55 protein-coding genes, 2 pseudogenes and 1 riboswitch (1 of these 58 running past the window's edge) are annotated in these 57,671 nt (G+C 40.9%); of the genes and pseudogenes, 46 read left to right on the top strand and 11 right to left on the bottom strand.

Annotated features, from left to right (window positions below; translation table 11 throughout):
• Positions 1 to 141 precede the first annotated feature (141 nt).
• A complete protein-coding gene (locus LMF89_RS17345) occupies positions 142 to 480 on the top strand; it encodes a DUF5665 domain-containing protein (RefSeq protein ID WP_229536160.1) in 339 nt (112 codons plus the stop codon).
• Between the two features lie 38 nt (positions 481 to 518).
• Here the strand turns inward: LMF89_RS17345 and LMF89_RS17350 are convergent, their stop codons facing one another.
• Both LMF89_RS17350 and LMF89_RS17355 read right to left on the bottom strand, forming a co-directional pair.
• Positions 519 to 701 (bottom strand): hypothetical protein, encoded by a 183-nt coding sequence (locus tag LMF89_RS17350; protein ID WP_229536161.1) that lies wholly within the window; start codon positions 699 to 701, stop codon positions 519 to 521.
• 145 nt (positions 702 to 846) lie between these two features.
• Positions 847 to 1,332 (bottom strand): sigma 54-interacting transcriptional regulator, encoded by a 486-nt coding sequence (locus tag LMF89_RS17355; protein ID WP_229536162.1) that lies wholly within the window; start codon positions 1,330 to 1,332, stop codon positions 847 to 849.
• A 666-nt stretch (positions 1,333 to 1,998) separates the two neighbouring features.
• Here LMF89_RS17355 and LMF89_RS17360 point away from each other — a divergent pair.
• From LMF89_RS17360 to LMF89_RS17385, 6 genes are all read left to right on the top strand, one after another.
• Positions 1,999 to 3,966, top strand: coding sequence for an OPT family oligopeptide transporter (locus LMF89_RS17360; protein ID WP_229536163.1), 1,968 nt, complete (start codon positions 1,999 to 2,001; stop codon positions 3,964 to 3,966).
• An 86-nt stretch (positions 3,967 to 4,052) separates the two neighbouring features.
• Positions 4,053 to 5,045, top strand: coding sequence for an asparaginase (locus LMF89_RS17365; protein WP_229536164.1), 993 nt, complete (start codon positions 4,053 to 4,055; stop codon positions 5,043 to 5,045).
• Positions 5,046 to 5,523: 478 nt separating this feature from the next.
• On the top strand, positions 5,524 to 6,057 hold the full coding sequence (locus LMF89_RS17370) for a CHASE domain-containing protein (protein WP_229536165.1): 534 nt from the start codon (positions 5,524 to 5,526) through the stop codon (positions 6,055 to 6,057).
• 40 nt (positions 6,058 to 6,097) lie between these two features.
• Positions 6,098 to 6,298 (top strand): hypothetical protein, encoded by a 201-nt coding sequence (locus LMF89_RS17375; RefSeq protein WP_229536166.1) that lies wholly within the window; start codon positions 6,098 to 6,100, stop codon positions 6,296 to 6,298.
• Positions 6,299 to 6,390: 92 nt separating this feature from the next.
• Positions 6,391 to 6,690 (top strand): diguanylate cyclase domain-containing protein, encoded by a 300-nt coding sequence (locus LMF89_RS17380; RefSeq protein ID WP_229536167.1) that lies wholly within the window; start codon positions 6,391 to 6,393, stop codon positions 6,688 to 6,690.
• On the top strand, positions 6,668 to 8,014 hold the full coding sequence (locus LMF89_RS17385) for a PAS domain S-box protein (RefSeq protein ID WP_229536168.1): 1,347 nt from the start codon (positions 6,668 to 6,670) through the stop codon (positions 8,012 to 8,014). The genes LMF89_RS17380 and LMF89_RS17385 overlap by 23 nt, the downstream gene beginning before the upstream one ends.
• 41 nt (positions 8,015 to 8,055) lie before the next feature.
• Here the strand turns inward: LMF89_RS17385 and LMF89_RS17390 are convergent.
• Positions 8,056 to 8,361, bottom strand: a pseudogene (locus LMF89_RS17390) (DeoR/GlpR family DNA-binding transcription regulator); the annotation flags it as partial.
• A gap of 43 nt (positions 8,362 to 8,404) precedes the next feature.
• Here LMF89_RS17390 and rhaB point away from each other — a divergent pair.
• The 11 genes from rhaB to LMF89_RS17445 all read left to right on the top strand — a co-directional run bounded on the left by rhaB (position 8,405) and on the right by LMF89_RS17445 (position 18,367).
• A complete protein-coding gene (gene rhaB, locus LMF89_RS17395) occupies positions 8,405 to 9,868 on the top strand; it encodes a rhamnulokinase (protein ID WP_229536169.1) in 1,464 nt (487 codons plus the stop codon).
• Positions 9,869 to 9,916: 48 nt separating this feature from the next.
• Positions 9,917 to 11,170: an L-rhamnose isomerase gene (gene rhaA, locus LMF89_RS17400; protein WP_229536170.1), complete on the top strand. Its 1,254-nt coding sequence runs from the start codon at positions 9,917 to 9,919 to the stop codon at positions 11,168 to 11,170.
• Between the two features lie 35 nt (positions 11,171 to 11,205).
• On the top strand, positions 11,206 to 12,036 hold the full coding sequence (rhaD, locus tag LMF89_RS17405; RefSeq protein WP_229536171.1) for a rhamnulose-1-phosphate aldolase: 831 nt from the start codon (positions 11,206 to 11,208) through the stop codon (positions 12,034 to 12,036).
• Positions 12,037 to 12,071: 35 nt separating this feature from the next.
• Positions 12,072 to 13,340, top strand: a complete 1,269-nt coding sequence (locus tag LMF89_RS17410; RefSeq protein ID WP_229536172.1) for a sugar ABC transporter ATP-binding protein — start codon at positions 12,072 to 12,074, stop codon at positions 13,338 to 13,340.
• The gene (locus LMF89_RS25890) at positions 13,228 to 13,563 is read left to right on the top strand and encodes an ATP-binding cassette domain-containing protein (protein ID WP_255711489.1); all 336 of its coding nucleotides are present in this window, start codon (positions 13,228 to 13,230) and stop codon (positions 13,561 to 13,563) included. Before LMF89_RS17410 ends, LMF89_RS25890 begins: the two co-directional genes overlap by 113 nt.
• A gap of 32 nt (positions 13,564 to 13,595) precedes the next feature.
• Entirely contained in the window at positions 13,596 to 14,588 is a 993-nt protein-coding gene (locus tag LMF89_RS17420; RefSeq protein ID WP_229536174.1) for an ABC transporter permease, read from the top strand.
• The gene (locus tag LMF89_RS17425) at positions 14,585 to 15,553 is read left to right on the top strand and encodes an ABC transporter permease (RefSeq protein ID WP_229536175.1); all 969 of its coding nucleotides are present in this window, start codon (positions 14,585 to 14,587) and stop codon (positions 15,551 to 15,553) included. Before LMF89_RS17420 ends, LMF89_RS17425 begins: the two co-directional genes overlap by 4 nt.
• Before the next feature lie 135 nt (positions 15,554 to 15,688).
• Positions 15,689 to 16,714 carry an autoinducer 2 ABC transporter substrate-binding protein gene (locus LMF89_RS17430; RefSeq protein WP_229536176.1) on the top strand — a complete coding sequence of 342 codons (1,026 nt, stop codon included), beginning with the start codon at positions 15,689 to 15,691 and terminating at the stop codon, positions 16,712 to 16,714.
• A 15-nt stretch (positions 16,715 to 16,729) separates the two neighbouring features.
• Positions 16,730 to 17,044, top strand: a complete 315-nt coding sequence (gene rhaM / locus LMF89_RS17435; RefSeq protein ID WP_229536177.1) for an L-rhamnose mutarotase — start codon at positions 16,730 to 16,732, stop codon at positions 17,042 to 17,044.
• Between the two features lie 186 nt (positions 17,045 to 17,230).
• The gene (locus tag LMF89_RS26310) at positions 17,231 to 17,680 is read left to right on the top strand and encodes an Lrp/AsnC family transcriptional regulator (protein ID WP_229536178.1); all 450 of its coding nucleotides are present in this window, start codon (positions 17,231 to 17,233) and stop codon (positions 17,678 to 17,680) included.
• Positions 17,681 to 17,740: 60 nt separating this feature from the next.
• The gene (locus LMF89_RS17445) at positions 17,741 to 18,367 is read left to right on the top strand and encodes a LysE family translocator (protein ID WP_229536179.1); all 627 of its coding nucleotides are present in this window, start codon (positions 17,741 to 17,743) and stop codon (positions 18,365 to 18,367) included.
• A gap of 165 nt (positions 18,368 to 18,532) precedes the next feature.
• On the opposite strand, the gene LMF89_RS17450 is transcribed toward LMF89_RS17445, so the two are convergent.
• Positions 18,533 to 19,411, bottom strand: a complete 879-nt coding sequence (locus tag LMF89_RS17450) for a LysR family transcriptional regulator (RefSeq protein WP_229536180.1) — start codon at positions 19,409 to 19,411, stop codon at positions 18,533 to 18,535.
• A gap of 298 nt (positions 19,412 to 19,709) precedes the next feature.
• Between LMF89_RS17450 and LMF89_RS17455 the strand changes: the two genes are divergently transcribed.
• The 11 genes and pseudogenes from LMF89_RS17455 to murI all read left to right on the top strand — a co-directional run bounded on the left by LMF89_RS17455 (position 19,710) and on the right by murI (position 31,021).
• Positions 19,710 to 20,594, top strand: coding sequence for a fumarylacetoacetate hydrolase family protein (locus tag LMF89_RS17455; protein WP_229536181.1), 885 nt, complete (start codon positions 19,710 to 19,712; stop codon positions 20,592 to 20,594).
• A gap of 658 nt (positions 20,595 to 21,252) precedes the next feature.
• Complete coding sequence (locus tag LMF89_RS17460; protein WP_229536182.1) at positions 21,253 to 22,410, top strand: ABC transporter substrate-binding protein; 1,158 nt, start codon at positions 21,253 to 21,255, stop codon at positions 22,408 to 22,410.
• Positions 22,411 to 22,446: 36 nt separating this feature from the next.
• Positions 22,447 to 23,328, top strand: coding sequence for a branched-chain amino acid ABC transporter permease (locus LMF89_RS17465; RefSeq protein WP_229536183.1), 882 nt, complete (start codon positions 22,447 to 22,449; stop codon positions 23,326 to 23,328).
• Between the two features lie 2 nt (positions 23,329 to 23,330).
• Entirely contained in the window at positions 23,331 to 24,044 is a 714-nt protein-coding gene (locus LMF89_RS17470) for a branched-chain amino acid ABC transporter permease (protein WP_229536184.1), read from the top strand.
• 8 nt (positions 24,045 to 24,052) lie between these two features.
• The gene (locus LMF89_RS17475; RefSeq protein ID WP_229536185.1) at positions 24,053 to 24,310 is read left to right on the top strand and encodes a hypothetical protein; all 258 of its coding nucleotides are present in this window, start codon (positions 24,053 to 24,055) and stop codon (positions 24,308 to 24,310) included.
• Positions 24,307 to 25,067, top strand: a pseudogene (locus LMF89_RS17480) (ABC transporter ATP-binding protein). Before LMF89_RS17475 ends, LMF89_RS17480 begins: the two are co-directional and overlap by 4 nt.
• Before the next feature lies 1 nt (position 25,068).
• Positions 25,069 to 25,773 carry an ABC transporter ATP-binding protein gene (locus LMF89_RS17485; RefSeq protein ID WP_229536186.1) on the top strand — a complete coding sequence of 235 codons (705 nt, stop codon included), beginning with the start codon at positions 25,069 to 25,071 and terminating at the stop codon, positions 25,771 to 25,773.
• A 171-nt stretch (positions 25,774 to 25,944) separates the two neighbouring features.
• Entirely contained in the window at positions 25,945 to 26,859 is a 915-nt protein-coding gene (locus tag LMF89_RS17490; protein ID WP_229536187.1) for a branched-chain amino acid transaminase, read from the top strand.
• Between the two features lie 276 nt (positions 26,860 to 27,135).
• A riboswitch (cyclic di-GMP riboswitch) is annotated at positions 27,136 to 27,218 on the top strand.
• Positions 27,219 to 27,363: 145 nt separating this feature from the next.
• A complete protein-coding gene (locus LMF89_RS17495; protein ID WP_229536188.1) occupies positions 27,364 to 29,139 on the top strand; it encodes an EAL domain-containing protein in 1,776 nt (591 codons plus the stop codon).
• A gap of 585 nt (positions 29,140 to 29,724) precedes the next feature.
• The gene (locus tag LMF89_RS17500; protein WP_229536189.1) at positions 29,725 to 30,066 is read left to right on the top strand and encodes a DUF3870 domain-containing protein; all 342 of its coding nucleotides are present in this window, start codon (positions 29,725 to 29,727) and stop codon (positions 30,064 to 30,066) included.
• A 127-nt stretch (positions 30,067 to 30,193) separates the two neighbouring features.
• The gene (gene murI, locus LMF89_RS17505) at positions 30,194 to 31,021 is read left to right on the top strand and encodes a glutamate racemase (protein ID WP_229536190.1); all 828 of its coding nucleotides are present in this window, start codon (positions 30,194 to 30,196) and stop codon (positions 31,019 to 31,021) included.
• A gap of 47 nt (positions 31,022 to 31,068) precedes the next feature.
• On the opposite strand, the gene LMF89_RS17510 is transcribed toward murI, so the two are convergent.
• Positions 31,069 to 31,488: a Fur family transcriptional regulator gene (locus LMF89_RS17510; protein ID WP_229536191.1), complete on the bottom strand. Its 420-nt coding sequence runs from the start codon at positions 31,486 to 31,488 to the stop codon at positions 31,069 to 31,071.
• A gap of 255 nt (positions 31,489 to 31,743) precedes the next feature.
• On the opposite strand from LMF89_RS17510, the gene LMF89_RS17515 reads away from it, so the two are divergent.
• The 8 genes from LMF89_RS17515 (at position 31,744) to lpdA (LMF89_RS17550) (ending at position 41,076) form a co-directional block, all read left to right on the top strand.
• Positions 31,744 to 33,744, top strand: a complete 2,001-nt coding sequence (locus LMF89_RS17515) for a sigma-54-dependent Fis family transcriptional regulator (RefSeq protein ID WP_229536192.1) — start codon at positions 31,744 to 31,746, stop codon at positions 33,742 to 33,744.
• 498 nt (positions 33,745 to 34,242) lie between these two features.
• Complete coding sequence (locus tag LMF89_RS17520; RefSeq protein ID WP_229536193.1) at positions 34,243 to 35,208, top strand: thiamine pyrophosphate-dependent dehydrogenase E1 component subunit alpha; 966 nt, start codon at positions 34,243 to 34,245, stop codon at positions 35,206 to 35,208.
• Between the two features lie 113 nt (positions 35,209 to 35,321).
• Positions 35,322 to 36,290: an alpha-ketoacid dehydrogenase subunit beta gene (locus LMF89_RS17525; RefSeq protein WP_007931606.1), complete on the top strand. Its 969-nt coding sequence runs from the start codon at positions 35,322 to 35,324 to the stop codon at positions 36,288 to 36,290.
• Between the two features lie 226 nt (positions 36,291 to 36,516).
• Positions 36,517 to 37,740: a dihydrolipoamide acetyltransferase family protein gene (locus LMF89_RS17530; protein ID WP_229536194.1), complete on the top strand. Its 1,224-nt coding sequence runs from the start codon at positions 36,517 to 36,519 to the stop codon at positions 37,738 to 37,740.
• Between the two features lie 28 nt (positions 37,741 to 37,768).
• Entirely contained in the window at positions 37,769 to 38,497 is a 729-nt protein-coding gene (gene lipB, locus LMF89_RS17535) for a lipoyl(octanoyl) transferase LipB (protein ID WP_229536195.1), read from the top strand.
• Entirely contained in the window at positions 38,451 to 39,308 is an 858-nt protein-coding gene (gene lipA, locus LMF89_RS17540; RefSeq protein WP_229536196.1) for a lipoyl synthase, read from the top strand. The genes lipB and lipA (LMF89_RS17540) overlap by 47 nt, the downstream gene beginning before the upstream one ends.
• Before the next feature lie 26 nt (positions 39,309 to 39,334).
• Positions 39,335 to 39,640 (top strand): DUF6506 family protein, encoded by a 306-nt coding sequence (locus LMF89_RS17545; RefSeq protein ID WP_229536197.1) that lies wholly within the window; start codon positions 39,335 to 39,337, stop codon positions 39,638 to 39,640.
• Positions 39,641 to 39,675: 35 nt separating this feature from the next.
• A complete protein-coding gene (lpdA, locus tag LMF89_RS17550) occupies positions 39,676 to 41,076 on the top strand; it encodes a dihydrolipoyl dehydrogenase (protein WP_229536198.1) in 1,401 nt (466 codons plus the stop codon).
• A gap of 223 nt (positions 41,077 to 41,299) precedes the next feature.
• On the opposite strand, the gene LMF89_RS17555 is transcribed toward lpdA (LMF89_RS17550), so the two are convergent.
• The 4 genes from LMF89_RS17555 to LMF89_RS17570 all read right to left on the bottom strand — a co-directional run bounded on the left by LMF89_RS17555 (position 41,300) and on the right by LMF89_RS17570 (position 44,632).
• Positions 41,300 to 41,506: a hypothetical protein gene (locus LMF89_RS17555; RefSeq protein ID WP_229536199.1), complete on the bottom strand. Its 207-nt coding sequence runs from the start codon at positions 41,504 to 41,506 to the stop codon at positions 41,300 to 41,302.
• Between the two features lie 370 nt (positions 41,507 to 41,876).
• A complete protein-coding gene (locus tag LMF89_RS17560) occupies positions 41,877 to 42,311 on the bottom strand; it encodes a hypothetical protein (protein WP_229536200.1) in 435 nt (144 codons plus the stop codon).
• 129 nt (positions 42,312 to 42,440) lie between these two features.
• Complete coding sequence (locus LMF89_RS17565) at positions 42,441 to 43,970, bottom strand: sensor histidine kinase (RefSeq protein WP_229536201.1); 1,530 nt, start codon at positions 43,968 to 43,970, stop codon at positions 42,441 to 42,443.
• Positions 43,967 to 44,632, bottom strand: coding sequence for a response regulator transcription factor (locus tag LMF89_RS17570; RefSeq protein WP_229536202.1), 666 nt, complete (start codon positions 44,630 to 44,632; stop codon positions 43,967 to 43,969). Before LMF89_RS17570 ends, LMF89_RS17565 begins: the two co-directional genes overlap by 4 nt.
• A 743-nt stretch (positions 44,633 to 45,375) precedes the next feature.
• Here LMF89_RS17570 and LMF89_RS17575 point away from each other — a divergent pair.
• Genes LMF89_RS17575 through LMF89_RS17590 form a run of 4 tightly spaced genes read left to right on the top strand, consistent with a single transcriptional unit; the run spans position 45,376 to position 49,714 of the window.
• Positions 45,376 to 46,638 (top strand): TolC family protein, encoded by a 1,263-nt coding sequence (locus LMF89_RS17575; RefSeq protein ID WP_229536203.1) that lies wholly within the window; start codon positions 45,376 to 45,378, stop codon positions 46,636 to 46,638.
• An 11-nt stretch (positions 46,639 to 46,649) separates the two neighbouring features.
• Positions 46,650 to 47,792 (top strand): efflux RND transporter periplasmic adaptor subunit, encoded by a 1,143-nt coding sequence (locus LMF89_RS17580; protein WP_229536204.1) that lies wholly within the window; start codon positions 46,650 to 46,652, stop codon positions 47,790 to 47,792.
• Positions 47,793 to 47,814: 22 nt separating this feature from the next.
• Complete coding sequence (locus LMF89_RS17585) at positions 47,815 to 48,507, top strand: ABC transporter ATP-binding protein (protein WP_007960852.1); 693 nt, start codon at positions 47,815 to 47,817, stop codon at positions 48,505 to 48,507.
• The gene (locus tag LMF89_RS17590; RefSeq protein WP_229536205.1) at positions 48,500 to 49,714 is read left to right on the top strand and encodes an ABC transporter permease; all 1,215 of its coding nucleotides are present in this window, start codon (positions 48,500 to 48,502) and stop codon (positions 49,712 to 49,714) included. The genes LMF89_RS17585 and LMF89_RS17590 overlap by 8 nt, the downstream gene beginning before the upstream one ends.
• A 292-nt stretch (positions 49,715 to 50,006) precedes the next feature.
• On the opposite strand, the gene LMF89_RS17595 is transcribed toward LMF89_RS17590, so the two are convergent.
• The gene (locus tag LMF89_RS17595) at positions 50,007 to 50,453 is read right to left on the bottom strand and encodes a hypothetical protein (RefSeq protein ID WP_229536206.1); all 447 of its coding nucleotides are present in this window, start codon (positions 50,451 to 50,453) and stop codon (positions 50,007 to 50,009) included.
• Positions 50,454 to 50,628: 175 nt separating this feature from the next.
• Positions 50,629 to 51,576, bottom strand: a complete 948-nt coding sequence (locus tag LMF89_RS17600) for a sugar-binding transcriptional regulator (protein WP_229536207.1) — start codon at positions 51,574 to 51,576, stop codon at positions 50,629 to 50,631.
• A gap of 504 nt (positions 51,577 to 52,080) precedes the next feature.
• Here LMF89_RS17600 and LMF89_RS17605 point away from each other — a divergent pair.
• The 5 genes from LMF89_RS17605 to lipA (LMF89_RS26315) form a co-directional block, all read left to right on the top strand.
• Positions 52,081 to 53,040, top strand: a complete 960-nt coding sequence (locus LMF89_RS17605; RefSeq protein WP_229536208.1) for a thiamine pyrophosphate-dependent dehydrogenase E1 component subunit alpha — start codon at positions 52,081 to 52,083, stop codon at positions 53,038 to 53,040.
• Between the two features lie 19 nt (positions 53,041 to 53,059).
• Entirely contained in the window at positions 53,060 to 54,040 is a 981-nt protein-coding gene (locus LMF89_RS17610; protein ID WP_304622614.1) for an alpha-ketoacid dehydrogenase subunit beta, read from the top strand.
• 16 nt (positions 54,041 to 54,056) lie between these two features.
• Positions 54,057 to 55,349 carry a dihydrolipoamide acetyltransferase family protein gene (locus LMF89_RS17615; RefSeq protein ID WP_229536209.1) on the top strand — a complete coding sequence of 431 codons (1,293 nt, stop codon included), beginning with the start codon at positions 54,057 to 54,059 and terminating at the stop codon, positions 55,347 to 55,349.
• A gap of 183 nt (positions 55,350 to 55,532) precedes the next feature.
• A complete protein-coding gene (lpdA, locus tag LMF89_RS17620; protein ID WP_229536210.1) occupies positions 55,533 to 56,915 on the top strand; it encodes a dihydrolipoyl dehydrogenase in 1,383 nt (460 codons plus the stop codon).
• 203 nt (positions 56,916 to 57,118) lie between these two features.
• Positions 57,119 to 57,671 carry the start of a lipoyl synthase gene (lipA, locus tag LMF89_RS26315; protein WP_229536211.1) on the top strand. The gene runs 977 nt beyond the window's last position, so only the first 553 of its 1,530 coding nucleotides appear in the window; the start codon lies at positions 57,119 to 57,121; its stop codon lies off the right edge, out of view.

Here is a 57,671-nt window from a genome sequence, read left to right on the forward strand (position 1 = left end):
AAAATACCCTATAGGGTAGACTTTTTTTAGTGTCTACTCTATAGGGTACATTTTAAAGAGAAATCAGTATGAATTTTATAGGATTGAATTTATAATAAATGTAATATAAATAGATACGATGGATGGTAAGGGGGGAAAGACATGGAATTGAAGAAAGGGAATGTGCCTTTAGTAAGTCCAGAGATCGAAAAGATGGATCTGGTGAATCGGGCAGAATCTTGTGCTATTACATTACAAAAATTGGTACATCATTTAGAAGCCATGCGCATTGCTGAGTATTTAGAAATGTTAGAAAAACCCAAGAAAATCATTATAAATAATTTTCTGGCAGGGATTGCACGAGGGTTGGGGATGGCTGTAGGAGCCAGCGTAATTTTTGCTATCACAATTGAAATGCTGCGAAGGTTTGTATTTTTTAATATGTTTGGACTGGGAAGCTTCATGGCAGAGTTTATGAAAATAATTGATGCACAAAAGTAAAATTATTGCAAGACCTGGCTTTGATGGGCAGGGAAAGGTTATGATAAGATGGAGTTTCCTTTCAGCCAAGTAACAAATTGCTGACCTTTTGCAGTCAGGCAGCTGCCCCGTCTGCCAACTTGTGAATCAACTAGATCCATCTCACCGAATATCGATAAGAATCGTCTAATTTCACTTTCTGTAATATTCATTACAGAATCAGCACATTTTGCTTCAATCATTTCCTCCCTGCCCCTGAAGGGCAGCCAGAGAGGATGGAAAGTACCAGATAGACTTTTTCTTTATCACAATGGGTAGATAGCAGTTAATGGCTATGAAAGGATACATGGAGCGAGGAGAAGCTGCATGGATGGAATGGGCGATCAATTATTTGCCTGTTCCGCTTTCTCCTGTAATCAGTACAGTATGATTTGTGGGTGAGAGCTGCTTAGCAAAATTGATGCAGTCTTTCATTCTAGGTGATTTTGTTTGGATATTTGCAAAGGTATAACGAGTCACCAGGCCATTGTCGCGTAACTTCTTTGATAAGCTCTTTTCTAAGTGGCGTATATAGGTTACTTCCTGAAAATTGTAATAAGTCCCAGCAGGTTCACCAAAATATTCAATTTTACTGCTGCTTACTAATAAAGATCGGTCTTTGAATTGTATTAATTCATCAATGATACTCTGATCTGAATTTTGGAGAGATCTATTAGGTAGAACATGAGAAAAATTTTTCCCGATTATATTATCGGTGATATCAAATATTTGGCTGAATTTCTTATTGTACAGTAAAATAAAATTATCTTTGTCGGTAAGTAAGATTGCATCATGAGAAAGGTTGACAACCGTATCAAGCTGCGTATTTTTCATAAAAAGTTCTTTATAATGGCTCTTAATGCCGATATCCACTGTGACAATGGTATCGGAGTATTTGATAAGGCGCTTGCTGGTCTCTTGCGTATCCAAATTGAAATAATTTAATATGGATAGAAATGTAGAGATATCGATATAGCGATGGCCTACGTCGATCACTTTTTGATGTGGGGTGGAACGGTGTTGGCTTCTCCTAGGGTGATTGCAATATTGATAGCAGGATACTCCTGTTTCGGATCGTAGGAGATAAGATTTAGATGGGTAATGCCGAGTTGACACAAAAAAGCGATTGCTTCGCTGGTGGTTTCTGGTGAATTTTTTTTATATTTTTTTTAAATATTAGAATGTAAGGCTTCTGGATAACAACTTTTACACATATTAATTGTAAATGTAGCACGAAGACTTTTTTTGGCACAATCTTTGCAGTTAGAGTAAGCGTTAAGCGTGGACATAAGGCATTCGTAAAGAAGGCTGGGCGTTCGCTCCAGTTACATCCTAGCAATTCCCAAGTTAACCGCGCTAATTTGTATTTATAGAAAATAGGAGTTTAAGGTGTAGTCTTATTGCTATGACAAGGAGGAGGAGAGAAAGTAGTACATGTAAAGCTGACTTAAGAATGAAGTACTTAGAAAAGTAACTGCAAATTTATCAAGGAGGCGTATTATGTCTGAACAGAAAAGCAACGTTACTCCAATGGGAACACCTATGTCCCCTGATAAAGAGTATCAGGAAATTAATTCATATGTTGTCTTTTGGGGGTTATTCTATGCCGCTATTTTTGCCCTAGCAGTTGGTTATCTGTGCCTGAAGATCGGGCAAACGGTAGATGCCTTTGCTCCTGTGTCAGTAATGGCCATGGGCATGGCGGTCATGCTTAAACGTAAAAATGCCTTCCCGGAAAACGTCCATATTCAAGCCATCGCTAGCGCTGGTACGAATGGTTTGGGAGGTGCCATGTTTATTCTACCGGCCTTTTACATCCTAGGAAATAACAGTCTCAGCTACTTTCAAATGGCTGTACCAATTATCCTTGGCGGTCTACTTGGCGTTTTGATTGCTGCTATATTCCGCCGCTATTTTTGTGAAGAAATGCATCATGCCTATCCCTTCCCAGCTGGACGGGCAGCGGCAGAAGTTTTAACCTCTGGAGAAGGCAGTAAAGCTAAACTCATGTTATTCAGTGGCGCAATTGCTCTCATTTATGATTTTATCCTCAGCAGCCTTGGATGGTGGCAGGAAGTGATTTCTAGCACCGCTTTTAGCTGGGGGCAGCAGTTAGCAGATAAAGCCAAACTGACCTTCAGTTTAGACAACGAATCGGCACTGCTGGGGATTGGCTTTTTCACTGGGCTAAGATATGCCGCAATCATCACTGCTGGTTCATTCTTTTCTTGGTTTGTCTGTATTCCAGTCATTTATTTCTTGGCAGGCGACCATCACATGCTAGTCAAAGGCCAAGACATCTTGCTGGCTAATGCTCCCATCAGTGCGGTATTTCGTGAGTATGTACGCCACATTGGCATTGGCATGCTGGCCATGGCGGGCATTATCGGACTTTTATCCATGTCTAACGTTGTAGGCAATGTGGCAAAAACCGTTGTGAGCGGTTTGCTTAAAAGAAATAGCGAAACACAACAAGCCTTACAGCGCACCCAAAAAGATATTCCCATGCCCCTTATTGTGAGCGGCATCGTTCTTGTCATTCTGCTATTCACAATGTTTTTCCATACCTTTTTCTCCCAAAGTATCCTGCAAACAGTGCTAGCACTGGTGATTGTTGTAGTTTTCTCCTTCTTATTCTCTGTGGTTGGCATAAGCTCGATCGCTTTTACTGGCACTGAGCCGGTTTCTGGTATGACTATTTTCATGATTATCGTCTCTGCGCTAATTTTGGGTAGTACTGGAATGCATGGCGATGTAGGTATTACAGCAATTTTGATGATGTCGGCTTTCCTTTGCACTGCTTTGGGTGTAGCGGGGAACTTCATGTCAGAGCTTAAGGTGGCTCACCTACTGGGAGCAACCCCGCGTAAAATGCAGCAGTGGCAATTGGTTTCTGCTACGCTGGCAGCTGTTTTGTCTATAGGAGTTCTTATATTGCTCAACCAGGCCTATGGCTTTGTCGGGCAAGGTGCTTTACCAGCACCTCAAGCCAACGCTATGGCGGTTATTGTCAAACCCTTAATGGAAGGCGGCTCGGCTCACTGGCCGCTCTATTTGGCAGGAGGCTTCTTTGCTGTCATTCTCTGGATGGTTAAAGTTCCGCCATTGGCTTTTGCTCTTGGTGCTTATCTGCCGATGGAAATTAATTTACCACTTTTAGTTGGCGGTCTGATTTCCCACTTTGTCTCTCATAGCAGCAAAAACGAACTTCTAAATGCTTTGCGTCTAAACAAAGGGGAAACGATTGCCTCCGGTTTCATAGCAGGTGGTGCTATCGGCAGTCTTATTAGTGCCGTATTGCGTATAATGGGATTTGATTATTTTCTGGAAGTGTGGGTAGAAACACCTGCGGCTACCTACCTGGGCGTTTTTGTCTATCTGCTGCTTTGTACCTTACTCTATAAAGTAGCCATGAGTGCTAAAGCGAGATCCAGCGATACTCCTTTAACTAAGTCAGTAAGCAGCTGATCAATTCCAAGGTCTAACATCCATCTCCTAAATAGACTAGGGATCATTGATTTTAATTGTAAAAATATTTGCAAGGGAGAAGAACCATGAAAAAAAATATTGTAATTATCGGTACAGGAGGTACCATCGCTGGTAAGGCTTCCTCTGCAGCGGAAACATTGCATTATACTTCGGCAATCCTATCTATAAATAGTCTGATTCAAGAAATTCCAGAAATACATAGGACTGCTCATGTTACTGGAGAGCAGCTATCGCAAATTGACAGCTGCGATATGACTTATGATATATGGCTGCAATTAGCAGCACGTGTTAATGAACTTTTAGCATTCAATGAAGTGGATGGAATCGTTATTACTCATGGCACTGATACGCTGGAGGAAACAGCTTATTTTTTAAATTTGGTAGTACAAAGCCAAAAACCAGTAGTGCTGGTTGGTGCTATGCGGCCTGTTACTGCCATGAGTGCTGATGGTCCAATGAATCTTTATAATGCAGTTACTCTTGCAGCCAATGATAAATCCATTGGCAAAGGCGTGCTGGTTGCTCTAAATGATACGATGAATTGCAGCCGCGAAGTTACCAAAACAAATACAATGCTGCAGGATAGTTTTCAAGCTCCGGATTTGGGATATCTAGGTTATATACAGGGTGGAATTCCTTATTTTTATCGGCTTCCAGCACGGAGGCATACAATATGCTCAGAATTTGATTGTAGAGGAATTACTGATCTGCCTAAAGTTGAAATTATTTACGGTTATGTTGATAGTAGTCCGATCATAGCAGAAGCCGCAGTAAAAGCTGGGGCAAAAGGGATTGTTTATGCCGGATTAGGCAATGGGAATATGTCCCACAGCATAAGAGAAGGACTCATCAATATTGAAAAACAAGGTGTTGTTATTGTTAGGAGTACCCGTGTAAGCAGCGGCATTGTGACCCGCAATGGAGCGATACATGATGATGAATATCATTTTGTCGTATCCGATACCTTAAGTCCGCAAAAAGCCAGAATACTTCTTATGCTGGCTTTGCTTACCACCAATGATCCCGTGGAGATACAAAGAATGTTTTGGGAGTATTAGGATTTATAAGTTTTAGGGGGAACGTTGAACCGCAGAGAACACAGAGTACGCAGAGAACAGTGAGAGAGCATTTTTATCTTCTCCATCTTTCTCTGTGTTCTCTGCGCCTCTGTGGTTCCTTTTTCGTTTTATAGGAAACTGGTCGTTGCAAAAAGATGTTTTGTGTCGAGGAATGTCTATAGGGGATAGTTAAAACGCTTTTTGTTAGATCATTATTATCCGGTGGATAATGGATAATAATTACATAGTGTTATATTGTTATAGAGAGAAGACTATATTTAAGTATGGGCTTTAGACAAGAGGAAATAGTATTCTTTAGATTGCCTTGCTGCTGTCTTACAAAAAAGGAGAATGGAGCGATGTTTCCTTTTATGCAGACAGATGTAATATCCAGTAAGAAGCAGGATTTGATGCAAAGTATCAAGCAGCTATACAATATAATAAATGAATATTTGCAAAGTAGGTGAAGGAGGAGAAAATGAAAGAATTTTATTATGATACTACAACTCCTTTACGCAGAAATTATATATTGTCCAGTCCCCTGGTCATCGCGGTCATAGTCTTTTTCCTGGCCGCTGCTTTTGCGACCTGGATCATTTGGCAGCTGGAGCAAGATCGTCTTAAAATTTCCAGAGTGCGTGCCTATGAGATAGCAAGTGGCTATGCAGATGCAATTAGACACGCCAACGAGAGCAGTTTTGCCATTACCTATGCATTAGCAGCGTTGGTTCGTCAGGGAAAGGGCACGATTCCCCATTTTCATGATGTAGCAAGCCAAATGCTGTTGTTGTATCCTGGGGTAGACTCACTGCAGTTGGCTCCTGGGGGAGTTGTGCAGCAAATCGAACCTCTTTCTGGCAATGAAAAAGCCATAGGGCACGATCTGATAAACGACGAAACGCGGTCTGTCGAAGCAATTTTGGCTCGTGATAGCGGACAGCTAACCTTCGCGGGACCTTTCAAAATGCTTCAAGGTCCCTTTGGCGGGGTAGGGCGTTTGCCAGTATCTTAAGGATGAAATGGGCAATTCATATTTTTGGGGATTTGTTAACGTGGTACTTCGTTTTCCTGAGATACTTGAATCTGCTCACCTTTCCCAACTGGAAATGCAAGGCTTTGCCTATGAATTGTGGCGTGTCCATCCAGATACAGGGCAAAAAGAGGTTATTGCTGGATCTACAGATGCTTTAGCAGGGGAACCTGTAGAAAGAATTGTGAAGGTGTCTAACATAATGTGGATACTTAGTTTGTAGCTCCCACTAATGGCTGGGGTGATCCCTATGGACTGTATCTAAAGATGATGCAGGGGCTGATCTTTAGTATATTAGTGGCATGGGTGGCCAAGTTGATCATTGACTTGAAACGACACAAGGCGGAGCTAGAATGTCTTGCCTTTTTTGATACGTTAACAGGTCTTCCCAATCGACGTTTATTATATGACCGTCTTAACCAGGCTATCGCCCAGAGTAAGCGAGATAAGAAAATTGTGGCTGTCTGTTACTTAGACCTGGATAATTTTAAATTGATCAATGATACCTTAGGCCATGAGAGTGGTGATTGTTTGCTAATCGAGGTAACGAAGCGTTTTAGATCCTGCACGGCATTTAACTTGGCAGACGAGTATGATTGCTTCAGGCGATTTTAATCAGCGTATTGATTTTATGGGGGATTTTTCTGCATCCTTTAACATTATGATACAACGGTTAAAACAAGCAGAAGAAAACGAAAAAAAATATATGTCCGAATTAAAGAAGCGTGAGGCGCAGCTTAAGGAAAGTGAGCAAAAGTATCGACTCATCGCTAAGAATATGGACGACATGATCGTACTTATGGATGATGATATGAAGGTTATCTACTGCAGTCCATCCATTGAGAGATTATTAGGCTATACGGCAGCGGACTTTATTGAACTATCTTTAACGGAGCAAGTACTGCCTTTTATTGGTATACAATTAGGCAAGATGGCTGGGCAAGATGGGGGAGATCCCTCTGTGCTTATGGAAGTAGAGCAGCAGCGTAAAGATGGAGAAATCATTTGGCTGGAATCTTTAATGAGTACCGCTAAGGATGAAGAGGGGCAGAATATGGGATTTCTTTGTGTAATCAGAAATATTACCCAAAGAAAACTGGTGGAAAATGATTTGCAGCAATCCTATGAGCGAAGGTTAAAAAATGATTTCTTTACGAAACTTTTAAATGGTGATATCGAAATTGAGTCGGATGTTTACAATCATGCTTATCGATTAGGAATTCAGCTTCCTAATCATTTTTCGTTATATTTTCTGAGTATTGATGATAGTGGCAGTTTTCTTAGTGAAGTCAATGCATTGGAGCAGAGACAAAAAAATATGGATGTGCTGATTGATCAGCTTACGAATCAAGAGGCTACGATTGCCTGGGAAGTGCCTGAAGGTATTGGCATATTGAGTGCTATGTGTGATTCTTCTTACCATAAAACAAAAGAGATACAATTGGCAGAATCCTACATTGACCTTGTAGCATTATCTTTTCCTGGCTTACAAGCTCATATTGGTATAGCCGACTATTTTGATTCGTTAACACACGTCGCCCTTCGATTTAAGCATGCCCAATCAGCAGTGCGCATTGGTAAGAGGATTTGGAATCAGCATAAGGTGTATCATTTTGACGATTGTGGTGCTTATCAAGTCTTAATTCCTTTTGCTGATTCAGATGAATCTGAGGTATTTGTTAAGAAAACATTAGGACCTTTACTTGAATATGATCAGAGAAATCAAACTGAATTAGTTGATACATTGGAGAAGATTTTGTCGGGGCTTAGCTTGAAGGAAGTTGGCAAACAGACGTTTTTTCATTATAAAACCATTCAAAATAGAAAGCAAAGGATAGAAAACATATTGAATGTATCACTTGATTCAGCAGAGGTACGTATGATGCTTAGGACAGCGATACATCTTCTAAAAATTGTTCAGGTCAAGGCCGATCTTTAAATTATAAAGACCAGCACCGGCAGGGTGCTGGTCTTTATAATTTAATAAATGACCTTGACATTATGTGTATTAAAAAGTTCCAGCCAATTAGGATCTGGTTCTTGGTCAGTAACAATATAGTCAATATCACTAAAGTCAAATAACTTTATAAAACCGGTTTTATTGAATTTCGTATGGTCAACAAGTAAAATGACCATTTCGGCTTGTTTGATCATTCTTCTTTTAAATTCGCTTTCTGGTTCATTTGATTCCATAATTCCGTTATCGAAGGATAAACCTTTGCAGCTCATTATGGCCATATTCACATAATAATTCTGCAATGCATTTTGAGCGACTGATCCCACTAAGGCAAGGGAATGAGCCCATGCCGCAAATTAAAGGATGGTGCTGATGAAAAAGCATATTGCAGTGGACATCGGAGCCTCAAGTGGGCGCTTAGTAGTAGGGACCTATGAGAATGGAAAGATTTTTTTGAAGGAAATTTATCGCTTTCCTAATGGAATTGAAGAGCGGAATGACAATTATTTTTGGAATATTGAAAAATTAATAGCAGAAATGATCAATGGCCTGGAAGCAGCAAAAAAGGAAGGCATTAATGAATGCACCTTAGGTATTGATACCTGGGGCGTGGATTATGCATTGATCGATGTGGCTAGTAATCGAATTCAGGAAATCTATGCTTATCGTGATGAGCGGACTCAATCGGCCATTCAAAATGTGAAAAAACAAAAATCTTTAAAAGACATTTACAAAAAGATAGGAATCCAGTTTTTAAGTTTCAATACTTTATTCCAGTTGTATGTGCATGATAAAAAAGAGTTGGCGAAAGCACATAAAATACTATTGGTGCCAGATTATTTATATTATCGTTTATCAAGTAAGTTAATTAGTGAAAAAACCAATGCTTCTACCACGCAATTGTTAAATCTGGAAACAAAAGATTATGATGAAGAGTTGCTACAGTTGATTGGTGTGAAACGCGAGCAGTTTGAAACTCTGACGGAACCTGGAGAATCCTTGGGACCCATTAAGGAATCCATCAGGAAAAAATACGATATACCCCAATGTGAATTCATTTGTGTAGCAACTCATGACACTGCTTCTGCTGTTCTTGGGGTCCCAGGTACGGAGAAAAACTTTGCTTATCTTTGCAGCGGGACTTGGTCATTGATGGGTGTGGAAAATAAGTCTCCTATAGCGAATGAACAATCCTATAATATGAATTATACAAATGAGTGGGGCGCTTATGGCACCTATCGTTTTCTAAAGAATATTATGGGGCTTTGGCTCATTCAAGAAGTCCGTCGTCAGCTTGAAAAGGAGTATTCTTTTGCAGACCTTGTTACGGAAGCGAAGAAAATAAAGCCCTTCCAATTTCTAATTGATTGTAATGACGAGTGTTTTCTAAAACCTGAAAATATGGTGACCGAAGTGCAGCGTTATTGCCAAAAATCGGGACAATTGGTGCCACAAACAGCGGGAGAACTTGCACGATGCATTTTTGACAGTCTCGCATTAATGTATCGCAAGACGCTAAAAGAACTTACTTTGCTGAATGAATATCCGATTCATTCTCTGCATGTAGTTGGTGGCGGGGTACAAAATGAACTGCTTTGCCAACTCACAGCTGATGTTGCAGAAATTCCCGTTATTGCAGGTCCCATTGAATCGACTGCCCTTGGCAATATTATTGTGCAAATGATTAGTTGTGGTGAACTCGCGAATCTGGCAGAAGCGCGAAAAGTGATTAGGGAGTCTTTTCCAATTAAAACCTATCAGCCTGCTCCCATTCATCAGCTTGACGAAATCGATGAGCAGTTTACGCAGCTAACCTCTGGCACCTTAGGCGGATAAAAGGCAGAGAAAATAGTTACATATTATGCAAAATAGGAGGAAGTCAAAATGAGTACTGAAGTACAAAATCAGTATCAAGCTGCAAAAGCCCTTTATAACGAACTGGGAATTGATGTAGACAAAGTACTAGAAAAATTAAGCCAAGTGAAAATTTCCATACATTGCTGGCAGGGAGATGATGTTCACGGATTCTTAAGAAATGAAGAATTATCCGGAGGCATTTCCGTGACGGGTAACTATCCAGGAGCCGCTCGCACTCCTCAGGAGCTTCGCTGCGATTTAGAAAAAGCTCTTTCCATGATTCCAGGAAAGCATAAAGTTAATTTACATGCTATTTATGCAGATACAAAAGAAAAGGTAGATTTAGATCAATTAGAGCCGAGACATTTTCAGACTTGGGTAGAATGGGCAAAAAAGCAGGGACTGGGTCTGGACTTTAATCCAACTTGTTTTTCTCATCCTAAATTTCAAGATGGATTTAGTATTAGTCACCCCAATCCTGAGATTCAGGAGTTCTGGATCAAACACTGCAAGGTATCGCGCAAAATAGCAGAATATTTCGGCAAAGAACTGCAGCAGACCTGTGTCACTAATTTTTGGTTTCCCGATGGTTTCAAGGATGTGCCCATTGATCGTATGGCACCTAGAAAACGGATGAAAGAAGCCCTTGATGAAGTATTTGCAGAAAAAATAGATTCTCAATTTAATGTGGATGCAGTAGAAAGTAAACTTTTCGGTATCGGATCCGAAAGTTACGTAGTTGGTTCTCATGAATTCTGCATGAGTTATGCTCTTAAAAATAATAAAGCCATTTGTTTGGATGCAGGACATTTCCATCCGACGGAAACCATTTCGAATAAACTTTCAGCGATAGCATTATTTGATACGGAGATTTTATTGCATGTGAGCCGTCCTGTACGCTGGGATAGTGATCATGTTGTCATTATGGATGATGAATTGCAAGAAATCGCCAAAGAATTGGTACGCAATCATTTATTGGGTAAAGTACATATTGGATTAGACTACTTTGATGCCAGTATCAATCGCATTGCTGCATGGGTCATTGGCGCGCGTAATATGATTAAGGCGCTGCTTCGTGCCATGCTGGAGCCGACAGATAGGCTGAAAAAGGCAGAAGTAACAGCTGATTTTACGACTCGCCTGGCAATTTTAGAAGAACTAAAATCCTATCCATTTGGTGCGATTTGGGATTACTATTGTCAACAAAATCATGTTCCAGTACGAGAAGCCTGGCTCACAGAAGTGAAACAATATGAGGCAGAGGTATTGCAGAAACGGTAATTGATGCGCGTAAAAGAGTAATGGGAGGAATGGATATGAGTTTCATGATTGAGCATGAGATCCCTTTTGTAAGAGAGATGATGGAAGTTACCCGGAACCTGTGGGAAATGGGATGGGGCGAACGCAATGGCGGGAATATTAGTTATCTGCTTCAGGAAGATATCGTAAAACAATACATAAATGTGCTGGATATAGAACGCAGTGTTGTTTTGCCTTTTCCCGTTCCAGAATTGGCGGGGAAATACTTTATTGTGACGGGGACGGGAAAATATTTTAAGAATGTAGTAATGAATCCAGAGGAAAATTTGGGCGTGATTCGAGTTGAGAGCGATGGAAATGGAATTGAAATCCTATGGGGTTATAAAGACGGCAGTTTGCCGACGAGTGAGTTAGCAGCACATTTTATGAGTCATATTGAACGTTTGAAGAAAGATGAAAATCACCGTATTATTATGCATACCCATGCAACCAATGTATTGGCGATGACCTTTGTACATGATCTTGACGAAAAGAAATTCACGAAAACCCTATGGCAAATGTGTACCGAATGCTTAGTGGTTTTTCCCGATGGCATAGGGGTCATCCCATGGATTGTTCCAGGGACCAACGAAATTGGCAAGAGTACAGCTCAAAAAATGAAAGATTTTCGTTTAGTAATCTGGCCACAGCATGGAATTTTCGGTGCAGGTACAACCATAGATGAAACCTTTGGTTTGATTGAAACGGTTGAAAAAGCAGCGCAAATCTATATGTTAATTAGCTCTCATCAAGGCGGAGTGCAGCAAAGTCTTACTGATCAGAAATTAATTGATTTAGCAAAAGAATTTGGCGTGAAACCAGTAGCTGGAGTATTAGATATTCGGTAAGTACTCTTAATCAATTGAGATTGGAGGAGAGCAGGTTGACCTCAGATTATATCGTTCAATTAAAGCATGTCAGCAAAACATTTGGCGGCATTAAGGCGTTAGATGATGTATCTTTAGATATTAAGCGTGGTGAAGTTCATGCGCTTGTAGGTGAGAATGGAGCGGGGAAATCCACCTTAATTAAGGTGCTGTCTGGTGTTCATTTTCCAGATGATGGTGCCGAGATCTATATTAATAATGAAAAAGTCATCATACGAAATCCGATGGATGCTATTCGCAAGGGAATTTCTGTTATTTATCAAGATATTAGTTTGTTTCCTAATTTAACGGTTGCCGAGAACATCTGCATTGGCAATGATGAAGTGTGGAAAAGAAAGCTAAATTGGTCTCAGATTCAGCAATTGGCTGAATCTGCCATTGCAAAAGTAGGGGCAGCGATTGATCCTTACATGATGCTAAAAGATTTGAATTTGGCTTCTCAGCAAATTGTTGCCATTGCCAGAGCGATTAGTTTCAACGCCAGCTTAATTATTATGGACGAACCTACATCCACCTTGTCATCAGGGGAAGTGGAGAATCTATATCAGATTATTGACAATTTGCGTAAGAACAACATTGCTGTCTTGTTTATCAGTCATAAATTTGACGAAATCTATCATGTTGCTACCCGGGTAACCATATTAAGAGATGGTAAATTTATTGCTGCTCATGATATACAGGATGTGGATCGCCCAGAATTAATACGGTTAATGGTTGGCAGGGATGTAGAATATATCTCCATGAATGCTGAAAAAATCTGGGATGAAGAAGTTTTAAAGGTGAATCATCTGAGTAAAAAAGGAAATTTTCGTGATATTTCCTTTACATTAAGGAAAGGTGAAATTATTGGGATCACAGGGCTGGTTGGTTCAGGACGCAGCGAATTGGCAAAGGCAATCTTTGGTCTCAATAAGCCGGATTCTGGTGAGATCATTTTGAATGGCAGCGCTGTTACCATTGCATCTTCCAATGACGCTGTCCAATACGGTATTGGCTATGTGCCGGAAAATAGACAACTGGAAGGACTCGTTGGTAAAAGCAGTGTCTGCCAGAACATCACGTTATCCATTTTAAACAGCCTTTGTAATTCCTATAAGTGTGTGGATGTAACAAAAGAGAGACAGCTTGCTCGGGAATATATTGAAAAACTAGATGTCAGGCCTAAAGACCTGGACAAATTGTGGGCAGTTAAGCGGCGGCAATCAGCAAAAAGTAGTTCTAGCAAAATGGCTGGTTACAAACCCCAAGATTTTAATTACGGATGAGCCCACAAGCGGTGTAGATATAGGGGCAAAAATTGAAATCCATAAAGTGCTGCGGCAATTAGCTAATAACGGCATCGGTGTAATCGTCATTTCCTCGGAGCTGCCTGAAATATTAGCAGTGAGTGATAAAATACTCATCATGCGACAAGGCAGTATCGTTAGCGTTATCGATAAAAATCTTGCAACCCAAGAAGCCATTTTAGCAAAAGCCTTGGGTGCATAAAGGGTAACCCTATGAGAAAAGGAGGATGCACGATGAATGATTTGTTTAAAAAACGTGAGTTTGTCATGTTTATGATGCTCATGGTTATCAGTTTATGTATATCACTTATAACCCCTACATTTCTGACTCCGTCGAATTTACTCAGTATCGTTATGAATAATATTATTTTAGCTATTATGGCTATGGGTATGACCTTAGTGATTGTTACGTCCGGTATTGACGTATCCGTTGGCTCTCAATTGGGCTTCGCAGCCATATTTGTTGGTTTGGTAGCCTTAATTCCTAGTTCTAATATCCTTACTGTTCTGGCTGTGGGAATTGTCAGTGGAATTGTATTAGGGCTTTTAAATGGTATATTGATTGCCGGTGCTGAGATACCTGCCATCGTCGTTACCTTAGGTACCATGAATATTTTCCGCGGAAGTTTGCTATTGTATACAAATGGAAAATGGGTTACTGCATTGCCTGCCTGGTACACAAGCCTGTATAACACTTCCGTAATGGGAATTCCCATTCCCATTATCATTTTGTTATTGGTGATTGGGGTAACCTATTTTATTGCGCAGCATACTCGCCTGGGGCGGAGTATCTATGCCTTAGGAGGCAATCCCGCCATCGCATCACGGGTGGGTATCAATACAGGAATGGTAACTATGTTTGTCTTTGCCAATATGGGTGCATTAACGGGAATTGCCAGCATCTTATATGGTGCTCAATTAGCAACCATTGATCCGAATGCAGGGACATCCTTTGAATTAATGGTTATTTCCGCTGTCGTTATCGGTGGTGCAAATGTTCTGGGCGGAAGCGGCAGTTTGCTGGGCAGCCTGATTGGTGTGCTGATTCTTGGTGTATTGCAGAACGGTATTATTTTGATGCGTATAGAGCCTTACTGGCAGAATGTAGTGGTTGGATTGATTTTAATTACGGCTGTAACTCTAGATGTTGTGAATAACCGTAAAAAAGAAGAGCGCAAAAAAGTAATCTATGTCGCCGAAGAAGTAAAGGCAGGTGGTAGCATATGATTGGGATAAAGCGGTCTCACGAATTGATTCTGCTGCTGTTTTTCATCGGTTTGATTATCATTATGAGCTTATTATCACCTTCATTTTTAACAATTGACAATCTTTTATCTGTTACCCAGCAAATGTCAGAATTTGGGATTTTAGCATTGGGCGTCACGGTTATTATTATTACTTCTGGTATTGACCTTTCTGTCGGGTCCATTGCTGGTTTGACTACCATTGTGATTGCCATGAGTTATGGCTGGTCTGGCAGCCTTGTTGCAGCGATTCTGCTAGGAATCTTGGCAGGAGCATTATGCGGCGCATTTAATGGGGTATTGATCGCGAAAATTGGCGTACCGCCGATTCTGGTAACCTTGGGAACAATGACATTCTTCAATGGTATCGCATTGGTGCTAAGTAAAGGGAACGCGATTTCTGACTTGCCTGAGGAATTTTATTTTGTAGGCCAGGGTTACTTGTTTGGCAATGTACCAGTGCAAACCGTAATCTTTCTGGTGCTGGCAATCTTGACCTCTCTTTTATTATCCAAGACACCTTGGGGGAGAAGAGTATATGCAGTAGGCAATAATTCCGTTGCTGCTGTATTTTCTGGGGTGCAAGTTGATAAAGTACTACTGTATGTATATATTTTTGCAGGTATCATGGCGGCTATTTCTGGTTGGATTATCTCCTCCCGGGTTTCTACTGCCAGAGCAGATCTGGGGGCCGTATATGTAATGCAAAGTATTGCAGCTACAGTCCTAGGAGGAACTAATATTGCTGGGGGTTCCGGTACAATTTTTGGCACGGTAATTGGTGTCAGTGTCTTTGCAGTGTTGGCCAATGGATTAAATCTGATTGGGGTAAGTCCTTTTGCCCAAAACTTATTGATGGGTTTGGCTTTGATTGTGGTGCTGCTCATTAACAACATGTCGATTATCAAAAGGAAAATTGCCATTTTTATAAAATTGAATTTCAACTAATGCTGGTCGTGGAAGTACCCGGTTTAACAGCAAGGCTCATAGGTGTACACCAAAACGAAAGGAGGAATTGTAGGTAGAGCCTGATTCGGAACCAGTATCGGGTACTTCAAAAATATAATAATGAGGTGACTTGGAATGAAAGCTAAAAAGACAGTTACAATGTTATTGGTTTTTATGTTTATTGCATTGCTGTCGACGGGATGCGGTAGCAGCAGCAGTAATGCTCCAAAAGCAGATAGCGGAGTGAAAACGGGCAAGAAAGTAGTCGCAATGGTTCCTAAAGTAATTGGCAGTCCTTATTTTGATACTTGTGCAGAAGGTGCTAAGAAGGTAGCAGCTGAATTTGGTTTTGAATTTCTCTATACAGGCCCAACTTCTGCAGATGCTGCACAACAGGTAAATATCATTCAAGACTTAATTAACAAAAAAGTTGATGTCTTGATCGTTGCTGCGAACGATGCCCAATCCGTTGCTCCAGCTCTTAAGAAAGCAAAGGCAGCCGGAATTAAAGTAATGACCTATGATGCTGACTCTACACCTGACGCTCGTGATTTATTTATTAATCAAACGACTCCTGAAATACTTGGTCGTCACATTATGGACAATGTAGCTAAAGAAATCGGCGGCAGTGGTGAATATGCGATCTTAACTGCATCCTTAACTGCCTCGAATCAAAATGTCTGGATTAAGTGGATGAAAGAGCAGCAAGCTGCTAAATATCCTAATATTACTCTTGTAACCATTGCACCAAGTGAAGAAGATCAGCAAAAGGCATTTGCACAAACGCAGAATTTAGTGAAGGCTTACCCTAATTTAAAGGGAATTGCTGCCTTATCTACCGTTGCTGAACCCGGTGCTGCACAGGCGATTGAACAATTAAACGTAATTGGAAAAATCAAGCTGGTTGGTTTGGCTACACCAAATGGAATGAGACAATATCTAAAGAGCGGCGCAGCCCAAAGTGCCACTTTATGGGACGTTGGTAAACTTGGTTATTTGAGTATGTATATGGCCAAGCAGCTTCTTGACGGGAAAACTCCCACTGATGGCATGGAGGTCCCTACTGTAGGTAAAGTTGCTTATAAAGCCGATAATAAAGAAATTATTATGGGAGAGCCTTTAGATTTTACTAAGGAGAATGTAGATACTTTTAATTTCTAAAAGGATGGGATATAGATGATTCGTAAAGCATGCCTTATGAAGGTGTTTGCCAATTGTCACGCAGAGTATAAAAGAAGGCATGATGAAATATGGCCGGAAATGGTGCAGATGCTTAAAGAACATGGTGCACATCATTATTCTATCCATCTTGATCCTACCAGCAATACCCTGTTTGCCTATTTGGAGATTGAAGATGAAGAAAGATGGAATAAAAGTGCCCAGACCCAGATCTGTCAAAAATGGTGGGACTATATGAAAGATGTGATGGAGACCAATCCGGATAATTCTCCAATCGTCGTGAACTTACAAGAGGTATTTTATCAAGAATAACCTGCAAAAAGGAGCAATTCTGATGGCAAATCTTTGAGACAGTGAATTAAGGTGAAACGAGCTGTGTAGGATTATCTACGTAGCTCGTTTTTGTTTGTTTAAATTTAGATAAATATCCAAAAAATATTGTATTTGTTATGAATATTAACTATAATTACTATAAAAGATACTAAACGGAGGTATAATGTGATTGATTCAATTGATTCGAAAGTATTAAAGCAGCTGATGGAAAAAGCCCGCACCACTTGGGCGGAATTGGGAGCTCTCTTAGGTTTATCAGCGCCAGCGGCAGCTGAGCGCGTACATAAGTTAGAGGAGCGTGGTATTATCAAAGGATATTATGCGCTAATAGACCCTGAAGCAGTTGGCTATGGCTTAGCTGCGTATATTGCTATCTATCTTGACGAGCCTGTACATCGAAAAGGATTTCTGGAATTTGTGCAAGATACGAAGGAAATACAAGAATGTCACCATATTGCTGGAGACGAGGATTATGTGTTGAAAGTACGGTGTAAAGGGACACGCGATTTAGAACGGATAGTGAGTGAAAATATCAAATCCATTCCAGGTGTTGCTAAAACACGTACTACGGTCATTTTATCTACAGTGAAAGAAAATCCTATATTGCCTATATAGAGAAGACTGGAGTTAGGCAAAAGTTCACTCCAATAAAATCAGAGAGGAAGTCGTTTGTAGATGCTGGATTCGATGTGGCTGATCAAGGGCCTATTACTGGGATTTTCTATCGCCGCTCCGGTGGGGCCTATTGGAATTTTGTGTATTCGTCGAACATTAACCCAAGGGATGCGTAATGGGTTGGCTGCAGGTTTAGGAGCGGCAACTGCAGATGCTTTTTATGGAAGTATAGCAGCCTTTGGACTTACCATAATTACGAATTTATTTGTAGATAATAGCCTATATTTTCGTATTGTAGGCAGTGGTTTTTTGTTTTATCTTGGGTATAGTACTTTTATTGCCAAACCTGCTCCAATAAAGGAGGAAGTTTATCAAGACGGATGGATAAGAGCCTATCTTACCACGTTTTTCCTGACCATTACGAATCCGATGACCATATTGTCTTTTAGTGCTGTTTTTGCAGGTTTTGGGATTGTTGATGCAAAAGACGATTTCTTTTCCTCTTGTTTATTGGTAGCAGGAGTATTCTTAGGATCTTGCTTATGGTGGTTTATGTTAAGTGGAACGGTTCAGTTGCTGCGACATACATTCAATTACCAGAGATTGATATGGGTTAATCGCATATCAGGCATTCTTATCGTTGGATTTGCGATTATTTCATTTTTAAGCTGTATAAGTTTTATGTAAAAAAATTGAACCACAAAGGCGCAATGCCGCTGATGCGGCACACAAAGGAGTACACAAAATAAGTTATAAATAGAACCCTTTGTGTCCTTTGCGTCTTTGTGGTTAATTCGTTATTCCTTCTCTGTGTTCTCTGCGCCTCTGCGGTTAAAAAAAGGATGCGTCAACTTATTTCACATATTCGAATTCATTTACAAAATCGATAAAGGCTTTGCAAGCCAGAGGTAAAATTTTATTTGGTTTCCAAATAAGACCCATTTCGAGGAACAGGTGGGGATGAAGAGGGATTTTTGTGACATGGTTTACGACTTTTATTGAATTTTTCGGTAAAAAGGAGATTCCCACTCCTTTTGCCACTAATGCTTTTATGGTCTGAAACTGGTTTGTTGAGAGTGCGACCCTAGGAACTAAACCGTATTTTGCATATTCATCCAAAATGATTCTTCGCAGTACAAAACCTTCATTGTAGAGTATAATGGGTTCATCTTTTAGTTGCTCAAAGGTCAAAAAGGGGTGGCGGCTTAAGGGATGATCAGTAGGAAGGCAAACTACGATTTCTTGTGAAGTAATTAAGTGGGAATGTAGATCGGTTAATGTGGGCGGTAAGATGACAAGACCTACATGTACGTCTTCTTGTCGTACTAAATCAACAGCTGTTGAAGATCCGTCTTCGATAACAGACATCTCAAGAGAGGGATAGTTTTTCTTAAAATCTGCAAATAACTGAGGAAACACATACGCTCCTAATAATGGTGGTACTGCAATCCGGAAGGTACCTCTCGTCAAATTCTTATATTCAATCATGGTGTTCTGGGCAGCAGCCATTCTTGCCAAAATATCTTCTGCCAAGCCAAGAAATACGACTCCTTCTTCTGTTAGGAGTACTTTTTTCTGGGTTCGGTCTAACAGCTGGAATCCCAGTTCTTCCTCTAACTTATGAATGGCTTTAGAAATAGCAGGCTGAGATATGTGCAATTTATGAGCAGCAGCTGTGAAATTCTTTAGTTCAGAAACAGTAACAAAATATTCTAATTCTCTTATATCCATTTTTTATTCCACCCCGTCAATAACTTATAGTTATCATACCATGATTAATTGATATTTTCATTATATTTAGGATCGTACTATACTAAAAGTGCAGAAACTAGTACCTTGTCAGCTTTAAAACGGTAGGATAATGGCGAGGCTATTTTTCTCAGCACAAGGCGGAGGAGGGAAGCATACCGGGAGTATGCCGACCGACGACAACGAAGGGGTGCGGAAAATAGACCGTCAGTATTCACTGATTTAGGGCTGATAAGGTACTATATAAAGTGTTCTTGCACAGAATGAGGAGAGATTTATAATGGAAAAAGAATATCACGAGGGAATTTTAGCAGGAGAGCATTTAGCTGCTTCTTGCGTTGGCACAGCAGAAGGAACGATTGCTGAAGAGAATACAGCAACAGAGTCAAAGAGAATTGTTCGCTATCAAGATAGCGATGGAAACATACATTATGGCGTTATTGAGGGAGAAACTATCTTTCAATTAGCCAATGAATTTGCAGAAATCGCTGCTGGTACATGTTCCTATGAGGGGACGGAAGTCGCACTTGGAGATGTAAAAATTCTAATTCCTGTAGAGCCATCAAAGGTAGTCAATTTTGGCTGGACATTTGCCGGACATGCTAAAGAAACGGGTGGTACTGCGAATTTAAAAGAACCTTTTCTTTTCTTAAAACCGCAATCTGCGCTAATTGCAGACAAAGAAACCATATGCTTGCCGCCAATTGATTTAACGAACAAGGTTGAGCTTGAAGGCGAAGTTGCCTTAGTAATTGGTAAGAGCGGTAGAAACATTCCGGAAGAAGAGGCGTTAAGCTACGTTTTTGGTTATACCGTGTTTAATGATGTAACGGCAAGAGATTTGACTAAAACAGACCCGCAGTTTACACGGGGAAAAGGTTTTGATACTTTTGGACCTATTGGTCCATGGGTGGTAACTGGCATTGATCCGACCCATTTGAGAATTGTTACAACCTTAAATGGAAAAGTGGTACAGGACGGAAACACAAGTGAAATGTCCTTGAGTATTCCATTTTTGATCAGCTGGGTTTCAAAGATCATGACCCTAGAACCTGGCGATGTTTTGGCATTGGGATCTCCTTCTGGCACTTGTCCGATGAAATCCGGTGACGTGGTAACGGTAGAAGTGGAAAACATTGGTAAACTAACGAATTATGTGAAATAATTCGTTCGTAACTTAAGAAAATATAATGTTATAAAAAAAGCGATGAACCACAAAGATCGCGAAAGAAATGCGAAGAACACGAAGGATATTATGGCTATTTCATATCCTTCGTGTTCTTTATAATCTTCGCGTCTTTGCGGTTCAAAATGTTTTATTATTAAATACCGTCTATATTTTATATCATAAAAGTCCTTGACAAAAGATCAATGTCCTGTGATAATGAATACACTATTACAAAAAAGAATTATGGTGTGCGTTTTGAAATATGGAATGCTACTTTGAAAAGGTAGCATAGGATGTGCATCATTGATCTTTTTATAGGAAAACTTTATAACAAAAAGTAATGACTAGGAGCGACACAGCGGAGAAAACGCTACAGAGAACTGGCGGGTGGTGTGAGCCAGAGCGAAATTGTGAGTGTCATCTCGCCTAGGAACTCTTTTGCCGAAATAAATACTGTTGCAGTTGCTTCCGTATTGTTAAGCAAAAGCGCCGCCGAGCGTTAATCGGAAGTCTGATTATAATCAGATGCAATGAGTCCAATGTAGGGTGGTACCGCGTATCGTCGCCCCTATCAACGCTAATAAAAGCGCTGATAGGGGCTTTTTGTTTTTTGCAAAAAGATTACAAAAAAGAAATAAAAAAGGTGGAGAGTCGTATGGTAACAAAGAGTATAAAAAAGAAGGGTATAGTAAGTCTTTTTCTAATGGTTTTAGCGGTTATGGTCCTAGGGTGCGGCAGTGAAAAGTCTGGGAATAAAGGGGCAGCCTCAGATGGCAGTACGGCTAAAATTGGAGTGGTTTCCTATCTGACTGGGGCTGGTGCGGCTTACGGCGAGTCAATCCGTCAAGGATTAGAACTGGCTAGAGATGAGGTCAATGCCCAGGGAAAAGTAAAGCTTGAACTTATTTTTGAAGATTCTAAAGGTGAGAAAAATGAAGCGATTAATGCTGTTAACAAACTGATTCACAAAGATAATGTATTGTCACTCATTGGCCCCACATTAAGTGGTGAAATGTTTGCTGTTGGACCAATCGTCAATCAAGAAGGAGTACCCATTATGGGAACATCATTGACAGTAGAAGGAATTACTGAGATCGGCGATTATGTCTTCCGCAATTCTTTGCCTGATTCGGCTGCTATACCACAGTCTGTAAAAAAGGCTAAAGAAAAATTCAATTTGAAAAAAGTAGCGATTATGTATTCGGATAACAATGATTTGGCGGTATCAGGGTTTAAAATATTTGAAAAGACCTTAAAGGAAATTGGCGTAGAAGTAATTGCAGTGGAAACTTTCGCTGATAAAAATACTGATTTTTCCGCTCAGTTGACCAAGATTGCCACACTGAATCCCGATGCCATTATGGTTGCTGGATTGTATCAGGAGGCTGCGTTGATTCTTAAAAAAGCACGGGAAATTGGACTCACTGTTCCCGTTGTTGGTAATAACGGCTTTAACTCGCCGCAGTTGATTAAATCAGCTGGTAATGCAGCCGATGGAGCCATTGTAGCTAGTCCCTGGTTTCCGGGAAAAGATGATGCTAAGGTTAAAAGCTTCATAGCTGCTTACAAGGCAAAATACAGTAAAGAACCTGACCAATTCGCAGCTCAGGCTTATGATGCACTGCAAATTATGGCAATTGCAATCGAAAAAACAGGTTCAGTTACAGATCGACAGAAACTTCGTGATGCATTGGCTACGGTCAAGGATTATTCGGGTGTAACTGGTAAGTTTGCCTTTGATGAGAAACGCAATCCGGCGATGGATGTTACGGTTCTCGTTGTAAAAGACGGTCAGTTCACAGAACTAAAATAAGGATGTCGAGTAAGGTTAAGACTGGGGGAATTAAACTTGTTTTTACAGCAGATGATTAACGGCATCACCTTAGGCAGTACCTATGCATTGATTGCGTTAGGCTACACCCTGATTTTTGGTGTATTAAATATTGTTAATATGGCCCATGGTGAAATATTCATGTTTGGTGCCTTCATTGGTTTGATTTTGGCTACTAAATTCAATATGAGTATCTTTAGTGCCTTGTTAGGGGCTATGGTAGCAGGAGCAGTGCTCGGGTATCTTATGGAGCGTCTGGCACTGAGGCCGCTGCGCCGTCGTAAGGTTTCTGAATTAGCACCTTTGATTAGTACGATTGGGGTATCCATTTTTCTAGAGAGTTTGGCACTTCGACTGTTTGGACCACAAGCGCAATCCTTTCCATCCATTTATGCTACACAACTATTTGAGGTGGGCGGACTTAAAATTTCAGCGGTGCAGATTATTATCTTGGCCATTTCATTTGGGTTAATGGTTGCGCTGCGTTTCTGGTTGGCGAAAACACGCTTGGGCAAATCCATTCGTGCTACAGCTGAAAATATTGAAACGGCTAATCTGTTAGGTGTGGATACACAAAAAGTAATCGTGCTAACGGTTATGCTGGCATCGGCCCTGGGAGGGGGAGCTGGGGTACTTGTTGGACTGGCCTTTAATGCAATCGAACCAACCATGGGAATTACTATGGGATTCAAAGGGTTAGCAGTACTTATTTTGGGTGGCTTAGGCAATATTACCGGAGCAATGCTTGGCGGATTGCTCTTAGGCATCGCTGAAATATTCAGTGTAGCTTATGGGGTGTCATCGTATCGTGATGCTGTAGCTTTTGGTTTCATTATTTTACTGTTATTTTTGCGTCCTCAGGGGATTTTTGGCAGCAAAGAGCAGCAAGGAGGACGGTAGGCATGGAATTTTTATTAAATCCGTATTACATGCAACTCATAACCTTTATCATCATAAATGCCATTTTAGGCATTAGTATTTATCTAACGTTGTCTACAGGACAATTATCCTTGGGCAATGCCGGCTTTATGAGCGTAGGAGCTTATACCTCGGCTCTTCTTACTTTAAAAGCTGGAGTTCCTTTATATGCTGCGGTTCCTTTAGGCGGCGCCGCGGCTTGTCTATTGGCAGCGATCATCGGTATTCCCACCACTCGATTGCGAGGCATCTATCTGGCAATCGCGACTCTCGGGTTTGGCGAAGTAGTTAGGGTGATTATTCTCAATCTTAAGATTACCAATGGTGCTTTAGGGCTTTCGTCAATTCCTTCTATGGGTGTAATGCTCAGTAAAGGGATTGCTGCTTTTGGGTTAGCAGGTGGTATTGGCGGAATTAGTGTACGGCAATTAGGCAGTATCGCTGTGATTCTTATTTTGGCTCTGATTTTAGGGTTCTTGATCTTTTTTGCCTTGCGTCTTAGTACTTCCCGGTTAGGCAGAGCATTTGCTGCAATTAAAGCGGATGAACATGCCGCAGAAGTTTCTGGTATTGATACCCGCTACTATAAATTATTAGCCTTTTTTATGGGGGCTTTTGTAGCTGGTATTGCTGGTGGTCTGGCAGCCCATATCACTTTTTATATTGGACCGAAAGACTTTGCTATCATCGGGCAGTAGAAATATTATTGTTTGCTGTTCTCGGCGGCAGTGATGTGGTATGGGGACCGATTTTAGGAGCAGTACTTCTGACAGTATTGCCAGAAGTACTGCGGTTTGCCACCGAATATCGGGAAATGATCTATGGGGCAATACTAGTCCTGATGATGGCTTTTCGCCCGCAGGGACTCATTAGTGAAAGTACTCTTGCATTATGGCGGGCAAAGCTGACTGGTCAGCCTAAGATCGCGGGCCAAGATGGGGTAACAAGGAGGACGAGGCCATGACCTTACTACTTGAGCAAGTCACGAAACAATTCGGTGGTTTGGCGGCTCTGACGGATGTGGCTTTACGGTTAATCCAGGAGAAATAGTAGGAATCATCGGACCGAATGGAGCTGGTAAAACCACACTGTTTAATCTTATTACCGGTGTGCTGGCACCTAGCTCTGGCAGGATTATTTATCAAAAACAATCATTAGTCGATTTTAAACCACATAAGATTACAGAACTGGGGATTGCCAGAACCTTTCAAAATATTCGTCTGTTCGAGCATCTTACAGCCTTAGAGAATGTAGTGGTTGGCGCACATTGCCGTATGAAGGCCGGATTGTGGCAGGGAATATGGCGTACAGCGGCTCAGCGGCAAGAAGAAAAAAATATCCGTGAAAAAGCAAGAGAATTATTGAATTTAGTAGGAATTGGTGAAGATGAATTGTCTTTGGCAGGGGCTTTGCCTTATGGCAAGCAGCGGCGTTTGGAGATTGCCAGGGCGTTAGCGTCACAGCCGGATTTACTGTTACTTGATGAGCCAGCTGCTGGAATGAATGAGAGTGAGACCGATGATCTTCAGATATTGATAAAAAAAATTCAAGAATTAGGTAAAGCCGTTATTTTGATTGAGCATGATATGGGATTGGTAATGAACATTTGTGACAGGCTGGTGGTATTAAATTTTGGCAAAAAAATTGCCGAGGGTATTCCGAAGATCATTCAGGATCATCCAGCAGTAATTGAGGCCTATCTTGGCAAGGAGGAAGACTAATATGCTACAGTTGCAACAGCTTGCCGCAGGATATGGCAATATTAAGGCATTAAAAAATATTGACCTTACTGTCCCTGCAGGGTCGATTGTTTCTTTAATTGGCGCGAATGGCGCCGGCAAGACGACGGTTATGAAGGTTATTATGGGATTGATTAAACCAGAGTCCGGTCAGATTTTCTTCAAAGGTCAAAATATTAGTGGAATAGCAACCCATAAAATCGTGAGTTTAGGACTTTCTCTAGTACCGGAAGGACGCAGCATACTGTCGCGAATGACGGTATTGGAAAATTTGGAGATGGGAGCTTGCCAGCGCAAAGATAATGAAGTGCAGGCAGACTTGCACCGGATCTTTCAACGATTTCCCATACTGGAAGAGCGAAAAGCCCAATTAGGAGGAACTCTTTCGGGTGGTCAGCAACAAATGCTGGCTATTGGCAGAGCATTGATGTCGAGACCCGAATTATTGCTTCTTGATGAACCTTCAATGGGGTTAGCACCGCTGGTAGTGGCGGATATTTTTAAGGTCATTCAGGAAATTAACCAAGAAGGAACTACGGTATTGCTTGTGGAACATGTAAGGCAGGCATTAAAGATTGCTAAGTACGCCTATGTATTAGAAACGGGACGCATTAGTCTCCACGGCCAGGCTGTGGATATTGCTAAAGATCTACGGGTTATGGAAGCCTATCTAGGCGGCAAAAAATAAATGATTAGCAGTCTCTAGGGAAATCTCATTTAGGACGGCAAAGGATGAGCATAGCTAACGCTTCGCCGTTGTACTTAACCTACGCTTATAGTTATGCTCAGTCCTTTGCCTGTTTTTGGCTATAGATGGTTTTCGAAAGAGATTGCATTAGAATGGGGAGGAACTGTAGGAATGGAAAATATGTATGTTTTTTATGAGGGAAAGATTGTTTTGGAGAGCGAAGTACATATCAGTGTACGCTGTAAAGGATTTAACTATGGGCTCGGTTGTTTTGAAGGAATACGGGCTTATTGGGATGAGGCTGAAAAACAGCTGTATGTATTTCGCCTAAGAGAACATTATGAACGTCTTCTGCAATCCTGCAAAGTGTTGTATATTAATATTCCTTATACTGTAGATGAGTTATGTCAAGCTACGATTGAATTGCTTAAGAAAAATAATCTTCAGACGACAACCTATATCAGGCCAGTTGCATTTAAGGGCTCCAATCATGTTGCTCCTACCTTATTAGATGATGATAATCGAATTGTAATCTATTGTCAGCCTATGGGTAACTTTACTGGCAAAGATGAACTGCGGGCTGCATTTACTTCTTGGGAACGCTTAGGGGATAACATGCTGCCACCTCGCACTAAGCCTACAGCTGCTTATCTTAATTCGGCTCTGGCTTCTTTAGAAGTAGTGAGCAAAGGGTATGATGAGGCTTTGTTTCTAACACGCAATGGTCATGTTTGTGAAGGACCGGGGGAAAATGTATTTATGGTTCGCAATGGGAAAATAATTACTCCACCTCCATCTGACAATATTCTTGAAGGTATTACCAGAGATACAGTGATGCGTTTGGCACGCCAAGAGCTTGGCATTGAAGTGATTGAGCGCAGTATTACCAGAACGGAATTATATGCAGCGGATGAAGTTTTCTTCAGCGGTACAGCGATGGAAGTGGTGGCTGTTGTTGAAGTGGATGACCGAAAAATTGGCAATGGTCATCAAGGCCCTGTGTGCCGTAAACTCAAAGAATTATTCTTTCAGGTTGCTACGTCCAAAATAAAGACATATTCGGATTTTTGCACACCTGTATATTAAAAGTTTTGTAGATTTTATGAATCACAAAGGTACAATGCCGCTGATGCGACATTGTACCTTTGTGATTTGATTCGTTTAATGTATAGAGTTATGTAAGAAGGCAATGAACCGTGAGGTTGCGCGTCTTCGCGGTTCAATTTTTTTGTTTTTTAAGGATGCATAGAGGTTTTCTAAAAAAAAGATCCTTGCTTGGAGGACTTTAGTCCTTAAGTTTTACTTGACTTAATAATAATAAGGCAATACAATTATATGTATAATTTGACAAAAATTTCAAAAGTTAATATTGGGCAAACTTACTGAAAGGTAAGGACGCAAAGCCGTGGGTCTAAGGAATTGTCTATGACTGCCAGGTTGCGAATATAATTACATTGTAATTATTAAATTGGCACCCGCTTTCTATAGCTGGTGCTTTATTTCATATTCTTTATTCTCTGTGTCCTTTTTGGCTCTTATATCGTAGAGCCATAAGAATTATTAATTACCGGGAAATAGGAGATGATATAGTTGACCCTGCGATCCAAAATAACAATGCTAGTGATAGTAACCTTTGGTCTATTTATTTTTTGTGTATATGCTTCTTTACATTATTCATTGGATCAGCAATTTGAGGAAAAACAAATTTCTATTGAAAATTCAGCTACTGGTAGGTATGAGAATCTCGCTCTTACGATGCCTTTCTTAGAAGAGCAGCATTTACATCTAGTAGGTCGAAAAAGTATTTACTATGGAGCTATTTTGATATTGTGTAGTGGTTTGATTTTTAGTTTTCTTTTACCAATGATATTAGAAAAAATCTTATTTCGTCGTTTGTATTCATTAATTAGGAGTATCGTTTACATAACCAAGACCCAGGACCTGTCATCAACCCTATGCGTATCAGGAACTGATGAAATTGCTATTTTGGCAGGAGAAATGAATGAGATGCTACTCGCTCTGTCCAATGAAAAAATGCTGAGGCAGCAAGCCTTGCACGAAGTGCAAAAGCTTAATAAAAATTTGGAAGAGCGGGTACAAGAAAAGGCAATACAGCTGCAAAAACAGATGTATACTGATCAACTTACGACAACTCCCAATCGTCTGCAGCTGAATGAAGATATGAAAGATGCGGAGAAACCTCATTTAGCAATTATTAATGTAGAGCAATTTCGCACGATCAATGAGTTTTACGGCTATCAGGCAGGAGATGATTTATTGCTGGAACTGGCAGAACGTCTGATAAAGCTGATAGAACCATATCACTATAAATTATACCGTTTAGCAGGTGATGAATATGCCATTCTAGCTAATGAGGGGAATGAGAAGAACTTTAGTGATTGGATGCTGAATATTCATAATGTAATTGAAAAAGTGCCTTTTAAAATTCATGGTCATAGTTCTTATCTTTTTGTTACTATCGGTATTGCAATTACGAAGGATAAGCCTTTAGAAAAAGCACAAATGGCTTTGGAATACGCCAGGCAATACTGTTTGCCGCTAAAAGTGTATCATGATGACTTGCCTATGAAGGAGACTCATCGCAATAATCTTCATTGGATACATGAAGTACAAGATGCAATACAGGAAGATCGGGTTATGGTATATTATCAGCCGATCATGAATACTCTTACTTTTGAAATTAGTAAATACGAAGTATTGGTTCGTCTGCTTGGCCGAGATGGGCAGGTGATTTCACCTGGAACATTCTTGCCTATTATTAAGAAAACTAAGCTGTATCCTCGTTTGACAGAAGTTGTTTTAGAAAAATCTTTTACTCACTTCGCAGACAAAGATGTTGATTTTTCCATCAATCTAAGTGCCGCGGATATTTTAGACCATGGAGTACAAGAATTAATTGGAGAATTATTGGAAGACTCTTGCATCGCGAAAAGAGTCACTTTTGAATTTGTTGAATCAGAAGAATTTAAGAACCCAGACGATCTAACTTTCTTTATCAAAAAAATAAAAGCTTCTGGTGCCAAAATAGCAATTGATGATTTTGGCAGCGGTTACTCAAACTTTGCCTATATTCTAAATATGGGAGCTCATTATATTAAAATTGATGGCTCATTAATTAGTGAAATTGGAACAAATCCTGCAATGGTCGCCATTGTTGAAAGCATAGTGTATTTTGCCAAGCAGCTTGGTATTCGAACCATCGCTGAATACGTTAGTTCAGAGTCTATTTTCCTGGAAGCCAAAAGAATTGGTTTGGATTATGTACAAGGATACTATATAGGAAAACCAAGCCCTATTTTAGTAGAGGAAAACAAGTTCTGCTGCGTTCGTTTAGGAGTTAGTTAAGTAATTTGCTAAAAATGATAAAGGATAATGGATTTCTCATATAATCACGTTCTCTAATCAGCAGAGGTGATTATATAAGAAATCCATTTTTGTTTTTTTATAGCCTGTAAGCCAGTACCTTATCAGCCCTAAATCAGTGAATACTGACAGTCTATTCTCCGCACCCCTTCGTTGTCGTCGGTCGGCATACTCCCGGTATGCTTCCCTCCTCCGCCTTGTGTTGCGAAAAATAGCCTCGCCATTATCCTACCGTTTTAAAGCTGACAAGGTACTAGTTATTTTTATTGAATTGTAATATTTATCCTATATGGCGGCAATAATAAAGACAGAACGCTAAGGATAAGCAAGGATGTGATGATAACAATGAATGAGACAGAGGAAAGTTGGAAGGAAAGTCCAATCGTGATTTTTGCAGGTGTGTTAGTAGTATATACAGTTAGCCACTCCATCATGGCATTATTTAGTTAATAAGGGAATTTGATATGGATTTTGTTTTTGGTATCTTTGCTACACGATTTGTAATGGTATTGACAATTTATTATCTGCGATGTTATCCTTAAAGCATAAGAATTGTAGGTGAATTCTATGTTTGGACCTAACACTATTTGCATTGTGGGTGATGCCAAGTCACCGCAGAATGACGCAGTAACTCATCAGTATGGACGCTTTTCCATTTGTTTCGTAGTAGATAAAGACTCTGGAAACATTATTACGTGCAGCAGTACATTTGCAATCAGTCTAACGAATGATTTTATAACTACCATTTTTAGTAATAAGAGTTTAACTACGGATAGTGAGATCATTCGCGTAGAAGTGGAAAATCGCTATTTTGGCGCTTCTCAGAAAGCGATTATTGTAGCATTTAAAGAAGCACAAAAGAAATATAACAGTATAAAAAAAGGCATTCATGTACAAGTGACAGAGTAGTGCCACTCTTAGGCAAAAAGCATATGTGGCTGCTTCATTTATTACTAACGTAAATGAAATCCAGCAAAGCAATCCTTTTATCAGGATTGCTTTGCTGGATTTTTTTATTTAATAAGGAGGAGATATCATGAAAGGTGGTTTGCCAATTGGAATATTTGATTCAGGTATTGGCGGTCTTAGTGTTTACAGTCAAATAAAAAAGGTATTGCCACAAGAGGATCTCATCTACTTTGGCGATACGGCACGTGCTCCTTACGGCACTCGAAATCCATGGCAAATACGAGAATTTGTGAATCAAATGTTGTCTTTTTTTGATCGTTGTAATTTAAAAATAGCTGTAAGTGCCTGTAATACCATTACTGTACTGGGATTGGACGAGTTTCAGAAGAATCATGACTTTAAAATAGTAGGAATGAGCACAGGGGCACAGCAAGCGATAGCTGCCAGTACCAATAAACGTATCGGTGTTATTGGAACAGAGGTGACGATTCATAGTGGGATGCACCACAAAACTTTATTAGCATTAAAACCGGAGAGTAAAGTGTACGCTCAGACTTGCCCTAAATTTGCGCCTCTCATTGAACAAGGAAAGTTGACTGGTATAGAAATAGAAGATGCAATTACTGAATACCTAACCCCCTTAAAAAAAGAGAAAATAGATACGTTATTATTAGCTTGCACTCATTATCCGTATATAAGTGGATTAATAAAAGAATTCATGGGAGATCAAGTGAAGGTGATTGATCCAGCAGAAGAAACGGCTAATCAAATTAGGAATGTGCTTAGCAATGCTGGGATTTTAAATGAAAATGGCAATGCAGGAGTAGGGAGGTTATATTTTTCAGGGCAGGCGCAGCAGGTACGCAGGATTGCCGAGAACATTATGGACACTTCAAGATGCTTGTTTTTAGAAAGAAATCTAGAAGGAGTAGTTCCATATAAAAAAGATATTTGATATAAAAGATAAGAACCCGTGTAATTTTCGCGGGTTCTTATCTTTTATTATTGAGTATGACAACTTGCACAATAACCATAGAATTCAAGAGAATGGGAAATTATTTTAAAATGCTTTTTATCAATTAAATCAAAACTCTCTTTATTGATAGGGCAGAAGTCTAAACATTCTGTCTTACCGCATTCCAGGCAGACTAAATGATGATGATGCTCTGTAGTAATAAGCTCATATATATTACTATCCTTACCGGGGGTATGAATTTCACAGATGATTCCAAGGTTCACTAACAATGTTAAATTGCGATATACCGTATCTAAGCTGACATCAGGATATAACTGCTTTACATGGTCTAGTATTTGCTGTGCAGTGGCAAATCTGTCGCAGCCCATAAATGCAGTGATTACAGCTCGTTGCTGCGGTGTTATTTTATATCCCTTCTCGCGCAGGAGCGTAATAAACTTTTCCATTTATAGATCTCTCCTCAATAATAATGTTACTGTATTCTACAGTATTGATGGATAAATTGCAATTCATAGAAGAATTTTAAAAAATTGCAGGAATATAGGTGAGAAGTAATGAAGTAATGCAGTATTTCATAGAATTTTTAATAAGGGTGCTGTTTAGTCATTTCATCACTTTAGGATATTGAGATTTCTTAAGACTGAAAATTCGAAACAAAGGATTAGTAAGAAGCTTTGCGTACTGATTGGAGGGAAGAGTTCATGGATATGAATGTTCTCGGTGAGCCCGTTGGTCATAATATGGGGATAGCTTGGAATCAATTTATTCGTTCAGGAAAAATCGCAGCAGGAATTGTTTCGCCTTTGGTTGCTAAGTCATGGGAAAAATGTGCCAATCGAAACATGAACCCTACAGAAGGTCGAGGGCAAATTGAATTAGGGCGTAATGAGCTTAAAGAGCTGCTAGATAAGAACGAAAGGACGATTCGTATTGCCAATCCTTTTATGAAAAATCTTTATAAAACGTTTTCCAATACGGGATTCATTATCGTATTGGCGGATATTAAAGGATATATATTAGAATCTTTTGGTGATAAGGAACGTTTAAAGAATGCACAATATCTTAACTTTGTTCTTGGAGCTAATTGGTCAGAGGCAAGCGTGGGGACAAATGCAATTGGACTTGCGTTAGCTACGGGAAAGCCGGCTCAAGTCTCAGGCTGGGAGCATTTTTCACAACCGCATCACTGCTGGACTTGTTCGGCAGCCCCCATTTTTAATAGACAAGGAGAAATGGTTGCCGTACTAGATATTTCCGGGCCTGTACATGAGAAAAATTCTCATACTCTGGGCATGGTGGCCGCGGCTTCAGAGGCAATTTCCATGCAGCTAAAAATGCAGCAGAAACAAAATGAAATGATTTTAGTGAATAAACATCTGGAAAGTATTTTTAATGCTATGTCAGACGGTGTGATCCTCATTGATAAATGTGGCATTATTAAAGACGTAAATACTATTACGAAACAAATGCTCAATCGCAATGACCAAAACATGATCGGCTGCTCGATTGATACTATTTTTAAAGAAATATCACCTGTCACGAAAGAGATGCTGCACCATAAGAAATCGTATTCTGGTATTAAGCTATCAGTGCCTGGCTCTAATGGAACAAATCATTGTTTGGCTTCAGGTGAAATTGTTGCTGATGATCAGGGAGGCGTGAGCGGTGGTGTAGTGATCTTGCGTCCGATTCAACAAGGCAAGAGTTCTGCAAATTGCTATAGTGCCCATAATGCGGATTTCACATTTAATGATATTATTGGTACTAGTTCTTCTATGCGTGAAGTGATGGGAGTGGCAGTATTAGCGGCTGAAAGTAGTTCAAACATACTTTTGCAAGGGGAAAGCGGGACTGGAAAGGAATTATTTGCTCAGGCGATTCATAACCAAAGTGCTAGACGTAAGGGGCCATTTATTGCTGTGAATTGTGGTGCAATACCCCGAGAATTGATTGGCAGTGAACTTTTTGGCTATGAAGAAGGGGCTTTTACAGGAGCCAAGCGAGGGGGGCGTCCAGGAAAGTTTGAGTTGGCGGCAGGTGGAACGCTATTCTTGGATGAAATTGGTGACATGCCTTTAGAACAGCAAGTATCCTTACTGCGGGTACTGCAAGAAAAAAAGATAAATCGCATTGGCAGTGATAAAATAATTGCTACAGATGTACGAATTATTTGTGCTACGAATAAAAATCTGCTGAAAGAAGTGAGAATGGGGAGCTTTAGGCAAGATCTTTATTATCGTCTCAATGTAATCTCTGTTACCATACCTCCTTTGCGTGAACGGGGGGAAGATATCATCTTACTGCTTACTTCCTTTTTGCAAAATTTGAGCAAAGGCAGAAAATGCGAATTTGACCTAGAGCCGGAAGTACTGCATTGCTTAAAAAAATATAGCTGGCCGGGGAATGTGCGCGAACTTCATAATGTAGCAGAACGAATCATCCATCTGGTTAAGGGAAAGACAGTATCGTTAGTACATTTGCCTGCCGATGTATATCATTGCTGCGAGGAGTTGACAGAGCTGCCAATCCAAAGAAGTTCTTTTAAGGAACAGCGCAGGCGGGAGAATGAAAAAACAGAACGAGAAGAAATCATTACACTGCTTCATGAGTGCAAAGGAAATATTAGTCATATTGCCAAACGAATGGGCGTAGCTCGTACCACGGTTTATCGAAAGATGCAATTGTATGCAATACAATATTAAAAGAAATAAGTGTAGCGAGGTGTAGCACTGCGATACACCGTTACGACATTCACGCTACAGTTCATATAGCAAAAACCCACCTAAACCAGGTGGGTTTTTTCTATATGTCTTAGGGGCGTCAGCATCTTTTGCTAAGTGTATAAAAGATAAGTTCATAGGTGATAAAACGAGGTTTATGAACCACAAAGGCGCAATGCCGCTGACGCGGCACACAAAGGGGGGCACCAAAATATAAGAAAACCCTTTGTGTCCTTTGCGTCTTTGTGGTTCAATCAATTTTATATGTTTTAAAAGATGTACATCATGTTATTAGTTGTAAAGAGTTGGTATGAAAATTGCAACATAATAGTACGTGAAGAATTAAAAGCAACTTACGAGCGAATTACTTACAAGGAAGGAGAGGATTGATCTATATTTCTTTATCCGTTATACAGTAGAGCATTCATAAAAAATATCTGAGTAATAAGAAAAGTCAAAATAGTTTAGGAGGGTTATGATATGGGCGATGTTACGAAAGAACAATTATTGGATTTTTATAAAACAATGCTGACAATCCGTAAATTTGAAGATAAGGCAGCCGAATTATTTGCAGCAGGCAGGCTTCCTGGCTTTGTTCATCTGTATAGCGGGGAAGAGGCTGTGGCTACAGGCGTATGTGCCAGCCTGACAAATAAAGATTATATCACCAGTACTCATCGAGGTCATGGTCATTTAATTGCCAAAGGCGGGCAAGTGGATAAGATGATGGCAGAACTATTTGCCAAAGTGACAGGCTATTGTAAAGGCAGAGGCGGATCCATGCATATTGCGGATGTGGATCTGGGTATTTTGGGGGCCAATGGTATTGTTGGCGCAGGACAGCCCATTGCTGTTGGTGCGGCATTTGCGAATCAATATCTAAAGAATGATGCAGTTTCCGTATGTTTTTTTGGTGATGCTGCTTCCAATCGAGGTACCTTTCATGAAGCATTAAATCTGGCATCGGTTTGGAAGTTGCCAGTGATTTTTGTCTGTGAAAATAATCGTTTTGGTATTTCTATGAATCAGAAAGATCATATGAATATTGTGGATGTTTCTCAGCGGGCCATATCTTATGGTATTCCGGGAGTCACAATAGATGGTAATGATGTTGCTGCCGTTTATGAAACGGCAAAGGCTGCAATCAGTCGTGCAAGAAAGGGTGAGGGCCCAAGCTTGATTGAATGCAAAACATGGAGACATTATGGACATTTCCAAGGAGATGCCGGCTTATATAAAGATGCTCAAGAACAAGAAGAGTGGCTGAAAAAAGACCCCATACTAAAATTAGAAGAAAAATTAAAGGCCCTGAAATTTGCCAAGGATACGGAACTTAAGGAAATACAACAACAGGTACAAGGGCAAATTGATACGGCGGTTGAATTTGCCGAAAATAGTCCCGAGCCAAGTCCAGAAGATGTTCTGGCCGATGTGTATGCTCCCTGATTGCCGCTATATTGTTGGTCTGCCAGGAAAGGGATATAGGGTATGACTTTCCTAAGGATTGCTATTTAGAATCGGTAGTTTGATTGATACAGAACAAAGAAAGGATGAAGAAAATGAAAAAAATGACATATGCCGAAGCCATTCGAGATGGTATGAGAGTAGAAATGCAAAGGGACGCCAACGTATATATTGCCGGTGAAGATGTAGGGAAATTTGGGGGCTGCTTTGGAGTTACGGCAGGATTATTTGATGAATTTCCTGGTCGGGTACTTGATACGCCGATTAGCGAAACAGCGATTGTCGGTCATGCTGTTGGTGCGGCGGCAGCTGGACTACGTCCAGTCGTTGAAATTATGTTCATTGACTTTATGGGTGTATGCATGGATGAATTGTTCAATCAGGCTGCAAAGATGCGATATATGTTTGGCGGTAAAGCAAAAGTTCCTATGGTGGTACGGACTCCTTGCGGCGGCGGTATGACGGCATCGGCTCAGCATTCCCAATGTATAGAAGCATGGTTCACTCATATACCAGGGATAAAAACAATTATGCCTTCAACTCCAGCCGATGCAAAAGGCCTAATGGCGGCAGCCATTCGCGATGATAATCCCGTCATGTATATTGAGCATAAGCAGCTGCTAGCCATGAGCGGTGAGGTGCCGGAAGGTGAATATGTCATTCCTCTGGGCAAAGCAGATATAAAAAGAGCAGGGTCGGATGTAACCATCGTTGCTTGGTCATGGATGGTTCACAAGGCATTAGCAGCTGCTGAACAATTAGCAAAAGAAGGAATTAGTGCAGAAGTCGTTGATTTGCGTACGCTGGTTCCTTTAGATAAAGAATGTATTTTGCAGTCTGTTGCGAAGACAAACAGACTCGTGGTGGTAAACGAAGCGGTTCGTACCAGCGGCTTTGCTGGCGAGATAGCAGCCATTGTTGTGGAAGAAGGTTTTGATTTGCTCGATGCTCCCATCGTGCGGGTCACTGCTCTTGACATCCCCGTTCCTTTTAATGCGAAACTAGAAGCCGTTTACTTACCCAACGAAACAAAAATCATAGCAGCAGTAAAAAGCTTATTTTAAAAATAGAAAAAGGTATATATTTTAGTGAAAGAACGCGAGGGGAAAAACATTTAACCGCAAAGGCACAATGCCGCTGCTGCGGCACACAAAGGAGAACAAAAAAAATAAGTTATAAATAAAATACTTTGTGTCCTTTGCGTCTTTGTGGTTCAATTCGTTTAATTCTGTTTTAAAAGGACATGTAGCGTTTTTTATGAAACTTCAAATGATAAAGGAGTGCGAACATATGGCAGTAGAAATTACTATGCCGAAAATGGGTCTGTCTATGGTAACAGGGACCATTGTAAAATGGCTAAAGAATGAAGGGGATGCAGTCAGTAAGGGCGATATTATTCTGGAGGTAATGACTGATAAACTGACCAATACCATTGATGCTCCAGCAGATGGCGTGCTGCTCAGGATCGTCGCCCAAGAGGAAGAAGAACTTCCCATTGGTGCTTTACTGGGTGTGATTGGTATGGAAGGTGAAGCAGTTCAAGGTGCAAAAGCTGCCAGCAAAGCAGCACCTGCTGCACAGCCAGTGATTTCCGAAACGAAGCAGGCAGATAGTGGCAGCCAGGAAGCTACGGGAAATAGAGTGAAGGCTTCTCCTTTAGCCCGCAAGTTAGCCAAGGAAAACAATGTGGATTTTACGCAGATTACTGGTACGGGTCCATCGGGACGCATTGTCCGAGATGATGTTCTTGCATTTATTGCCCAAGGTGGCAGTTCCCAGCAGGCAAGCACACCAAAGAGCATTGGCAGCCCTGCTCCCATCGAAGAGCAAGAGAACTTTACTCTGACCCCTTATGCCGGCATGCGAAAAGCCGTCGGTGATAATATGTCCCTTAGCTGGTCCGTTGCACCAAAAGTCAATTACCATGTCAGCACGGATCTTTCTGCGTTGCTAGCCTTACGAAAAACCATTAATGAAGAAGCACAAGTTAAGATCACCATTACAGATATGCTGGTGAAAATTGTTGCTGTGGCACTTAGAATGTCGCCACATATTAATATCGCATTGGTTGACAAAAATATTAGAAATTATAAAGAAGTTCATGTAGGGGTGGCTGTTGCCATTAGTCAAGGGTTAGTTGTACCCGTTGTGAAAAATGCAGATATCAAAACCATTTCTCAAATTAGCCGGGAAATTAAAGACTTATCCTTGCGGGCAAGAGACAATCAGTTAGGTATGCAGGAAATGCGGGGAGGAACCTTTACAGTTACGAATATCGGCGCTTATCAATCCGTTGATTGGTTTACCCCTATCATCAATCAGCCGGAAGCAGCTATTTTAGGAGTAGGCAGAACGGTAGACACACCTGTAGTAGAAAATGGAGAAATTGTAATTAAACCAATGATCGGACTTTCTCTATCCTTTGATCATCGCGTCATTGATGGGGCGCCTGCCGCTGAATTTTTAGGATTACTCTTAAAACTGATTAAAAAACCATATCAAGCTTTGATTTAGCCATGGATCTAGAATAGGAGGATGCAGAATGGGACGCAAGGGATACTGTATAGAACTTGAAGCTTGCAGTTATGATGAAATTCTTCATTTACAGGAGACTCTAAATCGGGCCAGGCAGCTGGGTGCTATTCCGGATACGCTGATTCTTCTTGAGCATCAGCCTTGTTTTACCATAGGAAGAAAAAAAGGGAGCTCCAACCATCTGTTAGTCAATCAAAAGGTATTAGATGAACAGCATATCAAAGTGTTTGAGTCAAACCGGGGCGGGGATATTACCTATCATGGTCCGGGACAACTGATCTGTTATCCTATCATTGGTTTAACAGGAGTGCAGAAGGATGTTCATGCTTATGCCAACAAAATGGAAGAATTATTGATCAGAACACTGGCGTGTTTTGGGATTGCAGCGACGCGCAAAAAAGAATATCCGGGAGTATGGGTTGAGGATCAAAAAATTGGGGCAATTGGCATTGCGATTCGAAAATGGGTTACGATGCATGGCGTTTCTCTAAATGTTTGTCCCAATCTAACACATTTTTCCTTTATTGTGCCTTGCGGTATTACCTCTTTGGGAGTCACTTCTATGTCCCGGATATTGGAGACGGTAGATGCTAGAGCGGTGCGCAGTCAATTGCGAAAACAATTTGAAGAATTATTTGAAATACAAACAGAGCTAGTGAGTGTAGAGCGGATAAAGGAGATGGTCTACTATGCAGAGACCAGCATGGTTAGTTGTTCCGGCACCCAATCAGGATGATCTTGCCCAGATGCAGTCTATGCTGAATGCAGGCAATTTACATACGGTATGTGAAAGTGCAAATTGCCCCAACATCGGAGAATGTTTTTCACAGAAGACTTGTACATTTATGATTTTGGGAAATATATGCACTCGCAATTGCCGATTTTGTGCTGTAGAGCATGGGCAGTTACCTTTGCCTGTGGACAGGGAAGAACCTAAGGCGGTGGCCTTGTCAGCCAAGCAACTGAACCTTGCCTATGTAGTGGTAACTTCTGTCACTCGGGATGATTTGCCTGATGGTGGTGCAGGACATTTTGCTAAAACCATTCAGGAGATTCGTCAGGCATTGCCGACAGCGAAAGTCGAAGTGCTGATTCCTGATCTTTTGGGACAGTTTGCATCACTAAAGCAGATTATTGATACGGGACCGGAGGTGATTAGTCATAATATCGAAACCGTGCCACGCTTATATAAAGATGTGCGGCCTCAGGCGATTTATGAACGGTCTCTCCAATTACTCAAACGGGTTAGTAACAGTGGTAAAAATATTGCCAAAGCTGGTATTATGCTTGGGTTGGGAGAAGGGCATGACGAGGTGCTGCAAACCATGGTTGATATAAAAGCAGTGGGCTGCCAAATCCTGACCATTGGACAGTATCTCCGCCCGTCTGCCCAGCATCACCCTATCATGGAATATATCCATCCCACCGCTTTTAAAATGTGGGAAGAGAAGGCATATGAGATTGGCTTTAGCCAAGTTGTTTCCGGTCCAATGGTGCGGAGTTCCTATCATGCCGGACAATGTTATGCAAAAACCTTTCGTAGTTAATCAAAAAAGAGTAGGAGGTAGATAGTATGGCTCTTCAAGCTGCCTTTATATTTATAGCCCCAGAGGCTGATCCTATCCACCATCGATCGATTGTGAAAACACCCGAGGTTCACTTAACTGTAGTGGGAGTCAAAGACTATAAAGAAGCTGAAAAAGTTGCTAAAGAGCTAGTAGATCAGGGAATTACATCTCTTGAATTATGTGGCGGTTTTGGCAGTATTGGAACGGCTGCGGTCACCAAAGCTGTCCAGAACAAAGCAAATGTGGGCGCGGTTCGTTTTGATATCCATCCCGGTCTTGGCTTTAAAAGCGGTGATGATTTTTTCAGCTAATTCTAAGTAATAGAAAAAACAAATGGAGAGAAAACATGAAAAAAAAAGTAATTATTGTTGGAGGCGGTCCCGGGGGATATGTGGCAGCCATTCGCGCGGCACAACTGGGGGCTGAGGTTCATATTGTTGAAAAGGAAAAAATGGGTGGGACATGTTTAAATGTGGGCTGCATTCCCACCAAAGCCCTTCTCCATACTGCCAAGCTGTACCACACTGTGCAGGAAGAAATAAATAATGGACTGCGCGTCGAGGGGATATCCTTGGATTGGCCAGCCCTTATGGCTCGTAAGGATACGATTGTAAATCGCCTGGTTCAAGGAGTAAAGGGACTCTTAAAAGCCCATGGAGTGAAGACTCATAGTGGGCAGGCAGTATTGAAAGATGCCCACAAAGTTCAGGTGGTAGGGGAGAATACTGTAACTCTTGATGCAGATATTATTGTGCTGGCTTCCGGTTCTGTTCCCAGTAAAATCCCTGTACCAGGTGCAAATAGTGCTGGAGTCATTGACAGTACGGCAGCGCTGAGTTTACCTAAAGTGCCAAAGTCCTTGGTTATTATTGGCGGTGGCGTTATTGGTACAGAGTTTGCATCCTTATATAGCTCTTTTGGTACAAAGGTCACAATTGTCGAGATGCTGCCGGAAATATTACCGATGGTAGATCGCCAAATTGCCAAGAGAGTAAAGGAAAAGTTAACAGAGTGCAACATTGATTTTATGCTGGAAGCAGGATTAAAAGAAATACTGTCAACCTCTAACGGATTAAGTGCCGTAGTGCAAACTGCTGGCAAAAACCATGAAGTGGCAGGAGAATATATCTTGATGGCCACAGGGCGTAAGGCCAATATTCATAATATGGGGCTTGAAGAAGTGGGAATCCAGACGGAGCGGGGGAGAATTGTTGTAAATGAATATTTTGCAACGAATATACCTCATATTTATGCAATCGGCGACTGCAATGCGCAGATGATGCTGGCACATGCAGCATCTGCCCAAGGCGTTGCAGCCGTTGAATATGCGTTAGGTCATCGTCCTTTCTACAATCCTAAAGTCATCCCTTCTTGCATTTATACCATTCCAGAAGCTGCAGGTGTGGGACTTACGGAAGATGAAGCAGCGGCTCAGGGGATATCCTATAAAGTTGGTTTATTTCCTTTAATGGCAAATGGAAAGTCCCTCATTGAAGGATGTGAGTCTGGTCTGATTAAATTAATTGTCGCTGAAAAAAGCGGAGAAATTCTAGGCGGACATATTTTTGGACCAAGAGCTACTGATTTGATTGGAGAAATCGCTTTGGCAATGAATCTGGAAGCAACGGTGGATGAAGTCATTGCAACAATCCATGCCCATCCTACCATGAGTGAAGGAATCGCTGAAGCAGCGCTCAGCGTGAGCGGCAATGCAATCCATTGGCCCCCAGGAGCAAAGATACTATAATCAAAACACAAGTAAAAAACAATGAACCACAAAGGCGCAATGCCGCTGACGCGGCACGCAAAGGAGAGCACTAAGAATAATTAAAACAGAACTCTTTGTGTCCTTTGCGCCTTTGTGGTTCAATTTGTTCCTGTGTTTTGCAAGAATGACCAGCGCTTTTCTTATCATTCAAAAGGATGAGCCTAGAGTTTGAACGTAGCAATTGTTATTTGCAGTTCTTCAGCTAGATGGGCCAGTGCTTCGCTGGAGGAGGCGATCTCTTCCATGGAAGCCGATTAGCCGCGGAAACGGTTTGTGTTTGTCCGCTTGTTTCCTTGCCGATGGTTTCAATCTCACGGATTGAGACAACCATTTCTTCACTGCCTGCAGCTACGCGCTCAGGTATATTAATTAAAATTAGTTCAGGAAGAATACTGATTCCTAATCCCATTTGCACCTTGCAAAAATAGTACGTTCTTCCATTAGTTCATATTTGACTTGCAGTTTAACTTTGTTTTCTCAGCGGCTTTGGTCAGGCTGCCAAGTTCAACACAATTGTGTTGAAAATCTCATATTTTGAAATAGTCAATCGAACCACTTCCTATAATTAATCGATAAAGAATTGTACTTTAAGCGGGTGATGTCCACTTAAATATACTATAAGTGATACATATCTGCCAGAAAAAAATTATCCGTAGCCAATTTGGTTTAACGTTCTTATATTTTGCAGGTATGAGCTTAGAGTGAGGTAGTCATGAAAAATAGCCTGCACTCTTAGAAAATAAAAGCGCAGGCTATTTGAATATCTTTGATTGTACTGGTTAGGGAGTAGGCAGCTTAGGGCAGCATGGACCGCCTTCAGGACCTGGTCTATGAGGAGGACGCAGTGCATCGTCTACGGCTTTGGCTTGCTCATCAGATAAGCCTGCAGCGTCCTTTAATTCTTTGATCATGTCTGGACGTTGATTAAACTTTTCCTTGAAGAATTTATCTCTTTCCTCAGGAGTCATGGATCTCGTTTTATCCATTTCTGATTTGCGCTGAGCATCTTTTTCTTTAAAAAAGCTGATCAGCTTGGTGGCTTGCTTTTGGGTGATGGTGCCGTCATTTACCAATTTATCTATGGAATTTTTCATATGCTCTTCTCTATTTTCAGGATTAGGCATCTGGTGGTTCATACCAGGTCCAGGCATGAATTCTTGTTGTCCATCATGAGCAAAGGCGACTGCTCCAACTGATAATGCAAGGCATCCCAAAATCAGTCCGCTAACCATTTTTTTGTGAAATATTGCTTCATTTCAATCTCTCCTTTTATATAAGTGGCTTCCTTGAGATTAGTATGAAGGAAAATTGTTACAATTTAGTTACGGACTAGTAGAGATTTCCTATATTTTTGCTTTGGTAAGATCAAACCAAAATACAACACCATCTTCCACATTATTTACACCGTAATGATTGCCGTGTAATTCCTGGATTGCGCGGACAATGGATAGGCCTAGACCATAACCGCCGTACTCTCTGGTTCGAGCTTTGTCTACTTTATAAAAGCTCGTCCATATTTTTTCGAGGCTTTCTTCTGGAATGGGGCGTCCTGAATTATACATAAAAACTCTGATTTGATTGTCTGCTTCTTTTACCCAGATTTTAATGATCTTCTTAAATTCGGCATGGTCAATGGCGTTGGTAAAGAGGTTGAGCAATACTTGTTCAATGCGGAGTTCATCCCCGTATACTACATAGGGATCGATGTTGTTCATTTCCAAAAGAATTTTTCTTTCCGTCAAAATGGTAGAGTATTTGAGAAGAATATCATGCAGGAGTAGGGAAAGATCGAAAGTGTTTCTGCTTAATTGAAAGAACCCAGATTCAATTTGGGATAGATTTAGTAGATCTTTTACCAATTTATCCATTTTTTCTGCTTCATCAATGATGACAGAGCAATAATAGTTTTTACTGTCCTCATCCCGAGCCACGTTTTCTCTTAAACCTTCTGCATATCCTAAAATGAGGGAAAGGGGAGTTTTTAGTTCATGGGAGACACTGGATACAAAGTTCTTACGCATTGTATCCAGTTTTCTTTCCTTTTCTACATCTGCCATAAGTTGCTGGTTTTTTTTGTTAAGCTCTGAGATGGCTGTATCCAATTGATAAGATAAGTGGTTAATGCTATTACCTAGTTCGCCAATTTCATCGTTGCGGTTGATAATACATTTCTGAGAAAAATCAAGCTGTGACATACTTTGTGCAATGCGATTCAGTTCTATGATGGGTAGGGTAAAGCGTTTCGCAAAGAAAAAAGCCCAAATACAGCCTGCTGCAACAGCGAGTATGCCCGTAAAAATAATAAATTGGGCTGCAACACTCACACTTTCAGATATTAATGCCAGGGGCTGTTTTATAATCAAAATGTCATCGTTTGTCATTTTATGGCGAATCACCATAAAATCGATTCTTAAAGCTTGGTCATGTTCCATTTCCAAAATGGTACGGTTATCAATGATTTCTCTGCTTTTGATGATGGGTGGAGGACCTGGAGGAAAACGGGGAGGTGTGGTCCGAGAAAGGGCAGGATTATCAAGAGAATTGGTAATAAAGGGGGGAGGAGGGGACGAGCTAGACGGGTCTTCATCTACAAGGGAACCAAAAGAGCTGTATTTGATCTGTCCTTCTTTGGTGAAAATAATAACGGCTGCTCCTAATGTATTGGTAATTCGCTCTAGCTCCAGAGACATTTCCTTAGGATTGCCCTGATATAAAAGGTCAAAGTTGGTACTGTTAATAATAAGAGCTTCTTTTTTTTGTGAAATATAAAATTTTTCTAAGCCGACACGGGTGAGCCCTAAGAACATAAGTACAAAAAATAACACCAATCCGCTTAAGATAATAAAGAGTTTTGCACGCAGTGAAACAGTCATTTTTCGGCCTCGAATCGATAGCCATATCCTCTGATGGTTTGGACAAGTGCGCTTTTATCTCCTAGCTTGGTTCTCAGCCGATTGATATGAGTATCTACAGTTCGCAGATCACCAAAGTAATCATAACTCCACACTTGATTTAAGATTTGCTGGCGACTTAATGCCTTACCGCTATTCTCGGTCAAATAGGTAAGGAGTTCATATTCCTTAGGGCTTAAATCCAGAGAGTGATCATTTATAGATACTTGCCTTGCTGTTGTATTAATTTCCAAACCATCATATACGATGGCTTTTTCTCTTTCTATGCGGCGAAATAATGCGTTTACACGAGCTGTTAAAACTTTAGGACTAAAGGGCTTAGTGACGTATTCATCGGCACCAATTTCAAAAGCAAAAAGCTGGTCTACTTCTTCTCCTTTAGCTGTAAGCATAATGACAGGAATATTGCTTTTCTTTCTAAGCTCTCTGCATACGGTCCAGCCATCATGCTCTGGCATCATAACATCCAGAATGATCAGGTCCACCTGTTCTGCTGCCAGGAGCTCCAAGGCGACGCGTCCATTGTCAGCTTCTAGGGTGCTATAACCTTCCCGGACCAGAAAATCAGCAATCAGTTTCCTGATACGCAGTTCATCGTCAACAATTAAGATTGTTTTATTCATGAGTTTTACCTCCTTATGACTCGACGGCATTCGTAGTTCTATTTTTAGCATAAAGAGTATGACGGAAGATGTCAATGAATTGCTATATTTGTATAAATTTCTGTAACAAAACTGTAACAAAATTCCTTCATAATTAGAATAAAAGTATTTTATAGAAATAAAAACATTTTATCGTTATAGTAGGGACTAACTCATCTTTGGGATGCGTGAGTTTGGCAACGGGATTGAATATTGTGTTAACTAAGATTACCATAAAAATATTTAAAAAAATAAAACTATAAAGTGAGGAGAATGTTGTTATGTATATTTCGACAGGAAATCTGTGGTTTTATTCTTGGAAAAATATCGTAATTATATTGATGACTCTCGTATCCTTGCTAGGGTACTATGTTTTTTACATTTCTCGATATATTGTACAAATTCTACTTTAAAATTAGTGAAATGTATTCCAAAGAAGTAAAATACTCATGCGGCTTGACAACTGCATGAGTATTTTACTTTGATTATCACGTGTGTTGATTATTACTGTAACAATTAAGTAACATTTATATGTTACTATTACAAAAAAACAAGGCTCAACACAGAAAAACGATACTTGACCTATAAAATTTTCCGAAACATTGAAGTTATTTTACTAGAAACCGACACTACTATCTGTTACGCATAAAAGCCGAATGCAACATTTTAGTGTTGAGCCAAAAAACAATAAAACAATAGAGGGCGCATGATAAGGAGGATTTAAATTGAGTTTATTAAGACAATATGTAAAGCCGGGAAGTGCCGGTATTTTGGGATTATATTTATTGGTCAGGACCACGATGGGGTTTGCCGCACCCCTCACAGTAGAACAAGCAGTAAATATGGCACTGGAAAATCACCTGGATATTAAGATCGCCATTAATAGTGAAAAACAAGCTGAATATACGTTACAGAGCACAAAAGGCAGCCGTGGGATATCGATTGATACTTCTAATACTTTTTATCTGAAGCAGATTCACCATTCGGCAGCTACTAGCTCGAGCGATATTACGCTTTCTTTACCCCTATACAGTGGTGGAGAAAATGAAGGAAATATAGAGATTGCCAAAACAGATGTGACGATAGCTGGTCTAAGTCTGCTGAAAACTAGGCAGGATGTGAAATTTAAAACCATTTCCGCCTATTATGATGTAGTAGAAGCTGGCAAAACTCAGGCTGTCGATCAGGAAACAGTAGATAATTATTTGCTGCATCTCGATGACGTTAAAGCGCAGTATAGCGCTGGCAATGTTGCAAAATCAGATGTATTGCGGTCAGAAGTAGAACTGACAGACGCCCAGCAGACTTTAATAAAGGCTAAAAATTCCTATGAAGTAGCAGTTAATACTTTCAAAAATCTGATTCGCTGGAAAAGCTCTGAACCCATTGAATTTGTTGAGGATTTTCAATTTACCCCCGTTAATAAGACGATGGATGAGTGTGTAGCTTTTGCTGTGGAGCATCGTCCAGATGTGAAAAAGTACCGCCTTGCTATTGATGAGGCGGAGCAAAATATCAATGTTGCTAAAGCTGGCAAGAAGCCATCGGTTTCGCTTACTGCGGCAACCGGGTGGGGAAGTAGTATTTTGCCTAAGGATGACAATGAGGTTTATGTTGGGGTAACAAGCAGTTGGAATGTATTTGATAGTCAAGTTACCAATAACAAAGTCAAAAAAGCGCGAAGTACTGCAGATACAGCTCGTTTGGAGTTGACAGCACAGGAAGAATCGGTAGAACTTGCTGTAAAAGAATACTATCTGGGAGTAAGGGAAGCTGAAAAGCGGATTGAGACAACACAGTTTGCTGTGCATAAGGCAGAAGAAGATTATTTCATTGCTGAGGCTAAATATCGAGTAGGAGAAGGAGTCATTCTTGATGTTATTGATGCACAATTAGCATTAACGACAGCAAAGAATAACTATATTGCAGCGCAATATGATTATGTTACATACAAGGCAAAATTAGAAAATGCCATGGGAATGGACTAGGAGGCAATGACATGTGGGAAAAAATAAATAAGAAAATAGTAGCAGTAGGTATTGTTGTTTTGCTAGGGATTATCAGTGGAGTCTGGTACTACAATTATGCACAACAAGCTAAAGCGTCTGTTAATCAGGAAACGGTGACGGCAACCAGAGGGAAAATTACCTCCAGTGTATCTGCGACTGGAACAGTAAAGCCCGTCGATGCGGTAGATATTTCGTCGCAGGTTACGGCATTGATTAAGGAAATTAAAGTCAAAGAAAATGATTATGTAAAAGTCGGCCAGATTCTGGCAATCTTAGATGATAAGGCCCTTGAGATCACAATGGATAAGGCCCAATATTCAATGAATAATACGGGGGCAATATATAAGCGGATGCAGTATTTACATTCTATTGGTGCTAAATCGGACGCTGATCTTGAAGAGGCACAGTTAAACTATCAGACTGCTGTAGCTAACTATAATGAGGCTAAGTCAAATGTAGAAAAAACAGTATTGGTATCTCCTATGGAGGGTGTTGTTTTGGGAGAACCAATATCGGTAGGCACTTTGGTAACGGCAGGTGTGAGTGACCAGACGGTTATTATGATGATTGGAGACGTTTCACGAAAGAAGGTAAAGGTAAAGGTAGATGAGACCGATATTGGTAAGATAAAAGTTGGTCAATCAGCGACATTTACCGTAGATGCTTATCAGAATCATACTTTTACAGGCAGCGTTAGTAAAATTGGACAGATCTCAACAAGTACTACGAGTACGTCCTCATCCTCCTCCTCTTCGTCCTCATCGTCATCGTCGTCCTCTTCTACTACTAGTAGTGTTATATATTACTATGTAACATTACTAGTAGAAGATCCAGAGAATTTGTTGAAAACAGAAATGACGGCACGAGTCAATATCAAGGTTGATGAGAAGGATAATGCATTGTTAATTCCGTTGTCCGCTTTAAAAACAAGTACCAGTGGTCAATATGTAATGGTATTGCGCAATAATGGAACGAGCGAGAATGTTCCAGTTACGGTTGGTCTGACAAGTAACGATAAAATTGAAATTATCAGTGGTTTACAAGATAATGATAAATTAATCATTTCTTATACTAAATCGCAAAGCCAAAGTTCTTCTAAGCAAAAAGATAGTGGCCCACCACCGCCCATGTAGGGGGAGAAGGAGTTGAACGATCATGGGGATTACACTGAAGGAAATTACAAAATGCTATAAAATTGGTGAAGAAACAGTGGCTGCACTTGCTGGGGTTTCACTAGAAATAGAAAATGGAGAGTTTGTTGCCATTATGGGACCATCAGGTTCAGGTAAGTCGACAATGATGAATATCCTTGGCTGCCTTGATCGTCCCACCAGTGGATCTTATTTGTTAGAGGAGCAGGAAGTTGCTACTTTGACTGATGATGAGCTAGCGAAAACCAGAAATAAACGCATTGGCTTCGTGTTTCAAAATTTTAATTTGTTATCACGAGTGTCGGCATGGGAAAATGTGGCATTGCCTTTAGTTTATGCTGGAATAGCAGAAAAGGAACGATTGAATCGAGCGGCTGCGATTCTGGAATCTGTTGGACTAGCTTCTCGTAAACAGCATATGCCCAATGAACTGTCAGGTGGTCAGCGGCAGCGAGTAGCGATTGCCAGAGCACTGATCAATGAACCGAGCATTATTATGGCTGATGAACCGACGGGAAATCTTGACAGTCGCTCCAGTGTTGACATCATGCGGATATTTGGCGATTTAAATGAACAAGGAAAAACCATTATTTTGGTTACTCACGAACCAGACATTGCCCAATCTGCGAAACGCGTCATCACGGTACGTGACGGATTAATCATAAGTGATGAGGTAAAGGAGCAGTATCATGTTTAAAGAAAGCATTGCGATCGCATTGCGGGCTTTAGTGGCAAATAAGCTTCGCTCTATTTTGACTATGCTGGGTATTATTATCGGGGTAGGAGCGGTTATTTCCATGGTATCTATTGGAATGGGCGTTAAGGAAAAGGTGCAGAATTCAATTGCTAGTTTAGGCAGCAATATGCTGATTGTGACTCCAGGAGCAGCCTCTTCCCAGGGGGTGCGCTCCGCTTCTGGCAGCAGCACAACCTTAACATTGGAAGATGCTGAGTATATAAAGAAAACGATACAAGGCATTGATTATGTATCACCTTCTGTTAGTAAGTCATACCAGATTATTGCCGGAAATCAGAACTGGACAACAACTGTATACGGTGTTACGCCCGAATATATGGCCATTAAAAGTTTGACGGTGGGCAGCGGTAGTTTCGTTTCTCAGCCGGACATAAATTCCCGTAATCGGGTGGCGGTTCTTGGGGCCACTGTTGCAGAAAACTTGTTTGGTGAGATGAATCCGACTGGACAAAATGTACGCATTAATAATGCTCCTTATCTGGTTGTCGGTGTTTTGGATAGTAAAGGTCAATCAAGCATGGGGCAAGATCAGGATGACATTGTTCTAGTGCCACTAACAACGGCGCAAGAACGATTAGTGGGTATCACCTACCTCAATTCGATTAGTATCCAAGTTACGAAAATGGAAGGAATGGATCAGGCGCAGGAACAAATCACCAGTTTGCTACGACAACGGCATAAAATCAGTGGAACTAAAGAAGATGATTTTACAGTACGCAATTTAACCAGTATCATGGCGATGATGGCAGAAACGACAGGAACTATTACGCTGCTTTTAGGTAGTATTGGGGCCATATCACTATTGGTTGGCGGTATTGGTATCATGAATATCATGATGGTGTCGGTGACGGAGCGAACTAGAGAAATCGGTATTAGAAAGGCATTAGGTGCGACATATCGTGATATCATGTTGCAGTTTTTGATTGAATCGGTGGTCATTGGTGTATTAGGCGGTATTTTTGGGATTTTTCTGGGAATTTTGGCCGCATTTGCCATTTCAACTTTTGGAGGTTTGAATACTGTAATATCGGCTGTATCGATTCTGGTTCCTTTTGGATTCTCTATTGCGGTCGGCTTGTTTTTTGGCATTTATCCAGCCAGAAAAGCAGCATTGCTAGATCCTATCGAAGCATTACGTTATGAATAAGCTATAAATGAACATTTTTACCAAATAATTCCAATGACAAGAAAATAGAGATATCTGTTCCTTTCTGTGGTGTGAATAAGTTCTCATATCATTCAACCAAGAAAGTAGCAGATGTCTCTATTTCAGTGCGCCCGACATGGGCCAAATCTAATGGCAATGCTGTGAATCAATTCTGAAGAGCTAGGTGCGGAAAATCTGCACGCCTAGTTCTGTGGGGGGCTGGGCTACGAATTGCGTAGCCCTTCTATCCGGAGTCGCTGGATAAAATAATTATTCAGCGGCTACTCGATTATTATCTATGCAAAGTATCCTTCAGTGTGCGGTATTCTTTAGCGATACGCACAGGTTTCGTCATAAAGCGAACAGGAATAGAATAAAGGAATGTTGTCAAGTCTTTATGGATTTCTTGATTTAAACGGGAGGGCTTTGTTATAATACGCGATAATAGCAACTCACCATAGCTCTGGTAAGACGAACTTTTGGATGATTTCTCAAACCTGGTATTTTCATTTGCTAAGGCTGTATTACCGATTGGAGTGGGAGAAGAGGTGATAGTGGTTTTATGGGTCAGGTTGCTTGGCAGAGGAGTTGCGGTAATCTGCTTATAAGGACCGATGGTTTTTCCGCACTCTTCACAAGAAATTTGTACAATTAGTTTGTTATTGTATTCAATATCATGAACAGTCTCTTGATTACAGCGCATGCAGACTAAAACCGCTTTAAAAGACTCTTTGCACATAGTGGACCCTCCTTATTTTCTGGGGAATTTTAGTATAGAATATGTAACGAAAGATCTTTATATAAAATATGGTTTCTAAGGTAGCAAGCATATAGATCTATAAACAATGGTTCGATATCGTAAACAATTGTTTACGACTGAGTAATAAAAAAGAAATACCTAATACAAAGATATTCTACGTTCTTTTTAGTATTTCCTGTGCAGTTTCTTCATCCGTGATCAGAACATTGATAAAACGACCGTGGAGAGCTCCTAAAATGGCCTTCACTTTATAGTGCCCGCCACTGCCTACGCCAATGCGAAGCGGAATGGACTGCAGCGTATCCAAAGGTGCAGCAATGAGGCGATCTTCCAAGAAAGAATGAATAAGTTTACCATTGATATCAAAAAACTGACCTAAGATGTTGCCTACGGCGCCCAATTCATGGAGTTGTTCCATCTCTGCATTGGTAATGCCATTGCTAACGATTAAAGAGGAATCAAGGCTGACTTCTCCTAAGCCAAAGAGGCTTTTGGTACAACTTTGGGCTTTCGCCAAAACACTGCTGACACCTGGGTCGCTGAGCAGCGCTTTCTTGATTTTAGCAGAGCTGACAATCGCTGGTGTATTAAGCCATATCCCTGAAGCGCGCAGCTGCGTTGCAATCAGTTTGACAATTTCTTCTGGGTTTATTTTTTCACTGCTGTTTAGTCCACCCATTAGTTGAATCACTGTTAGGTCTAAGTCTTTTTTCAGTTGTAGAGCCTTACCTACTTCATAAATCGAAGAGCCCCAGGCTATGCCTAAAATATCCTGATCCTGCAGTGTTCGTTGCAGGTAATCAGCGCAAGCTTTTCCAACACCTTTTAGATTTTCACTTAATGTGTCGCCAGATGGAATCACAATGACCTCTTCTAGCCCAAAACGAGCTTTTAAAGCATATTCCGTATCAAAGCAGGTACGAAAATGGTCTGCTATTTTTATTTCTACAATTCCAAGTTCTTTGGCTTTTGCTAAATGACGTGTGATGGTAGGTCGTGAGCAACCTAATTTACTGGCAATATTGTCTTGGGTTAGGCCTTGGACATAGTATAGCCATGCAATTTTGGCTATAAATGTGGCTTCGTTATCGTAAATAGACATTATTCACCTCAAAAAAATTGACAAAAAGTGAAATCACTTTTTTCATATAGATGGTACAAGGAAATCGTTACGTTAAGACTATTCGAATAACCAACCGCCTTATAGTGACTAAATTATACTATGTTCCATTTCTACTGTAAAGTAGCTGGAAACGATTATAGATGCAGTAAAGAAGTAAGGCAGATGGATGTAAATAAAGCTATTTTTATTATTGACAGAATGAAAAAATTGAATTACTATAAAATTAAGAAAAATTACAAAAGTTAAAACACTGAACAGATGTTGGAAGATTTTCATTGCTGCAATTTTTAGGTCAGCAACCCTGGTGAATAATTCTTTATAAGTTATATTCATCTATTTTTTTAGTCATTCGTGAACATTCGTTCGTTATCATGAACCGATGTTCACAAAACATAACAATTTAGAATAGTATTAAAGGAGTGATTATTATAGAAGGATTCTTTCAATCTATCGTAATGACTAAGTATATAGGAGGAATTGACAATGACATTAAGTAACGAAACGTTAATAAGCTGGTATAAGAAAATGTTGCATACTCGGTTTTTTGAATCCCAGGTTGATGCATTTTTTGCAAAAGGTATGATTCATGGTACGACTCACCTGTCAATTGGTCAAGAAGCATTTGCTATTGGTTCTACTGCTGCGCTGCATGCAGATGATTTAATTACCAGTACCCATCGGGGACATGGGGAATGCATCGGTAAAGATGCAGACTTAAATCGTATGATGGCTGAATTGATGGGAAAATCCAACGGTTATTGCAAAGGGAAGGGCGGTTCTATGCATATTGCCGATTTAGAAAAAGGTAATTTAGGAGCCAATGGCGTAGTTGGCGGTGGCTTTGCCATTGCAGTAGGCGCTGCTCTTACACAGCAGATGAAGAAAACTGGAAAAGTAGTTTTATGCTTCTTTGGTGATGGGGCCAGCAATGAAGGCTCTTTCCATGAAGCCTTGAATTTAGCGGCTATTTGGAAGCTGCCTGTGGTATTTATGTGCACCAACAATCATTATGGTATGTCAATGTCGGTTGCAAGAAGTACCGCGGTTGCCAATATAGCGGATCGTGCTGCTTCTTATGAAATGCCGGGTATTACTGTGGACGGCAATGATCCTATAAAAGTATATGAAGCAACCTTAGCAGCAGTAGAACGTGCCAGAAGTGGTGAAGGTCCCTCTATTGTGGAAGGAATCACGTATCGATGGCTGGGACACTCCAAGAGTGATGCCAATCGGTATCGGACAAAAGAAGAAATTGAAGCCTGGAAGGATCGATGTCCCATTAAAGCCTTTGAAAAATATCTGATTAAAAGCAATGTAATCTCGCAGCAAGAGTCAGAGGAAATTACGGCTGGTGCGAAAGACGATATAGCTCGTGCTGTAGAATTTGCCCAACAGGGCTCTTACCCTGGTATTGAAACTTTAGAGGAAGATGTATACGCATAATGTTGTAAAGGAGTAGTGAATGACTATGGCACTGATAACCTATAAAGAGGCTGTAAGACAAGCCATGCAAGAAGAAATGCGCCGGGATGAAAATGTATTTTTACTAGGTGAAGATGTAGGGGTATATGGTGGCGCTTTTGGCGTATCCTTGGGCATGCTTGAGGAATTTGGCGAAGAACGAGTACGGGACACTCCCATTTCTGAAGGCGTTATTGCAGGTGCTGCGGCAGGTGCTGCTGTGACAGGTCTGCGTCCCATCGCGGAAATTATGTTTAGTGACTTTATTACAATTGCTATGGATTCCTTGGTCAATCAGGCAGCTAAAATGCGCTATATGTTTGGCGGTAAAGCAAAGGTTCCTATGGTGCTAAGAATGCCGGGAGGTTCCGGAACAGGTGCGGCAGCTCAGCATTCTCAGAGTTTAGAGGCTTGGCTTGTTCATGTACCTGGTTTAAAGGTAGTTATGCCTTCCACTCCTTATGATGTGAAAGGTTTATTAAAAACAGCGATTCGTGATGACAATCCTGTTGTATTCATTGAGACAAAAACGGTATATAACAAAAAAGGAGAAGTACCGGAAGAGGATTATGTCATTCCCTTTGGAGTAGCAGATGTAAAGCGAGTTGGCAGAGATGTCACTGTATTTGCTACAGGAGTAATGGTTCACCGATCGTTAGAAGCTGCAGAAATTTTAGCGAAAGAGGGCATCGATGTTGAAGTAATTGATCCTCGTACCTTGGTGCCTTTTGACAAAGAAACACTGGTGAAATCCGTAATTAAGACCGGTAAGCTGATCATTGTGCATGAAGCTTGCAAACGAGGCGGTTTCGGCGGTGAAGTGGCAGCTGAAGTGATGGAAAGTGAAGCCTTTGACTATTTGGATGCACCGATAAAACGCGTTGCAGGAAAAAACATTCCGATCCCTTATTGTATGGAACTGGAGAAGAGTGCTGTGCCTCAGGTAGATGACATCGTGAACGCAGTTAGGGAAATTGTATAAGTAGGAGGAATATAGGATGGCAACAGAACTGTTAATGCCGAAGCTCGGGATGACCATGGAAGAAGGTACCATTGTTACTTGGTTTAAAAAGGTCGGAGATCAGGTTGCGGAAGGCGAAATATTGCTGGAGATATTGACTGATAAAGTAAATATGGAAGTCGAGGCTCCTGCTGCGGGGCAAGTACTAGCCATAATTGCAGCTGAGGGTGATATTGTTGAGGTTAACAAACCTATTGCTTATATTGGTCAGCCGGGAGAGAAGGTAAAGAGCCATGCTGCTGCTGCAGCTCTAAAGACCGAAGAACAGCATACAGCGCAAGTGGCAGCAACAACTGCTGCTCCTGTGCAAAGCGCAGAAGGAATTGGCGGTAAAGTGAAAGCCAGTCCGGCAGCAAAACGCGCAGCCCGTGAGGACGGAATTGATTTACGTGCCGTTCCTCCAAGCGGCCCTGGCGGAAGAATTATTGCAATAGACGTTGCGAATTATAAAGCCAGTCCGCTGGCGCAAAAAATTGCCCAGGATAAAGGTGTGGAACTAGCGGAAGTTGCAGGTACTGGTATTGGCGGCAAAATCATGAAAAACGATGTTGAGAATGTGTTGGTAAAAGCAGGACCTAAAGCCAAAGGAGTTCGTAAACCGTTAGCAGGAATGCGTAAAGTCATCGCCGATCATATGGCAGATGCATGGGCAGCGCCTCACGTTACTCATAACATGGAAGTAGATATGTCAGGTATGGTAGAACTGCGTAAAAAGCTTATACCTGGTATTGAAAAACGCATCGGTGTAAAGCCTTCTTATAATGACCTTATTATTAAAGTAGTCGCCAAAGCATTACGGGAATACCAGCAAGTGATTAATGCCAGGCTGCATTCGGATGGTTTGGAAATTTGTGATGAAGTGAATGTAGGTATGGCAGTAGCCTTGCCAAATGGTTTAGTGGTGCCAGTCATTAAAAATGCAGACACTCTCAGTATCGAGCAAATTACAAAGCGGGCAAAAGAATTGGCGGTGCAGGCAAAAGAGGGGAAATTGCTGCCGGACGAAATGTCAGGGGGGACTTTTACCGTAACCAACCTAGGCATGTATGGCATCGATACATTCTCGCCCATTGTAAATGCTCCAGAGGTTTGTATTCTTGGGGTTGGACAATTGCAGGAGAAAGTAGTTGTCAAGGATGGAGAAATGATAATTCAGCCGCGAATGTCCCTATCTCTTTCCTTTGATCATCGGGCAGTAGATGGAGCGCAAGCGGCAGAATTTTTAAGAAGAATAAAAGAACTGTTAGAAGATTACTTACAGCTTATCTAAAATAGGTAAGAGTCCTGTAGCTTCTCGGAACGTCTTATTTAGGACGGCAAAGGATGAGCATAACTAGCGCTTCAACCTGTTACTTAACCTACGCTTATAGTTAGGCTCATCTTTTGCCTGGTTACAGCTAATATGTGGCTATTTTCCGAGAGTACACAAGGTCTCTTTTAAGGAGGAAAACCGATGAACTATCAGGTTGTAGTACTAGGGGGAGGTCCAGGCGGTTATGTAGCTGCCATTAAAGCTGCTCAATGCGGACTAAAAGTGGCATTGGTGGAAAAAGATTCTCTAGGGGGAACATGCCTGAATCGGGGATGTATTCCTACCAAGGCTTTGCTTAGAAGTGCAGAAGTCTATGAAACGATCAATAAGGCAAAAGAATTTGGTATTGAAGCTTCCCCTGTCAGCGTGGATGCAAAGAGAATTTTTGCTCGCAAGGATGGTATTGTAAAACAGCTGGTTAATGGCGTAAAAGGTTTAATTCAGGCGAATAAAATCGATTTATATATAGGAAGCGGTAAGGTGATTACCCCTCACGAAGTGGAAATTAATGAAAAATCAGGAATTACAACGATTACAACCGAAAAACTAATCTTGGCTACGGGCTCAAAGCCTTTTGTTCCAGCGATTGCCGGATTTGATCTTCCGGGGGTCATAACCAGTGATGAAGCCTTAGATTTAGGAGCCATTCCAAAATCCATGGTGATTATTGGCGGCGGCGTTATCGGCTTGGAATTTGCTTATTTAATGCAGACCTTTGGCTGCAAGGTAACCATCATTGAGATGATGCCTGTTCTTTTACCTATGGCAGACAAAGAAGCAGTAGAAGTGCTGGTAAGATCTTTGGAAAAATTGGGAGTGACCTTCTTTACCAATGCCAAAGTGAGCAAGATAGCAAAGGCAGAAGCTAATTTAGTCGTTGAGTATCAGATTGATAATATAGCTTATAGGGTAGAAGGGGAAAAAGTACTGGTTTCAACTGGGCGGGCAATAAGCATTGCAGGAATTGAAACCCTACATTTACATGGGAAAAAGGGTATCCCGGTGAATGCACAAATGGAAACCAGTATTTCCGGAGTTTACGCGATTGGAGATGTAGTAGGCGGTATTCAACTGGCACATGTGGCTTCCGCTCAAGGGATTGTTGCAGCGCAAAACGCAGCGGGAATGAATTCTTCCTATCATGGTGATGCCATTCCTTCTTGCATTTATACTAATCCGGAAGTTGCTTGGGTTGGTATGAATGAACAAGCAGCCAAAGAGAAATATGGCAATATAAAAGTGGGGAAATTTCCATTTCAAGCGAGTGGCAAGGCCATGGCTTACGGAGAAACAAATGGCTTTGTAAAAATAATTTGTGAGGAACAATATGGTGAAATCGTGGGAGTGCATATTGTTGGACCTCATGCAACCGATCTGATTTCGGAAGGCGTATTGGCAAAATCCATGGAAGCTACCCTGGAAGAACTGGCCCATGTGATTCATCCTCACCCTACCTTGTCAGAAGCCATTATGGAGGCCGCTCACGTGACAATGGGCCAAGGCATACACTTTATAGCAAAGTAGCTGTAATCTAATGAACTCAAGAAAATATTTGTAAGAGAGGCTCAGCCTATGTGGTGTTAACAATAAAATTCTACGAACCACAAAGAATAACTAAACCCTTTGTGTACTTTGCGTCTTTGTGGTTCGATTCGTTTTATATGTTTTAAAGGATACATCAATTTCTCTTAAATGCTAGAATTTGATGTGGTCTAGGAGGTGGAGTTGTGATTGTATTAAATTGGGGACTTACTCCCTATCAGCATGGCTGGGAATTTCAGAAATCCTTTGTCAAAGGGCGGCGCCTGGGATATATTAACGAAGATGCATTGGTATTGCTGGAGCATCCCCCCGTAATCACTCTAGGACGCAAAGGAGAAAGGGCCAATATTCTTGCAGATGATGCTGTGCTTACAGCCAAGGACTGCGAAGTTTGCCAGGTGGATCGGGGCGGGGATGTTACTTTCCATGGTCCGGGTCAGTTGGTTGGCTATCCCCTGCTGGATCTGCGTCATTATGGTCAGGATGTTCATGCTTATGTGGAAAAACTGGAAGAAGTCGTAATTCGCACCTTGAGAGATTATGGAATTGAAGCGGTTAGAGATGAGGAATACACAGGTTTATGGGTAGGAAAGGAAAAGATCTGCGCCATTGGTATTGGTATGAAAAGCTGGCTGAGCTATCATGGTTTTGCTCTAAATATTGACGCGGACTTATCCTATTTCCAATTGATTACACCTTGCGGGATTACAGGGCGAGGTGTAACCAGCATGGCGAAGA

Source organism: Pelosinus baikalensis, from assembly GCF_020819555.1.
GTDB lineage: Bacteria > Bacillota > Negativicutes > DSM-13327 > DSM-13327 > Pelosinus > Pelosinus baikalensis.

What these genes read in the sequence shown, in the direction of transcription:
- LMF89_RS17345 (WP_229536160.1), top strand. Translation starts at nt 142, where the DNA reads ATGGAATTGAAGAAAGGGAATGTGCCTTTAGTAAGTCCAGAGATCGAA.
- LMF89_RS17350 (WP_229536161.1), bottom strand. Translation starts at nt 701, where the DNA reads ATGATTGAAGCAAAATGTGCTGATTCTGTAATGAATATTACAGAAAGT.
- LMF89_RS17355 (WP_229536162.1), bottom strand. Translation starts at nt 1,332, where the DNA reads ATGAAAAATACGCAGCTTGATACGGTTGTCAACCTTTCTCATGATGCA.
- LMF89_RS17360 (WP_229536163.1), top strand. Translation starts at nt 1,999, where the DNA reads ATGTCTGAACAGAAAAGCAACGTTACTCCAATGGGAACACCTATGTCC.
- LMF89_RS17365 (WP_229536164.1), top strand. Translation starts at nt 4,053, where the DNA reads ATGAAAAAAAATATTGTAATTATCGGTACAGGAGGTACCATCGCTGGT.
- LMF89_RS17370 (WP_229536165.1), top strand. Translation starts at nt 5,524, where the DNA reads ATGAAAGAATTTTATTATGATACTACAACTCCTTTACGCAGAAATTAT.
- LMF89_RS17385 (WP_229536168.1), top strand. Translation starts at nt 6,668, where the DNA reads ATGATTGCTTCAGGCGATTTTAATCAGCGTATTGATTTTATGGGGGAT.
- rhaB (WP_229536169.1), top strand. Translation starts at nt 8,405, where the DNA reads ATGAAAAAGCATATTGCAGTGGACATCGGAGCCTCAAGTGGGCGCTTA.
- rhaA (WP_229536170.1), top strand. Translation starts at nt 9,917, where the DNA reads ATGAGTACTGAAGTACAAAATCAGTATCAAGCTGCAAAAGCCCTTTAT.
- rhaD (WP_229536171.1), top strand. Translation starts at nt 11,206, where the DNA reads ATGAGTTTCATGATTGAGCATGAGATCCCTTTTGTAAGAGAGATGATG.
- LMF89_RS25890 (WP_255711489.1), top strand. Translation starts at nt 13,228, where the DNA reads ATGTCAGGCCTAAAGACCTGGACAAATTGTGGGCAGTTAAGCGGCGGC.
- LMF89_RS17420 (WP_229536174.1), top strand. Translation starts at nt 13,596, where the DNA reads ATGAATGATTTGTTTAAAAAACGTGAGTTTGTCATGTTTATGATGCTC.
- LMF89_RS17425 (WP_229536175.1), top strand. Translation starts at nt 14,585, where the DNA reads ATGATTGGGATAAAGCGGTCTCACGAATTGATTCTGCTGCTGTTTTTC.
- LMF89_RS17430 (WP_229536176.1), top strand. Translation starts at nt 15,689, where the DNA reads ATGAAAGCTAAAAAGACAGTTACAATGTTATTGGTTTTTATGTTTATT.
- rhaM (WP_229536177.1), top strand. Translation starts at nt 16,730, where the DNA reads ATGATTCGTAAAGCATGCCTTATGAAGGTGTTTGCCAATTGTCACGCA.
- LMF89_RS17445 (WP_229536179.1), top strand. Translation starts at nt 17,741, where the DNA reads ATGCTGGATTCGATGTGGCTGATCAAGGGCCTATTACTGGGATTTTCT.
- LMF89_RS17450 (WP_229536180.1), bottom strand. Translation starts at nt 19,411, where the DNA reads ATGGATATAAGAGAATTAGAATATTTTGTTACTGTTTCTGAACTAAAG.
- LMF89_RS17455 (WP_229536181.1), top strand. Translation starts at nt 19,710, where the DNA reads ATGGAAAAAGAATATCACGAGGGAATTTTAGCAGGAGAGCATTTAGCT.
- LMF89_RS17460 (WP_229536182.1), top strand. Translation starts at nt 21,253, where the DNA reads ATGGTAACAAAGAGTATAAAAAAGAAGGGTATAGTAAGTCTTTTTCTA.
- LMF89_RS17470 (WP_229536184.1), top strand. Translation starts at nt 23,331, where the DNA reads ATGGAATTTTTATTAAATCCGTATTACATGCAACTCATAACCTTTATC.
- LMF89_RS17485 (WP_229536186.1), top strand. Translation starts at nt 25,069, where the DNA reads ATGCTACAGTTGCAACAGCTTGCCGCAGGATATGGCAATATTAAGGCA.
- LMF89_RS17490 (WP_229536187.1), top strand. Translation starts at nt 25,945, where the DNA reads ATGGAAAATATGTATGTTTTTTATGAGGGAAAGATTGTTTTGGAGAGC.
- LMF89_RS17500 (WP_229536189.1), top strand. Translation starts at nt 29,725, where the DNA reads ATGTTTGGACCTAACACTATTTGCATTGTGGGTGATGCCAAGTCACCG.
- murI (WP_229536190.1), top strand. Translation starts at nt 30,194, where the DNA reads ATGAAAGGTGGTTTGCCAATTGGAATATTTGATTCAGGTATTGGCGGT.
- LMF89_RS17510 (WP_229536191.1), bottom strand. Translation starts at nt 31,488, where the DNA reads ATGGAAAAGTTTATTACGCTCCTGCGCGAGAAGGGATATAAAATAACA.
- LMF89_RS17515 (WP_229536192.1), top strand. Translation starts at nt 31,744, where the DNA reads ATGGATATGAATGTTCTCGGTGAGCCCGTTGGTCATAATATGGGGATA.
- LMF89_RS17520 (WP_229536193.1), top strand. Translation starts at nt 34,243, where the DNA reads ATGGGCGATGTTACGAAAGAACAATTATTGGATTTTTATAAAACAATG.
- LMF89_RS17525 (WP_007931606.1), top strand. Translation starts at nt 35,322, where the DNA reads ATGAAAAAAATGACATATGCCGAAGCCATTCGAGATGGTATGAGAGTA.
- LMF89_RS17530 (WP_229536194.1), top strand. Translation starts at nt 36,517, where the DNA reads ATGGCAGTAGAAATTACTATGCCGAAAATGGGTCTGTCTATGGTAACA.
- lipB (WP_229536195.1), top strand. Translation starts at nt 37,769, where the DNA reads ATGGGACGCAAGGGATACTGTATAGAACTTGAAGCTTGCAGTTATGAT.
- lipA (WP_229536196.1), top strand. Translation starts at nt 38,451, where the DNA reads ATGCAGAGACCAGCATGGTTAGTTGTTCCGGCACCCAATCAGGATGAT.
- LMF89_RS17545 (WP_229536197.1), top strand. Translation starts at nt 39,335, where the DNA reads ATGGCTCTTCAAGCTGCCTTTATATTTATAGCCCCAGAGGCTGATCCT.
- lpdA (WP_229536198.1), top strand. Translation starts at nt 39,676, where the DNA reads ATGAAAAAAAAAGTAATTATTGTTGGAGGCGGTCCCGGGGGATATGTG.
- LMF89_RS17555 (WP_229536199.1), bottom strand. Translation starts at nt 41,506, where the DNA reads ATGGGATTAGGAATCAGTATTCTTCCTGAACTAATTTTAATTAATATA.
- LMF89_RS17565 (WP_229536201.1), bottom strand. Translation starts at nt 43,970, where the DNA reads ATGACTGTTTCACTGCGTGCAAAACTCTTTATTATCTTAAGCGGATTG.
- LMF89_RS17570 (WP_229536202.1), bottom strand. Translation starts at nt 44,632, where the DNA reads ATGAATAAAACAATCTTAATTGTTGACGATGAACTGCGTATCAGGAAA.
- LMF89_RS17580 (WP_229536204.1), top strand. Translation starts at nt 46,650, where the DNA reads ATGTGGGAAAAAATAAATAAGAAAATAGTAGCAGTAGGTATTGTTGTT.
- LMF89_RS17585 (WP_007960852.1), top strand. Translation starts at nt 47,815, where the DNA reads ATGGGGATTACACTGAAGGAAATTACAAAATGCTATAAAATTGGTGAA.
- LMF89_RS17590 (WP_229536205.1), top strand. Translation starts at nt 48,500, where the DNA reads ATGTTTAAAGAAAGCATTGCGATCGCATTGCGGGCTTTAGTGGCAAAT.
- LMF89_RS17595 (WP_229536206.1), bottom strand. Translation starts at nt 50,453, where the DNA reads ATGTGCAAAGAGTCTTTTAAAGCGGTTTTAGTCTGCATGCGCTGTAAT.
- LMF89_RS17600 (WP_229536207.1), bottom strand. Translation starts at nt 51,576, where the DNA reads ATGTCTATTTACGATAACGAAGCCACATTTATAGCCAAAATTGCATGG.
- LMF89_RS17605 (WP_229536208.1), top strand. Translation starts at nt 52,081, where the DNA reads ATGACATTAAGTAACGAAACGTTAATAAGCTGGTATAAGAAAATGTTG.
- LMF89_RS17610 (WP_304622614.1), top strand. Translation starts at nt 53,060, where the DNA reads ATGACTATGGCACTGATAACCTATAAAGAGGCTGTAAGACAAGCCATG.
- LMF89_RS17615 (WP_229536209.1), top strand. Translation starts at nt 54,057, where the DNA reads ATGGCAACAGAACTGTTAATGCCGAAGCTCGGGATGACCATGGAAGAA.
- lpdA (WP_229536210.1), top strand. Translation starts at nt 55,533, where the DNA reads ATGAACTATCAGGTTGTAGTACTAGGGGGAGGTCCAGGCGGTTATGTA.